The organism is Cellulosimicrobium sp. AB352 (assembly GCF_049538415.1).
GTDB classification, from domain to species: Bacteria; Actinomycetota; Actinomycetes; order Actinomycetales; family Cellulomonadaceae; genus Cellulosimicrobium; species Cellulosimicrobium funkei.
In genome coordinates, this window is the sequence record NZ_JBMVFX010000032.1 from 1 (window position 1) to 42,651 (window position 42,651).

Here is a 42,651-nt window from a genome sequence, read left to right on the forward strand (position 1 = left end):
GCGAAGGAACGGTGCACATGAGCGACCAGCCGTGGCTCGTCGTCGGGCTCGGGAACCCGGGCCCCGGCTACGCCGGCAACCGCCACAACCTGGGCCACATGGTCCTGGACGTCCTGGCGGGCCGGGCGGGCGCCCGGTTCGCGCGGCACCCGCGGGCGCAGGCCGCCGTCGCGGAGGCGCGCCTCGGCACGCTGCCCGGCGGGCGTCCCGGGCCGCGCGTCGTGCTCGCGAAGCCCACGACGTACATGAACGTCTCGGGCGGGCCCGTGGCGGGGCTCGCGAAGTACTACGGCATCGCTCCCGAGCACGTGGTCGTGGTCCACGACGAGGTGGACATCCCCTTCGGCACCGTCAAGCTGAAGGTCGGCGGCGGCGAGGGCGGCCACAACGGGCTGCGCGACATCACCAAGGCGCTCGGCACGAAGGACTACGTCCGGGTCCGGGGCGGCGTCGGGCGTCCGCCCGGCCGCATGGACACCGCCGACTACGTGCTCAAGGACTTCAAGGGCACCGAGGCGAAGGAGCTGCCCTTCCTCCTCGACGACGCGGCCGACGCGGTCGAGATGGTGCTCACCGAGGGGCTGCTCGCGGCGCAGGGCAAGTACCACGCCCGCGCCTGACCAGCCCCGCCCGTCACGGCCCCTCCACCCCGTGCCGCCTGGGAAATCACCCGGGTGAGGCTCCGGGAACCCGGCCCCACGGGCCCCGCGCACCACTAGCCTCGCAGGAAGGCACAGGGCGGCAGGGCGGGAGTGACGGTGGCGGCGACGCTGAGCATCGCGATGGTGGGCACGCGCGGCGTCCCGGCACGGTACGGCGGCTTCGAGACGGCGGTCGAGGAGGTCGGCTCGCGCCTCGCGGCGCGCGGGCACCGCGTCCGCGTCTACACGCGCACGGGGAACACCGAGGACGTCGTCCGCGAGCACCTCGGCATGGAGGTCGTCACCGCGGGCGCGCTCCGCAGCCGCTCGCTCGAGACGCTGAGCCACACGGCCGTGTCGGTCGCCCACCTCGTCGCGCACCGCACGGACGCGGCCTTCGTCTTCAACGCGGCCAACGCCCCGTTCCTGCCGCTGCTGCGCGCAGCGCGCATCCCCGTCGCGACCCACGTCGACGGGCTCGAGTGGCGGCGCGCGAAGTGGGGGCCCACGGGCCGCCGTTACTACCGCGCGGCCGAGACGACGGCCGTCCGGTGCTCCGACGCGATCATCGCCGACGCCCGGGGGATCCAGGACTACTACGCGCGCGAGTACGGCGTCCCGTCGTCGCTCATCGCGTACGGCGCCCCGCTGCTCGACGACGACCGCGGCGCGCGCGTCGCCGAGCTCGGGCTCGAGCCCGAGGGCTACCACCTCGTCGTCGCGCGGTTCGAGCCCGAGAACCACGTGCAGGAGATCGTCGAGGGCTACGTGCGGTCCGCCGCGACGAAGCCCCTCGTGGTCGTCGGCTCGGCGCCGTACTCCGCGGAGTACACCGACCGGATCGACCGGCTCGCGCAGGGGGACGAGCGGGTCCGGCTGCTCGGCGCGGTGTGGGACCAGGAGCTGCTCGACGACCTCTACGCGTCCGCGTTCACCTACGTCCACGGCCACTCCGTCGGGGGGACCAACCCGTCGCTCCTGCGCGCGATCGGCGCCGGCGCGCCCGTCGTCGCGTTCGACGTGGACTTCAACCGCGAGGTCGTGCGCGACCCCGGCCTCTACTTCCGCGGCCCGCGCGACCTCGCCGGGATCCTCGAGGACGCCGAGCGCGACGAGCTCGGGACGATCGAGCGCGGCCGCGCGAACCGCAAGCGCGCCGAGGACTACTCGTGGGACGACGTCGCCGACGGGTACGAGCAGCTCGCGCGCGACCTCGCGGCCCGGCGCACGCCCGGGCCGTGGCGGACCGCGCGCCGTCGCGCCGCTGCCGCGGACCGGCAGGACGCGCCTGGCCCCGCCGCAGCCGCCGGTGACCCGGCCCTCGGTGACCCGGCCCTCGGTGACCCGCCCCGCCGGGTCCTGTTCGACGCCTACTGGTGGGACCGGGGGCCGTTCTCGAACCGGTCGGTCCAGCGCGCGCTCATCCACCACTGGCACGAGCGGTTCCCGCAGGACGAGCTCGTGCTCGCCGTCCGCGGCGGGGAGAGTGCTGCGCCGTCGGACCTGCCGCCCGGCGCGCGGACGATCGGGACGCGTCTGTACCCGCACGCGCTGTCGAACGCGGTCGAGCTCGGCCGGCTCGCGCGGACGGTCCACGCCGACGTCGTCGTCGCCCACAACTACACGCCGGTCGGGCGGGTCCCGACGGTGACGTTCGTCCACGACGTGATGTTCCGCGACCACCCCGAGTGGTTCTCGCGGACGGAGCGCGCGTACTTCGCGCCGATGATCCCGCTCCTGCGTGCGGCGGACGCGGTCGCGACGTCGTCGCGCACGGAGGCGGACCGCATCGAGGGCCGCTCCGGCCGCCCGGTCACGCCCGTGGGGCTGGGCGTGCCGCGCACCCTGACCGACGCCGTCCCGCGCCCGCCCGCGGGGATCGACCCGGGGCTCCCGTTCGCGCTGTGCGTGGGACGCCTCAACGTCCGCAAGAACCTCGAGGCCGTGCTGCGCGCCGTCCCGCTGTCCGCGCGGCTGGGGCCCGAGGCGCCCCTCCTGGTCGTCGGGGGAGCCGAGCACTCCGGCGTCGCCCCGGACCTCCCGCCCGGCACGGACGCGCTCCTCGCGAGCGGTGCGGTGCGGCTGCTCGGCGCGATCGACGACGCCGAGCTCGCCTGGCTCTACTCCCGCGCCGCCGTCACGGCGTTCCTGTCGCGCGACGAGGGCTTCGGGCTGCCCGTGCTGGAGGCGACGCACTTCGGCTCGCCGCTCGTGCTGGCCGACACCCCCGTCTTCCGCGAGCTCGCCGACGGCCTCGCGCGCTTCGTCCCGCTCGACGCGCCGTCGCGCGACGTCGCGGCCGCGCTGGACGCCGCCTGGGGGACGACCCCGGACGCCGCGCTGCGCGAGCGGCTGCTCGCCCGGTACGAGTGGGACCGCGTGGTGGAGCGGCTGCGCAGGCTCGTCCCGTGACGCGGCCGCGCGTCGTCGTGCACCTCGCGCACGAGCAGGACCCGGTGGCGTGGCGGGTGCGGTACGCGGCGGGGGAGACCCTGGACCGCACGCCCTACGGCTACGACCTCGCCGCGGGCACGGTCGACCTCGCGTGGAGCGTGTCCCACCGCGAGCGGCCGTCCGTGGCGCGCGTGCGGCGCGCGCTCGCGGCGCGGCTCGGGACCGACGTCGTGCACGCGTGGCGCAACCGCGCGCTCCTGGGGAGCGCCGACGTCGTGTGGACGCACACCGAGCGCGAGCACCTCGCGGTCGGCCTCGTGCGCGCGACGCTGCCGCGGCGCCGCAGGCCCGCCGTCCTCGCGCAGTCCGTGTGGCTCTGGGACCGGTGGGACGACCTCGGTCGCGCCCGCCGCCGTCTCTTCGCGGCCGTGCTGCGCGCGCACGCGGTCGAGGCGGTGCACAGCGACGTCAACCGTCGCGTGGCGCTGGACCGGGTGCCCGGTCGTCGGGTCGTCCTCGTCCCGTTCGGGACGGCGCCCGCCACGGGGGACGGGCGTGCGGCCGGGGCCGACGGCGCCGCGTCCGCGCCCGAGGTGCTGGCCGTGGGCAACGACCGTGACCGGGACTGGGCCGTGCTGCGCGCCGCGCTCGACCTGCTGCCCGGCGTGACCGCGCGCGTCGCGTCGCGGTCGGCGGCCGCGGCCCGGGTCGCGGTCCCGGGCCGGGTCGACGTCGCGCCCGCGACGGGCCGCGCCGAGCTCGCGCGGCTCTACGGGGGCTGCCGGGTCGTCGTCGTGCCGCTGCGCGAGAACCGGCACGCGTCCGGCGCGACGGCGTGCGTCGAGGCGATGGCGGCGGGCCGCGCGCTCGTCGTGACCGACGCGGGCGGGGTACGCGACTACGTCGCGGGGACGCGGGCCCGGCTCGTCGCCCCGCACGACGCCGCCGCGCTCGCCGAGGCGGTGCGGCACGCGCTCGGCCCGGGGGAGGCGACGAGCGCCGCGGACGTCCGGGCGCGGGGCCTGCGGCAGGAGGACTACGTCGCGCGGTACGTGCTGCTCACGCGGGCGCTCGTCGCTCAGGCGGAGATCCCCGCCGCGGTCTCGTCGTTCGAGCCGGTCGCCGAGGAGGCGGGCGTCGCTCCCTGAGGCGTCGCGTCGTCGCGGGCGTACTGCCGGTGCAGGTGCCCGAACGCACCGGCGACCATGCCCCGGCCCCGGTGGCTCGTGCGCAGGCCGCGCGCGTCGCTCTCCAGGTCTCCCGTCCAGCGGCCCCAGACGTGCCGGGCCGCGCCCGCGACGGTGCGGCCCGTGCCCCCGACGAGCGCGCGAGCCCGCACGAGCGCCCGGCGCGCGGGGCCCCGGGCGAGGCGGAGGTCGACCTGCACGGCGCCGTTGCCGCCGTTGAAAGCGCGCCGCATGGCCCAGGCCCGGGTCATGCGCTCGGCCGGGACGAGGTCCTCCGCCTCGGACTCGTTGCACCACACGATCCGGCCGCCCGCGGCGACGAGCGCGCGCGAGAAGAGCGTGTCCTCGCCCCCGGCGAGGCCCAGCGTGACGTCGAACCGGGTCCCGAGCGACCGCACCTGCCGCAGGTCCAGCAGGAGGTTCCCGCTCGCCGCGACGGGGATCTCGAGCCCGGTCGGGCGCGGTCGACGGCGGAACACGCCCGTCGCGAGCAGCCACGGGTCGGGCTCGTGCGCGAACACGGAGATCACGCGGCCCATGACGGCCGCCGGCCGGCCCGTGTCGCGCCACGTGTCCACGAGGGCCGCGAGCCACCGCTCGCACGGGCGCTCGTCGTCGTCGAGGAACGCGAGCAGGTCGGCGTCGGCCGTCTCGTCGAGCGCGCGGTCGCGCACGGCGGCGATGCCCGGGCGCGGCTCGACGACGTAGCGCACGGGCAGCGGGGCGTCCCGCACGACCTCCCGCGCCGACCCGGCGGGGTCGTTGTCCAGGACGAGCACCTCCACCCGGGCGCCCTCTACCTCGGCCACCCGCTCGGGCAGCCGCGCGAGCAGCCCGGCGAGCGTGGCGGGGCGCCGGAACGTCGGGACCGCGACGACCAGCCGGAGCTCAGGAGGGGGCGTCACTGCGGATGAACCTCATCTTCCCGCCCACCTGCGGGATGTGGTCGACGAGCTCGAGCGTCACCGGCACGAGCCCGCGCGTCGCGCGGCGCAGCGTCGCGAGGGCCCGCTCGATGTCGGCGCGCTCGTCGCTCGCCGGGATGCAGCGCAGCGTCACGGCGTAGTCGTGGGCCTGCACGATCTCGAACTGCCGCACCGAGAGCGGCGCGTGGTCGAAGATGTGGCCGAGCGCCCCGGCGATGGTCGTCCCGTCCGGGAGCCGGACGGCGTCGGAGGCCCGCCCCGAGACCGCGCCGAGCCGGGGCAGGGAGCGCCCGCACGCGCACGTCTCCCGGTGGATGCTGCTCACGTCGCCGAGGCGGTACCGGACCACGGGGAACACGCGGTTCGTCAGGTCGGTGACGACGACGTTGCCCTCCTGCCCGTCGGGGACCGGGCGGTCGTCGTCGTCGAGGATCTCGACGCGGCGCACGTCCCAGAACACGTGCATCCCGGACTGCTCGGCGCACTCGCCGGCGATCCACGGCACCTCGGCGCTGCGGTAGTGGTCGTAGACGGGCGCCCGGAGCGCCGTCGCGATCTCCGCGCGGACGCCCGGGGCGAGCGGCGCGGCCGTGACCGCGACCGCGCGCGGCGGCGCGAGCTCGATGCCCAGCCGCCCGGTGCGCCGGACCAGCTCCAGCACGCCCCCGCCGTAGCCCAGCAGGAAGGGCGGTCGCAGGCGGTTCCAGCGGCGCGCGAACTCGGTGACCGTCTCGTCGGTGATGCGGAACGCGTCGAGCTGCACGCGGCGGCTCGGGAGCCACTGCAGGTCGTGGCGGACGCGCGCGAGGCCCTCCAGCATGTGCCGGGTGATGATCCCGCGGTCCTCCCACGGCTCGACGCCCCACCACCGGAACAGCCGCCACTCGAGCGCGCGCGCCGGGAAGCGCAGGTCGCGCAGCACGTGCAGAGGGAGGCCCGTGCTGCCGCCCGTGCGCGACGTCGCCGACGTGCGGTCCGTCGCCTCGTCGGTGCGGATCGTGTCGAAGTGCTCGCGCAGGGCGGGCTTGTCGACCAGGGGGAGCGCGTCGAGCACCGCGTCGTCGTGGAGGTCGGCCGCGGTGATCCCGGCGTCGCGGTAGAGGTCCCGGTAGAACGGGCTGTGCTCGGACGCGAACCGGGCGTGCCGCAGGGCGCGCTCGCGCGAGAGCTGCTCCAGCGCCGGTGCGGGGAGGGCGTCGTGCCGCACGAACGCGTCGAGCTGGGCCGTGCTGTCCCGGCCCACGACGGCCGCCTTGGCGCGGAACGCCGCCTCGGCGATCACGCGGCTCCCTCCCGCCCGGCGCGGCGGCGCGACCGGCGGCCTGCGAGCGCGGTGCGGTAGGCGCGGGCGTGCGCCGCCCCCGCGTCCGTCCACTCGCGGCGCGACAGGTCCGGACGCGCGCCCTCCGGGATCGCGGCCGCCTCGGCGAGCGCCCCGACGAGGCGCTCGCCCGTGAGCCGGTCGTCGAACATGAGCACCCACTCGTCGCCCACCTCCTTCGCGAGGGCCTCGTTCACCGCGTTGCGCGGCACGAGGACCGGACGGTCGAGCGACAGGGCGGCGAGCACGCTCCCGGAGTTGTGCATGAACCGGTAGGCCAGCACCACGAGCTGGGACCGCGAGGCGAGGGCGACGAGCTCGTCGTCCTGGAGGAAGCGCAGGGTCAGCTCGACGCCGGGCAGGTCCGCGGTCTCCGCGCGCAGCGAGGTCTCGAGCTCGGCCGACGACGGGCGCCCGCCGATCTCCAGGCTCAGGTCGTCGCGCCCGGCGCGCGCCTCGCGGTAGGCGCGCACGAGGTCGCCCACGCTCTTGTAGCGCCGCACGCCGCCGAAGTAGCCCGCACGCCCCGGGACCCGCTCGTCCCGGGCGTACCGGGCGAACCAGTCGCGGTAGTGGCCGTGGAGGATCGTGGTGCGCGGCTGCTCCGGGGGCAGCTCCGTCGTCTCGTTGAGGACGATGCGGTGGTCCGTCGAGCGGTCGACGCGGACCAGGAGCCAGCGCGAGACGCGCGGGACGTCGGGCAGCTCGACGTTGTGGACCGTCCGCACGACGACCACGCGGCTCAGGCGGTGCCGTAGGAGGATCGCGGCGACGAGCACGTGCTTCGCGGCGGCCTTCCACCACGTGGTGCCCTCGAGCTTGCCCTCGGGCCAGTGCCAGTGGAAGACGTCGTAGCGGCCCACGATCGCCGTGCGCCAGTCGAAGCGCAGGTGCTCCACGGACGGCTCCGCCGCGAGGGCCGCGTCGAGCTGGGTGATGTACGGGTTCGTGGTCGGCCGCGGCGCGCGGAACGACTGCATCACCCGCACGGGCCTCACGAGGGGACTCCCGCCGTGGTCGCCGCGCCGCGTTCCAGGGCCTGGAGCGACCGGTACCACCGCACGGCCGCGAGGGGCAGGACGAGCGCGTTCACGACGGCCAGCGCGGTGTACACGACGAGGAACGCGGAGGGGAGCCACAGCAGCGCGAACGAGAGGCACAGGAAGCCGTAGTCGGTCGGGAGCACCGCGAGCGTGTAGAGCGGGTGCTCGCGGAGCCGGCCCCCGGTCCCGTGCGCGGCCCCGCCCGGCGAGCCCTTGGCGCGGCGCACCAGGTCGACCGCGACGATCCCGAAGAAGAACGTGCTGCTCACGACGCAGAACGCGAGGGGCACGACGAGCCAGCCGGCGTCGACGTCGTAGTACCGGAACCAGCAGACGAGCACCGCGAGGTGCAGGGCCACCGTCTTGAGGGCGTCGAAGAAGTGGTCGAGCCACTCGCCCGCCGCGCTCCCCGACCGCGAGAGCCGCGCGAGCTGGCCGTCCGCGGAGTCGAGGGCGTACCCGAGGACGAGGAGCACGACGGCCGCGAGCGACGACCCGAGCGTCGGCTCGGCGAGCGCGATGGTCGCGATCCCGGCGAGCGTGGTGGCCGCGCTGACGAGCGTCACCGCGTCCGGCGTCAGGCCGAGCACGTACGCGCCTGCGGCGAGCGGGCGGCCGAGCGGGCGGTTGACGAAGCGCGAGTACGCGGCCGCGCCGCTCGAGGACTTCTGCGCGTCGTGCAGTCGCGTCATCGCCGCGCCGAACTCGGACATGGGCACCTCGCGAAAGAGACGGGGGGAGCTTCTGGGAAGCGGCGGCGACGGATTGTCTGCCCGCCCCCGACCGTGCCGAGAATCGTATCCAGGCGGGGGCGGGTGAACAGCGGGTGAGGTTGTATCTCGCCCGGGTGAATTCCGGCGTCACGGCCCGACGGCGGGCTTAGGATCGCCGCGACGGCCGACGTGCCAGGACCTGGAGGTGACGACTGTGGACGACGTCTCGGACGCCTCCGGCGACCTCGCGATCGTGGTCGTGAGCTACGGCTCCGCCGCGCTCCTCGAGCGCAACCTCGGCGCGCGCGGCGCGGTCGGGGAGGCGCGCGTGCTCGTCGTCGACAACCGGTCGACGACGGCGGAGCGCGAGCGGGCGTCCCGCCTGGCGGGCGAGCGCGGCTGGGACCTGCTCGCCCCGGCCGAGAACCTGGGCTTCGGCGGCGGCGCCAACCTGGGGATGCGCGCGGCGTTCGACGCCGGCGCCGCCGAGGTGCTCCTGCTCAACCCCGACGCGACGATCGCCGCGGCCGACGTCCGGACCCTGCGAGCGGCCGTCCAGGACGACCGCTTGCTCCTCGTGTCCCCGGTCGTCCTCACGCCCGCCGGGCGCCGCTGGTTCGGGGGTCTCGACGTCTACCTCGACGACGGCACGTTCCGCGCGCCGTCGCGCCGCGACGAGCACCCCGGCGCCGCGCGCGTGGAGTGGCTCAGCGGCGCGTGCCTGCTCGTCACCCGGGAGGTCTGGGAGCGCACGGGCGGGTTCGACGACGCCTACTTCCTCTACTGGGAGGACGTCGACCTGTCCTACCGCCTGCAGCGCGCGGGCGGCCGGGTCGCCGTCGTCGAGGACGCCGTCGCGGTCCACGACGAGGGCGGGACCCACCGCGACGGCCGGCAGCGGCCGGAGGCCAAGTCGGAGACGTACTACTACTACAACATCCGCAACCGGATGCTGTTCGCCGTGCTGCACCTCGACGAGGTGTCCGTGCGGCGCTGGCGGCGCAGCGCGCCGGGCAACGCCCGCGCGGTCCTGCGGCGCGGCGGCCGACGCCAGTTCCTGCGGCCGGTCGTCCCGCTGCGGGCGGCCTGGCGCGGGCTGCGCGACGGCCGGCGGGCGGCCCGGCAGGGCGCCGCGACGGCGGACCGGCGCGAGCCGGCACGGAGCACGACCGGAGGCGGACGATGAACGCGGAGAACGACGGCGCCCCCGAGGGCGCCACCCCGACGCGGCGGCCCTCCCGCCGTGCCGTCGCCGTGATCGGGGCGGCGGTCGCGCTCGCGGTCGCCGTCACCCTCGTCGTGCTGCAGCCGTGGCGGTCCGACGGCGACCAGTCCCCGGGCGGGACGGTCACGCCCGCGCCGGTCGCCTCCCCGGAGGAGAGCGGCGACGCCTCGGCGGACGCGACCGCGGACGACGCGGGCGACGCAGGCGACGGGGACGGCGCCGCCGCGGCGGGCGGCGACGCGACCGCCGGGACGGGCGAGGGCGACGGGGCGGACCCCGCCGTCGTGCCCGTGGCCCCCGAGCTCGAGCCGGCCGAGCCCGACCAGACGGTCCAGGCGCCCGACGGCGTCACCGTCCGGCTCGCGCAGGTCGAGCACGTCGAGGGCGAGGCCGTGGCCGCGGGCGAGACCTCGGGTCCGGCCGTCCGCCTCACCGTCGAGGTCACGAACGGGACCGACGCCCCGCTCGACCTCTCCTACGCCGTGGTCAACGCCTACACGGGCGAGGACCGCGCGCCGGCCGGGCGCCTCGTGCAGCCCGGCGGCCGGCCCTTCGAGGGCGAGCTCGCCCCGGGCGAGAGCGGGACGGGCGTCGTCCTGTTCTCCATCCCCGACGCCGACCGCGACGACGTCACCGTCGCGGTGGAGTACGCGCCGGGCACGTCGACCGTGGTATTTCGCGGCGATCTGTCCTGACCCGCGCGGGAAGGGGCGGTAAATTTCGCCCGCTCGCGCCGTTCTGCGGCCGGTTCTCCGGCGCTACAGTCACAACGTCCGGCTGATGGACCGGCATTTCCGCGGGTCCGCGACGAAGAGAGTGACCCATGAAAAACAATGATGTGAGTCGGACGGTCGTCCAGGGCTCTCTTCGTGGCGCGCCGCCGGGACGGCGACGTGTCGTCGGCCGGGTCGCCGGGCTGACCGTCGCCGCCCTCGTCGCGACGGCGCTCGTCGCCCCGGCGGCCGGCGCGGTCGAGAGCGCGGCGCCTGCCGCGGCCCCCGCCGCCGTCGCGCCCGACGCGCCGGTCGCCGCGGCCGCCACCCCGGCCGACTCGACCGTCCCGGTCACGGCCGACCCCCTGCCCACGACCCAGATCGACGGGATCGTCTGGGCGCAGACCATCGTCGGCGGCCGCGCGTACGCCGGCGGACAGTTCACCTCGGCACGCCCCGCGGGTGCGGCGGCCGGGACGGGGGAGACCCCGCGCGCGAACATCCTGCGGTACGACGTCGAGACCGGCGTGCTCGACGCGTCCTGGAACCCGGGCACGAACGGCCGCGTCCTCGCGATCTCGTCGTCGCCGGACGGCAAGCGGCTCTACGTCGCGGGCGCGTTCACCGAGATCGCCGGCCAGACGCGGTACCGCCTCGCGGCGTTCGACACCGCGACCGGCGCGCTCGTCTCGAGCTGGAACCCGGGCACGAACTCCACGGTCTACGACATCAAGGCGACGAACTCCACGGTCTACATCACCGGCGAGTTCTCCAACGTCAACAACACCGCGCGCGCCCGCATCGCCGCCCTGGACGCGTCCACCGGTGCGCTGCTCGGCTTCGCGCCGGAGCTCGCCGGCGGGTACGGCGGCCGCGCGATCGAGATCTCGCCCGACGGCGCCAAGGTGGTCGTCGCGGGCTCCTTCACGAGCACCAACGGGTCGACCAACCCCGGCCGCGGCATGGCGGCCCTCGACGCGACGACGGGCACCGTGCTCCCGTGGGCCGTCAACTCCGTGATCCGCAACGGCGGCGACAACGCCGCGATCTACTCGCTCGCGTCCGACGGCGACAGCGTCTACGGGTCGGGCTACGACTACGGCGGCAGCAAGACGGAGGACGACTTCGAGGGCTCGTTCCGCGCGAGCTGGTCCGACGGGTCGCTCGTCTGGATGGAGGACTGCCACGGCGACACGTACTCCGTGTACCCGGCCGGCGACTCCGTCTACGTCGCGACGCACGCGCACTACTGCGGCAACATCGGCGAGTTCCCGCAGACGGACCCCTGGACGGTGAACCACTCGCTGGCCTTCGCCAAGGAGCCGTCGGACCGCAAGATCACGCCGGACATCTGGGGCTACCGCAGCTTCACGGGCCAGACGGCGGGCAAGCTGCTGCACTGGTACCCGACGTGGAGCACGGGCAGCGCGTCCGGGATCTCGCAGGCCGGGTGGGACATCACGGCCAACGACAAGTACGTCGTGTACGGCGGCGAGTTCACGCGCGTCGCCGGCGCCCGGCAGCAAGGGCTGGTGCGGTTCGCGCGGCGCGACGTCGCCCCGACGAAGATCGGCCCGACGATCCAGGGTGGGCAGTACGTCATCTCGACGCGGTCCCTCGTCAGCGGGAGCGCCCGCGTCTCCTGGCCGGCGAACATCGACCAGGACAACGCCGAGCTGACCTACGAGCTGTACCGCCGCGGCACGACCGCGCCGATCTCCACGCAGAAAGCGTCGTCCACGTACTGGGTGCGCCCGACCATGGGCTACACCGACTCCGGCCTCGCGCCGGGCAGCACGGTCGAGTACCGCGTCAAGGTGATCGACGGCGACGGCAACTCCACGGTCTCGAACTGGACGCCGGTCACGATCGCGGCGCAGGGGTCGAGCACGGCCTACAACGACTCGGTGCTCGGCGACTCGCCGGTGAGCTACTGGCCGATGAACGAGGCGAGCGGGAGCAGCGCGACCGACTGGGCCTCGCTGTCCGACCTCGCGCTCACGAACGGCACGACCCGCGGCGTCGACGGCAAGGACGTCCCGCCGACGGCGAAGGCGACGCGCTTCTCGGGCGCCAACGGCGTCTCCGGGAGCACCCCGACCGCGACCACCGGTCCGCAGCGGTTCTCCGTCGAGGCCTGGTTCCGCACGACCTCGACGTCGGGCGGCAAGATCGTCGGCTTCGGCAACGCCAAGACCGGCACGTCGTCGAGCTACGACCGGCACATCTACATGAACAACTCGGGGCGCCTGACGTTCGGCGTCCACCCGGGGATGGTCCGCGAGATCACGACCGCCGGCTCGTACAACGACGGCGCGTGGCACCACGTGGTCGGCACGCTCGACGGCTCCGGCATGACCTTCTGGGTCGACGGCGTCAAGGCGGGTCAGCGCAGCGACACGACGTCGGCGCAGTCCTACTCGGGCTACTGGCGCGTCGGTGGGGACAGCCAGTCGGGCTGGCCGAACAGCGGGAGCTCGAACTTCTTCAACGGCACCATCTCCGACGTCGCCGTGTACGACCGTGCGCTCACCCGCGGCGAGGTCGCCGACCACTGGACGGCGAGCGGCCGTCCCGCGGCCGGGGCCACCGCGCCGCAGGACGCGTACGGCCAGGCGGTCTACTCGCTCGAGCCGACGCTGTACTGGCGGCTCGGCGAGTCCTCGGGCTCGGTCGCGAAGGACTCCGGCCCCGACGCGTCCGACGGCTCGTACTCGGGCCCCGTGACGAAGTCGCAGACCGGCGCGCTCACGGGCGTGACGGACACGGCGGTGCGCTTCCAGCCGACGAAGAACATCTTCGGCACCTGGAACGGCGGGCTGGTCGCGAGCCAGCGCAGCTACGCCAACCCGACGGTGTACTCGGTCGAGACCTGGTTCAAGACCGACACCACGACCGGCGGGAAGCTCATCGGGTTCGGCAGCAGCCGGACGGGCACGAGCTCCAACTACGACCGCCACGTGTACATGTCGGCCGACGGCAAGGTGAAGTTCGGCGCGTACGACGGCGCGCAGCAGGTGCTCAGCACCACGGGCTCGTACCGGGACAACGCCTGGCACCACGTCGTGGCGACGCAGTCGAGCGAGGGCATGCGGCTCTACCTCGACGGCGAGCTGGTCGGGTCGAACGACAAGGCGGTGCCGGAGAACACCACCGGCTACTGGCGGCTCGGCGGCGACAACGGCTGGGAGGGCGACACCTACTGGAAGGGCTACCTCGACGAGGCGGCCGTCTACCCGGTGGCGCTCACGCCGGCCCAGGTGAAGCAGCACTTCCAGCTGGGCTCCGGCACCACGCCGAACGTCCCGCCGCAGGCGGTCGTGACGGCGCAGGCCGACGGGCTCACGGTGTCGGTCGACGGCTCGGGGTCGAGCGACCCGGACGGCACCCTGACCGGGTACGCGTGGGACTTCGGTGACGGCGCGACCGGCACCGGGGCGACGGCGACCCACACCTACGACGCGCCGGGGACGTACACGATCACGCTCGACGTGACCGACGACCGTGGCGCCACGGCCACCGCCACGACCTCGGTGAAGGTGCTCGCACCGAACGTGAAGCCGCAGGCGGCGTTCACGGCCTCCACGACGGACCTCACCGTCGCGGTGGACGGCTCGTCGTCGAGCGACCCGGACGGCACGATCGCGTCGTACGCGTGGAGCTTCGGGGACGACGCGACCGCGGAGGGCGCCACGGCCTCGCACACCTACGCGCAGGCCGGGACGTACACGGTCACGCTCACGGTGACGGACGACCGCGGGGGCACGTCCTCCGTGTCGCACGACGTCGTGGCGACCGCGCCGGCGGAGGACGTCGTCGCGCGCGACACGTTCGACCGCGCGGTGACCTCCGGCTGGGGCACGACGACGTCGGGCGCGGCGTGGTCCGCGCTCGGCGGGGCCGCGGCCTTCTCGGTCGCGGACTCGGCCGGCACGTTGACGATGTCGCCCTCCTGGACGCGCGAGGCGCGCCTGGCGGGGGTCTCGGAGTCGCGGGCCCGCACCGAGACGACGTTCTGGTCGGACGTCGCGTCGGTGGGCGGGACGACGTCGGTCACGCTCATCGGCCGGCAGGTCGGGACGAGCACGTACTCCGCGCGTGTCCGCCTCGAGCCCAACGGGCTCATGCGGCTGTACCTGCTCCGGGACGAGACGCTCCTCGGGAACCAGCTGCTCCCCGCGACGTACGCACCCGGCACGCGGTACACCGTGTCGATCTCGGCGGTCGGGACGTCCCCGACGACGCTCTCCGCCAAGGTGTGGCCCACGGCGGCCGGCCCGGCGCAGGCGTGGCACCTCGAGGCGACCGACACGACGGCGGCGCTCCAGTCGCCCGGCACGGTGAGCATCAAGGTGGCCGTGAGCTCGGCGTCCACCAACCCGACGACGCGCGTGTCGTTCGACGACGTCAAGGTGGTGCGCGAGCCGTAGGCCCGCCGCCCCGCACGTCCGCCGGTGCCCCCGGGTCCTCGACCCGGGGGCACCGGCGTGCTCAGGGGGAGCCGACCGGGACGGTGCTGCCGCGGTCGGGCAGCGTGTACGGGGTCGCGATCGCCACGCCGAGCATGAGGACGGTGGCGGACACCGAGTAGAACGGGCTGAAGAGCAGGTCCCACGCGCACGACAGCGCGAGGTAGAGCAGGAGCGCGGACGCCGCGTTGCGGCCGAGGTCGGCCAGCGTGCCGCGCCAGACGACGACGACGCACACGACGGCGAACAGCATGCCGGCGAGCCCGAACCGGATCCACTGGTCGCCGAGCACGGAGTGCACCTCGAAGCCGGACCCGAAGAGGTACTTCTCCACGTAGCCGTTGTTCGGGTCGTAGTTGAGCCGCGCCATCCCGGTCTTGGCGGTGAGCAGGTCCTCGAGGTTGGGCACGGCGCCCGCGCCGTACCCCCAGGGCCTCGCCGCCACGAGCGCGGTCGCGGCGCCCATCTCGGGCCGCCCGCCCGTGAAGACGGAGCCCGACGTCTGGATCTGCATCTCGGTGCGCTGCTGCGCGTCCGCGCCGAGGTAGCCGTCGAGCACGAGGGTCTGCATCCCGAGGAAGACGACGAGCGCGAGCACGCCGAGCTGCGTCGCGACGCGCACCCCGCCGGACCGCACGCGCAGGCCCGTGCGCATCGCCTGCCAGGCGACGAGGAGGGCGACCATGAGCATCGTGGTCGCGGCCGACCGCGAGTCGTTGACGGCGGAGACCCCGGCGAGCGCGAGGGCCGCGACGGCCTGGAGCCCGCGCGACCGCGTGCTGAGGCACAGCGCGAGCACGAGCACGGTCACGGGCATGCCGAACGTGTACTTCCAGGGGTTGTCGGCGCCCCCCGTCCGGAGCACGGCCGCGGCGAGCGCACCGACCCCGAAGAGGACGGCGACGGTCGACGTCTCGAGGACGGCGCGGCACCACAGGAGCACGCCGGCGCCGAGGACGAGCGCGGAGAGGGTGATGAGGCCGTCGCGCAGGGCCAGCGACGACAGCACGCGGTCCGGGGCGGAGAGCTCGGTGAGCAGGACACCGCTCAGCAGGGCGAGGACGCCGAGCCCCACGAACCACCGGCCGGGCCGGGACCGGCGCACGACGGGGAGCCACACGGGGAGCAGCACGAGCCCGACGACGATCGCCGGGGTGATCCCCGCGACGATCGGGATCCAGGCGCCGCACGCGAGGGCGGCCGCGCCGGCCGCGATGCGCGTCGCGACGTCGGACACCCCGGGGAGCGGCTCGGCCGCCGGGACTGTCGTCCGGGGCCCGGTCCCGGGCTCGGCCCCGGCGCGCGCCGTCATCGCGTCGTCACCCGGTCGTCACGGCGTCGTGCGGCGGTCCGCGTCCTCGACGGCGCGCGGCGCCGCGGCGTCGTCGGCCGTCGCGGCGGGGCGGACGTCCGGGGAGCCGGGCTCGCGCGAGAACGCGCCGGGGACGCCGACCCGGGAGTCGTTGACGTAGTAGGCGCTGCGCCCGCGCGGCTTGACGTCGTTGAGCACGATGCCGATGACGTCCGCCTCGCCCCGCTCGAACTTGTCGACCGTCTGGCGCAGCCGCGAGATGCGGGTCTTGCGGGCCCGCGCGACGACGAGCACGCCGTCCACGGCGCGCGAGAGCCAGAGCGGGTCGCTCAGCGGGAGGATCGGCGCGGTGTCGATGACGACGTAGTCGTAGTGCTTCCGCAGGTCGCCGATCACGGCGACGAGCCGCTCGGAGGACAGCAGCACGCCGGGGTTCGCGGGCAGGACGCCGCTCGGCAGCACGAAGAGGTTGGGGCGCGTCCAGGGGAGCACGATGTCCTCCTGGGCCACGTCGCCGACGAGCAGGTTCGTCAGGCCGACCGACCCCTCCAGCCCGGTGACGCGCGCGATCGAGGGCCGGCGCAGGTCGGCGTCGACGAGGAGCACGCTGCTCCCGTCCTCGGCGAGCGAGAGCGCGAGGCTGATCGCGATCGAGCTCTTCCCCTCGCCCGCGTCGCCGGAGGAGACCATGAGCACGCGGCGGCCGTGGTCGACGTCCGCGAAGCGCACGTTGGCGACGAGCGTGCGCACGCTCTCGGACGGGCGGCTCCCCGGACCGGCGGCGACGACGGCGGGCAGCGACGTGCGCGACGGCACCTTGACCACCTCGCCGAGGAACGGCACCCCGAGCATCGACTGGATCGACGACGAGCTGACGACGCGGCGCGCGAGCAGCTCGCGCAGGACGGCGTACGTCACGCCGACGGCGAGCCCCGCGGCGAGGCCGACCATCATGAGCATGCGCGTGTTGGGCGCGATGGGGTTCACGGGCTGGCGCGCGGGGGCGATCGTCGTGATCCGCACGGCCGACGAGCGGTCGGCCAGCTGCGGCGACAGCTCGGGGACGGCCAGCGCGAGCTGGTCGCTGATCCCGTCGGCGATCTCCCGCGCGCGGTCCGGCGAGGTGTCGCTCACCGCGATCTCGATGACGACCGTGTTGAGCGGCGTGTTCACGCTGACGCTGCGGGCCAGGCGGGCGGGCGTGGTGTCGAGGCCCAGGTCCTCGATCACGGGCTCGAGCACGTACGGCGACTGCGCGAGCACCGCGTACGACGCCACGAGGTTCTGCACGTAGTTCGAGCCCTGCACGAGCTCGGCGGCGTTCTCGCCCTGCTCGGGGACGACCATCACGGACGCCGACGACTGGTACACCTTCGGTTCCGAGCGCGCGTAGCCGAACCCGGCGACCGCCCCCAGGACGGCGCACACGGCGACCACGACCCAGTGGCGCAGCACCGCGGTCACGTACTCGCGCAGCGTCATCTCTCGCCCTCCGCGGCCGGTCGGCACCGTCGGCGACGGGCCCTGCGTCCACCGTAGTCGGGCGCACCGGACGGTCGCCGCAGGTCGGGCGGGATTCACCCTCCCGCGACGGTCGGATCTCGTGGAGAAGGTCCTAAGATCGTGAATTCCGGGCAGCGGTCCGGCGCTCGGGCCTGCGGGCGACGCACCGGGAGCACGAGGAGGACGAGTGGGCCTCTGGCGTTCGGTGACCGGGACGGCCGGCGCCAAGGTCGCCGTGATGGGCCTGGCGGGGCTCCTCGGGATCGTCACCAGCCGCCTGATCATCGAGCACTTCGGCGTCGCGTCCTACGCCCAGTACGGGCTGCTCAACGGGCTGCGCAACCTCCTGCCGTTCGCCGACCTGGGCATCGGCGCGGTCGTCATCAACGCCATCGCGGAGGCGTCGTCCCCGCGCGAGTCGGAGCGGGTCCACCGGACGCTGACGACGGCGCTGCGCGTCCTCACCGTCTCGGGCCTGACCATCGCCGCCGTGTGCGTGGCGATCCAGCTCCTCGGGTGGTGGCCCCTCCTGCTGGGCGACGGCCTCGTCGCGGGCGGGGACGTCGTCGCGACCCTGTGCCTCGTCGTGTTCGGGCTGTCGCTCCCGCTGGGGATCGGCATCCGGGTCCTCATCGGGCTCAAGCAGAACGTGCTCCAGACGTTCCTCCAGGGCATCGTGTCGCCGCTCTTCTTCGTCGGCGTCGTCGTGCTCGTCCTCGTCGGCAAGGGGCAGGGCGGCGACTACGTCGCGCTCGTCTCCTACGTCGCGGCCGGGCTCGCGTCGGCGATCACGGTGAGCGTCGCGGCGCGCCTGCTCGCGCCCCAGGTCGGCCGGGCGTTCCGCGACGTCCCGCGGCGCCGGGCGGTGCCCGGGGTGCCGGTGGCCGCGGTCGCGGTGCCGATGCTCGTGCAGTCCGTCGCGATGCCGGTCGCGATGCAGAGCGACCGGCTGCTCCTGTCCCACCTGTCCACGACGCAGGCGCTCGCGCAGTACACGTTCGCGACCCAGCTCTTCGGGCTCGTCATGCAGGCGATCATCGCGGCGGGCGTCAGCATGTGGCCCTACTTCGCGCAGGCGCGGGCGCGCGACGAGGTGATGAGCCCGTTCCAAATCTCGCTCGCGTTCCTCGCCGGGGGCGTGCTGCTGTCGACGGTGCTCGCGCTGTGCCTGCCGTTCCTCCAGGACGTGGTCGCCGACGGCAAGATCACCGTGCCGCTCGCGCTGGTCCTGGGCTACTGCGCGCTCGTCGCGGTCCAGGCGCTCAACTACCCGCCGGGCATGTACATGACCGACGAGCGCGGCCTGCGGTTCCAGGTCGTCCCCGTCCTGCTCATGACCGTGAGCAACGTGGCGCTCTCCTGGGTGCTCATCGAGCCGCTGGGCGCGGCCGGGCCGGTCGTCGGGTCGGCGGTCGCGATCCTCGTCTTCCAGGTGGTGCCGAACTCGATCTGGGTCGCCCGGGACCTGCGCGCCCGACGGCGGGCCGCGGCGGCGGGGCGCTCGGAGGAGGCCCCGGTGGCGGGGGCCTGACGCGCGCCCGCGCGCGGAACGATGTGGGTCCACGCGCGTAGTGTGGACGCCGGACCCGATCGCCCGCCCCGGTCGGGACCGTCGTCGTGCCCTCTCCTCGAAGGACCCCCATGAACCTCACCGGCATCCTGCCCGCGCTGCTCGCCGACCAGGCCGCGGCGGCCGCGGTCGAGCACGTGCGCGCCCGCGGCGAGGCCGACGTCGTCGGCCCGGCCGGCGTCCGCCCGCCGCTCCTCGCGGCGATGGCGGGGGCGCGCGCGACGGGGCCGGTGCCGGACGGCGAGGCCCCGGCGTCGGGCGGCGGGGGCGGCCCGGCGTGGGCCGCGGGCTCGCGCCCGCTCGTCGTGGTGACCGCGACGGGGCGCGACGCGGACGAGCTGGCCGCGAGCGTGCGCGCCTACCTGCCGGACGAGCTGGGCGACGTCGTCGCGGTGCTGCCGAGCTGGGAGACGCTGCCGCACGAGCGCCTGAGCCCGCGCGCGGACACGGTCGCCAAGCGCATCGCGGTGTTCCGCCGCCTCGCGCACCCGGACCCGGAGGTCGGCCCGTCCGGTCCCGTCCGGGTGCTCGTCATGCCGGTCCGGGCGCTCCTGCAGCCCGTCGTGGACGGGCTGGGGGACCTCGAGCCGGTCGAGCTGCACGCGGGCACGACGGCGGACCTCACCGACGTCGCGGAGCGGCTCGTCGCGGCGGCGTACACGCGCGTGGACATGGTCGAGCGGCGCGGCGAGTTCGCGGTCCGCGGCGGCATCCTCGACATCTTCCCGCCCACGGAGGACCACCCGCTGCGCGTGGAGTTCTGGGGCGACGAGGTGTCGGAGATCCGCTGGTTCGCGGTCGCCGACCAGCGCAGCCTGGAGATCGCCGAGCACGGGCTGTGGGCGCCGCCGTGCCGCGAGATCCTGCTCACGGACTCGGTGCGGGCGCGCGCCGCCGCGCTGGTGGAGGACCTGCCGGGCGCGACGGAGATGCTCGACCGGCTCGTGGCGGGCGTCGCGGTCGAGGGCATGGAGTCCCTCGCGCCGGTGCTCGTGGACCGCATGGTCCCGGTGCTCGAGCTCGTGCCCGACGACGCGCTCCTCGTCGTCGACGACGCCGAGCGCGTGCGCCGTCGCGCGCACGACCTGGTGGCGACCACCGAGGAGTTCCTCGCCGCGGCCTGGACGGGCGCGGTGGCGGGCGGCAAGGCGCCGGTCGACCTGTCCGCGGCGTCGTTCGAGACGTTCTCCGAGGTGCGCGCGGTCGCGCAGCGCCGCGGCCTCGGCTGGTGGACGCTGTCGTCGTTCGCGCTCGACAACCCCGACCTCGACGTCCCGCCGGACGCCGACGGGAGCGCCGCTGCGGACGCCGCCACGTCGAGCGGCGGCGCGGGCACGACGGCGGCCCACGTCGGCGAGAGCGCCGACGGCGTGCCGACCTTCACGCTCGGCGCGCGCGACGTCGAGTCCTACCGCGGCGACGTGGCGCGCGCGCTCGACGACGTGCGCGGGCTGCAGCACGCGGGCTGGCGGCTCGTGCTCACGACGGAGGGCCACGGGCCGGCCAAGCGCATGGTCGAGCAGCTCGGCGCGGCGGACACGCCCGCGCGGCTCGTGCCGCGGCTCGACGACGAGCCCGAGGGCGGCATCGTCCTCGTCACGCCGGCGATGGTCGGCAAGGGCTTCGTCGCGCCGGGGCTGCGGCTCGCCGTCTTCTCCGAGGCCGACCTCACGGGCCGCGTCGGCACGAGCACGCGCGACATGCGCAAGATGCCCAGCCGGCGTCGCAACGTCGTCGACCCGCTCCAGCTCAAGGCGGGCGACTTCGTGGTGCACGAGCAGCACGGCGTGGGCCGCTTCGTCGAGCTCGTGCAGCGCACGCTCGGCACGGGCGGCAACGCCGCGACGCGCGAGTACCTCGTGATCGAGTACGCGTCGAGCAAGCGCGGCCAGCCGGGCGACCGCCTCTTCGTGCCCATGGACCAGCTCGACCAGGTCACGAAGTACACGGGCGGCGAGGCGCCGAGCCTCAACAAGATGGGCGGGTCGGACTGGGCCAAGACGAAGTCCCGCGCGCGCAAGCACGTCAAGGAGATCGCGGGCGAGCTCATCCGCCTGTACTCGGCGCGCATGGCCACGCAGGGTCACGCGTTCGGCCCGGACACCCCGTGGCAGCGCGAGCTGGAGGACGCGTTCGCGTACGTCGAGACGCCCGACCAGCTCGCGACGATCGACGAGGTCAAGGCCGACATGGAGAAGACGGTCCCCATGGACCGGCTCGTGTGCGGCGACGTCGGCTACGGCAAGACGGAGATCGCGATCCGCGCGGCGTTCAAGGCGGTCCAGGACGGCAAGCAGGTCGCGGTGCTCGTGCCCACGACGCTGCTCGTGCAGCAGCACCTCGAGACGTTCTCCGAGCGGTACGCGGGCTTCCCCGTGACGGTCAAGGCGCTGTCGCGCTTCCAGACCCCCAAGGAGTCCGAGGAGGTCGTGGACGGGCTGGCCCAGGGGACGGTGGACGTCGTCATCGGCACCCACCGCCTCATCACGGGGAGCGTGCGGTTCAAGGACCTGGGCCTCGTCATCATCGACGAGGAGCAGCGGTTCGGCGTCGAGCACAAGGAGACGCTCAAGCAGCTGCGGACCAACGTGGACGTGCTCGCCATGTCCGCGACCCCGATCCCGCGCACGCTCGAGATGGCCGTCACGGGCATCCGCGAGATGTCGACGCTCGCGACCCCGCCGGAGGAGCGCCACCCCGTCCTCACGTACGTCGGGGCGTACGAGGAGAAGCAGATCGCCGCGGCGCTGCGCCGCGAGCTGCTGCGCGAGGGCCAGGTGTTCTACGTGCACAACAAGGTCGAGACGATCGAGCGCACCGCGTCGCGGCTGCGCGAGCTCGTCCCCGAGGCCCGCGTGGGCGTCGCGCACGGCAAGATGAACGAGCACCAGCTCGACCAGGTGATCCGGGCGTTCTGGGAGAAGGAGCTCGACGTCCTCGTCTGCACGACGATCATCGAGACGGGCCTCGACATCTCCAACGCCAACACGCTCATCCTCGAGCGCGCGGACATGCTCGGCCTGTCCCAGCTCCACCAGCTCCGCGGCCGCGTGGGCCGCGGGCGCGAGCGCGCGTACGCGTACTTCCTGTACCCGCCCGAGCGACCCCTCACCGAGACCGCGCACGACCGCCTGGCCACGATCGCGGCCCACACCGACCTCGGCGCGGGCATGCAGGTCGCGATGAAGGACCTCGAGATCCGCGGCGCGGGCAACCTGCTCGGCGGGGAGCAGTCCGGCCACATCGCGGGCGTCGGGTTCGACCTGTACGTGCGCATGGTGGGGGAGGCCGTCGCCAACTACCGCGGCGACGGGCCCGAGGAGCAGCCGGAGGTCTCGATCGAGCTCCCGGTCGACGCGCACCTGCCGGAGTCCTACATCGCGACCGAGCGCCTGCGGCTCGAGGCGTACAAGAAGATCGCCGCCGCGGCCGACGCGCCGGAGCTCGCCGAGGTGCGGGCCGAGCTCGTCGACCGCTACGGGGCGCTCCCGGACGTCGCGTCCGCGCTGTTCGACGTCGCGGACTTCCGCAACCACGCCCGCCGGGCGGGGCTCACGGACGTCACCGCGCAGGGCAAGTTCATCCGGTTCGCGCCGGTCGACCTCCCCGAGTCGGCGCAGCTGCGGCTCAAGCGCCTCTACCCGGGCACGCTGCTCAAGCCCGCGATCCGCGCGATCCTCGTGCCGTACCCGACGACGGCGCGCATCGGCGGCCGCCCGCTGCGCGGTGCGGAGGTCCTCGGGTGGGCGCGCCAGCTCATCGACGCCGTGGTGCTCGGCGAGGTGAGCGCGGCCGCGACGGTGGGGACGTCGTCGGCCCGCTGACGCGCGGTCAGCGCAGGCGCCAGCTCCGCCGGCCGCCGTGCCGGGGGGAGCTGCTGCCGCCGCGCCCGGTGGGGTCGGCGCCGTCCCCGCCGCCGGGGAACGGCGGCGTGCGCGCGCCCCGCTCGGTGAGGGTGGGGGACCACTCGAGGCGCCGGGCGGCGGGCGGGTGCACGACGCGGGCGACCGCCGCGACCGCGGTGTCGATCGTCGTGAACGCCTGCCGGTAGGCCCGCTCGGAGCGGCCGTGCGGGTCCGGGATGTCGAGGGGCGTGCGCGGGGTGATCGTCCGGACGCGCTGGGCGCTCGCGATCTCCGGGAGGCGGGCGATGCGGTCGGCGTCGCTCTCGTCCGGGTCGACGGGCAGGTCGATCGCCGAGAGCAGCGCGGCGAGCTCCAGGAGCGTGTAGGTGCGTCGTACGGCCTGGGGGACGAGGGTGACGACGGCGGCCCGCTGGGCCCGGGACATCGTGAGGACGAGGTCCGCCTGCTCGATCATCGCCGCCGTGAGCTGCCGCCCGGTGTGCGTCGACGCCTCCAGGCCGCGTACCGTCAGCAGCCGCGCCATCGGCTCGTCGAGCGGTGCTCCCTCGAGCGCGTGCGTCCCGGCGCTCGACACCGTGACGCTCGTGTCGCTGCGGATGCTCAGCAGCCTCTCGGCGGTGGGGGAGCGGCAGACGTTCCCGGTGCACACGGTGAGGACCTGGGACGGCATGACTGAGGTCGGCACTCCCTCCGGTGCGCGGGGACGTCGTCCGGAAAGGCGACCGACCGAAGGTAGCACGCAGCGATCCGGCCCCTGCCGGGCGGGCGGGCGGGTGCGCTCCCACGCGCTCGTCGGGCCCACAATTCACCCGGTGGGCCGCCTTCTTCACCCTCGGAGGGCGTGGTTCCGGCCCTCCTCCCGGTCCTAGCCTGGACGCGGCCCCCTCGCCGTGCGGGGCGCGCGGCCGAGGACGGGAGGACGGGCATGAAGGTCGGGTACGCCCCCGGTGCGTGGGACCTGTTCCACGTCGGGCACCTCAACGTCCTCCGGCACGCCCGCAGCGAGTGCGACTACCTCGTCGCGGGCGTCGTGGACGACGACATGCTCGAGCTCGCCAAGGGCCGACGCCCGGTCGTCCCCGTCACGGAGCGCGCGGAGATCGTCCGCCACGTCCGGTTCGTCGACGAGGTGTTCGTCGAGACCCAGCCCGACAAGCTCGAGACCTGGCGGCAGCGCCCGTTCGACGTGTTCTTCAAGGGCGACGACTGGCGCGGCACCCCGAAGGGCGCGGAGCTGGAGCGTCGCTTCGCCGAGGTGGGCGTCGAGGTCGTCTACTTCCCCTACACGGTGCACACGTCGAGCACGGCGCTGCGGCGCGCGCTGACGCTGCTGGAGCCGACGGCCGGGCTCACGGTCGAGGGCTGAGCCCTCCCGCGGTCAGCTCTTGCGGCCGTCGAGGAAGTAGGCGATGGGCCCGACCCAGTTGACGAGGAGCGCGAGGCCCCACGCGAGCTTGGTCCCGTTCACCTGCTCGGCCGGCCGACGCACGAGGTCCCGGTACGCCGCGGCGGTGAGCGTGACCTGGGCGGCTCCCACGACCCCGACGGCGATCCGCTGACCCTTCGTCAGGTCCTTCCACCGGCGCTTGGTTCCCATGGCGTCTCCTCTCGGTTCGTCCTCCGACGCTATGCCGTCCGGGCCGCCGCCGCACCGGCACGACCCGTCCGCACGACCCGCCGACACAGGTCGTGACAGCCTGCGCCTGTCTCTGTAAGGTTGCAGCAACATCCGGAAACATCCTGCAACGCCGCAGGTGCCGGTCGCGCCCGCCACCCCGGGGCGCTCGTCATCACCGCGTGGCCCGTCCGTGCTCGACGCCGAGCGAGGGGCGGCCGCATCCTCGAAGGAGCTGCAATGACGCGCACCACCGACCTCGCCGGACCCCCGGCGCCCATCCCCGTCCCCGCAGGACGCCCCGCCCGCCCGCGCGGCGGCCGCCTGCGCCGCGTCCTCGCGGCGGGCGCCTCGGCGGCCCTCGCGCTGACCGCCGCGCTGGCCGCGGTCCCGGTCGCCGCACCCGCCGCGGCCGCGCCGCCCGTGCCGACGCCCGTCGTCGACTCCCCGAACGGCCGGGGCGACGTGATCCTCAACCTCTTCCAGTGGACGTGGGACTCCGTGGCCGCCGAGTGCACGAGCACCATCGGCCCGGCCGGGTTCGGCTACGTCCAGGTCTCGCCGCCGCAGGAGCACATCCAGGGCACGGCCTGGTGGACCTCCTACCAGCCCGTCAGCTACAAGCTCGAGTCCAAGCTCGGCACCCGCGCCGAGTTCCAGCGCATGGTGAGCACGTGCAAGGCGGCGGGCGTGGGCGTGATCGTCGACGCGGTCGTCAACCACACGGCGGGCGCCGACACCGGGTCCGGCACCGGGACCGGCGGGACGAGCTACTCCGTGGACAGCTTCCCCGGCGTCCCGTACGGGCCGAACGACTTCAACGACTGCCGGTCGAACATCAGCAACTACGGCGACCGGTACAACGTCCAGAACTGCCGCCTCGTCTCGCTCCAGGACCTGCGGACGGGCTCCGACTACGTGCGCGGCAAGATCGCGGGCTACCTCAACGACCTCCTGTCGCTCGGCGTCTCGGGCTTCCGCATCGACGCCGCGAAGCACATCCCGGCCGCTGACCTCGCGGCGATCAAGGCGCGGCTCACGAACCCGAACGTCTTCTGGGTGCACGAGGTCATCGGCGCGAGCGGCGAGCCGATCCAGCCCTCGGAGTACCTCGGTTCCGGCGACTCGCACGAGTTCTTCTACGCGCGCGAGCTCAAGTCCCGGTTCGACGGCCAGATCAAGGACCTGCGCACCATCGGCGACAACAAGCTCCCCTCCGACCGCGCGGGCGTCTTCGTCGACAACCACGACACCGAGCGCAACGGCGAGACGATGAACTACAAGTGGGGCGCCAAGTACCGGCTCGCCAACGCGTTCATGCTCTCGTGGCCCTACGGCGCACCGAGCGTCTACTCGGGCTACACGTGGAGCGACAAGGACGCGGGTGCGCCCGGCGCCTCGGCCGCCTCCGTGCCCGACGCGAGCTGTGCCGACAGCGCCTGGGTCTGCACGCAGCGCTGGACCGAGATCGCGGGCATGGTCGGCTTCCACAACGCGGTCGCCGGGACCCCGGTGACGGGCTGGTGGGACGACGGGAACAACCACATCGCCTACGGGCGGGGCGCCAAGGGCTACGTGACGATCAACAACTCCGCGAACGCCGTGACGCGCACCTACCAGACCTCGCTCCCCGCCGGGACGTACTGCGACGTCGTGGCGTCGAAGGACTGCTCGAAGACCGTCTCCGTCTCCGGCTCGGGCACCTTCACGGCGACGGTGCCCGCGTACGGGGCGCTCGCGCTCCACGTCGGGGCGCGCGGCGACGGCGGCACCGGTGGCCCCGGGCCCGTCGACCCGGCCGGCACGACGACCGTCTACTACGCGACCGACAAGGGCTGGAACGCGTACAACGTCCACTACAAGGTCGGCACCGGCGCCTGGACCGCCGTCCCCGGGGTCCCGATGACGGCGGCCTGCACGGGCTGGGTCTCGCGGCAGATCAGCCTTCCCAGCGGGGCGACGGGCGCGGCCGCGACCGTCACCGCCGCCTTCACGAACGGCTCGGGCGCCTGGGACAGCAACGGCGGCAAGGACTACTCCCTGTCCGGCGCTGCGGTCGCCGTCTCCGGCGGGACGGTCACGGCGGGCAACCCGTGCGACGGCGGCGGGTCGCCGGGCGGGCCGGTCGAAGGGCAGGGCGACGCGTCGTTCTCCGTCACCGCGACCACCACGTGGGGCCAGACGGTCCACGTCGTGGGCAGCATCGCGGCGCTCGGCTCCTGGGCGCCCGCGAACGGCGTCCCGCTGTCGTCGTCGGCCTACCCGGTGTGGACCGCGCGCGTCGACCTCCCGGCCGGCACGACCTTCCAGTACAAGTACGTCAAGCGCGACGGCGGCGGGAACGTCGTCTGGGAGAGCGGCGGCAACCGCACGGCGACGGTCGGCGCCGACGGCTCCGTGACGCTGTCGGACACCTGGCGGTCGTAGCGCTTCCGCCATCCCCACCACGCGGTCGTGGCCCGGCCCGGGTCACGGCCGCGTGCTCGACCGGCAGCGACGGCACGCTCGACCGGCGTCGACCGCGCGCCGCCCGGCGAACCTACGATGAGGCGGTGACCGCCCCCGAGCCCTCGGCCGCCCCGGACCCGCACGAGCCCACGCACGACCGCGCGCCCGGCACCGCGACCGACCCGCTGCGCGACGTCGTCGCCGTCATGGACCGCCTCTACTCCCCGGGCGGGTGCCCGTGGGACCGCGAGCAGACGCACGTCTCGCTCGTGCGGTACCTCCTCGAGGAGGCGCACGAGCTCGCGGACGCCATTGAGACCGGCGACCGCGCCGGGATGCGCGAGGAGCTCGGCGACCTGCTCCTGCAGGTGCTGTTCCACGCGCGCATCGCGAGCGAGGAGCCGGACCCGTTCACCGTCGACGACGTCGCCGCCGACCTCGCGGCGAAGCTCGTGCGGCGCCACCCGCACGTGTTCGCGGACGCCGACGCGACCGACCTGCACGGGCAGTGGGACGCGATCAAGAAGGCCGAGAAGCAGCGCTCGTCGGTGCTCGAGGGCATCTCGCACACGCAGGGGGCGCTCGCCCGCGCGCAGAAGGTCCTGTCCCGGGCCGGGCGCGGCGGCCTCGGCGACGTCGTCGGCGCGGCGCTCGCGGCGCCGTCGGGCACCGGGCCGGGTGCGGTCGGCGAGGACGGCGCCGGCCCGACGCCGGACGAGCGGCTCGGGCACGAGCTGCTCGCGCTCGTGGCCCGCGCGGAGGCCGACGGGCTCGACGCGGAGGCCGCGCTGCGGGGCGAGCTGCGGCGCGTCGAGGCGCGGATCGTCGCGGCCGAGACGTCGGCAGGGACGCCTGCGGAGCCCGGCCCGGCGGCGCAGGGCTGAGGCGGGACGTTCGTCCCGATCGTCGACGCGCAGGTCCCCGACCCGAGGCCCACGGACCGGACGCAGCGGCGCAGGTCACAACCGGGCACTAGGCTGTGGTCGTAAACCCACCATCGTCGCGGGCGCGCACGCGGCGTCCCGGGTTTCCCTGCCCGGGTCCGCCACCACCGTTCGAAGCGCCCGCAGCCCTGCCCCGAAGGAGCACCTGTGGCCAGCATCGAAGCCGTTGGAGCGCGCGAGATCCTCGACTCCCGCGGAAACCCGACCGTCGAGGTCGAGGTCGTCCTGGACGACGGGACGTTCGCCCGCGCCGGAGTGCCCTCGGGCGCGTCGACCGGTGCGTTCGAGGCCGTCGAGCGTCGTGACGGCGACAAGTCCCGCTACCTGGGCAAGGGTGTCGAGGGCGCGGTGAACTCCGTGATCGACGACATCGCCCCGGAGCTCATCGGCTTCGAGGCCGAGGACCAGCGCCTCATCGACGCCGCCCTCATCGACCTCGACGGCACCCCGAACAAGGGCAAGCTCGGCGCGAACGCCATCCTCGGCGTCTCGCTCGCCGTCGCGAAGGCCGCCGCGAAGAGCGCGGGCCTCGACCTGTACCGCTACGTCGGCGGCCCGAACGCGCACGTCCTGCCCGTGCCGATGATGAACATCCTCAACGGCGGGTCGCACGCGGACTCGAACGTGGACATCCAGGAGTTCATGGTCGCCCCGATCGGCGCGTCCTCGTTCCGCGAGGCGCTGCGCACCGGCGCCGAGGTCTACCACGCGCTGAAGTCCGTGCTCAAGGAGAAGGGCCTGGCCACCGGCCTGGGCGACGAGGGCGGCTTCGCGCCGAACCTCGCGAGCAACCGCGAGGCGCTCGACCTCATCCTCGTCGCGATCGAGAAGGCCGGCTTCGCGCCGGGCACCGACGTGACGCTCGCGCTCGACGTCGCGTCGACCGAGTTCTTCAAGGACGGCGCGTACCAGTTCGAGGGCGGCGCGAAGACGCCGGCCGAGATGATCGCCTACTACGAGCAGCTCGTGCGCGACTACCCGCTGGTCTCCATCGAGGACCCGCTGTCCGAGGACGAGTGGGACAGCTGGTCGCAGCTCGTCGCCGAGGTCGGCGACAAGGTGCAGATCGTCGGCGACGACCTGTTCGTCACCAACCCGGAGCGTCTCGCGAAGGGCATCGAGCTCAAGGCGGCGAACTCGCTCCTCGTGAAGCTCAACCAGATCGGCACGCTCACCGAGACGCTCGACGCCGTCGAGCTCGCGCAGCGCAACGGCTTCACCGCGATGGTGTCGCACCGCTCGGGCGAGACCGAGGACACGACGATCGCGGACCTGTCCGTCGCGACGAACGCCGGCCAGATCAAGACGGGCGCCCCCGCCCGCGGGGAGCGCATCAACAAGTACAACCAGCTCCTGCGCATCGAGGAGGCGCTGGACGACGCCGCCCGCTACGCCGGCCGTGGCGCGTTCCCGCGCTGGACGGTGCAGGGCTGACCTGCGGCTGACCGTCGGTCGCGCACGACCCCGCCGGGGCGACCCGGCACCCGGAGCCCGGAGGGCCGCTCGTCGGCCCGCCGGGCTCCGGCGCGTCCGGGCGGGTGAAGAAGTCGTGTCGATCGCCTCACGTTCGCGGGCGCACCGCGCGTGCTCCCCGCGCGCCGCGTCTCGCGGCAGCACAATCGGGGCATGCCGTCCTCGCGTCGTCCCCCGCGCCCCGGTGCCCCCGCGCGGCCGGGCTCCGGGCCCGCGCGCGGCACGTCCGGGACGAAGCCCACGAAGCGCTCCGCGTCCTCGGGGACCGCGAGCCCGCGCCCGGCGTCCACGGGCGCCCCGCGGACGGGCTCCTCGGCGAAGTCCCCGGGCGGCGGCTCGACCGCCCGGACCCCGTCGTCGTCCGGCGCGCGCCGCCCCGCCGCCCGACCGAGCAGCGCGACGTCGACACGACGTGCGGCCGGCCCGGCGCCCGAGGACCGGCGTCGGAGCCGCTACGGCTTCCTCCTGCCCGAGGTGGTGACCGTCCGGACCCTGGTCCTGTCCGTCGTCGTGCTCCTCGCCGCGGTGCTCCTGCTGCCGACGCTGCGCGCGTACGTCAACCAGACGGGGGAGCTGCGCGAGCTGCGCGCCGGCCTCGAGCAGGCGCAGGCGGAGCACACCGAGCTCGAGGCCGAGCTCGCCCGCTGGGACGACCAGGCGTACGTCGAGCGCGAGGCGCGGGACCGGCTCAACTTCGTCATGCCGGGGGAGCGGCCGTGGCGCGTGCTCGACCCGGAGACGGTGGTCGACGACACCGACCCGCAGACCGGGCGGACGATCACGGACGGACCCGTCCGGGGGTACGAGGAGGGCACGCCCTGGTACGAGGCCATCTGGGAGTCGGTGCAGGTCGCGGGCGGTCCGCGCGCGTCCGCGGGCGACGACGCGGGAACGCCCGACGGGACCGCGCCCGCGGGCGAGGAACCGGCCGGCGACGAGGACGCTCCGCCGAGCGGGGAGAATGGGTGAGGCGTCGTCCCGACGCCGCCGACCGACCCGAAGGAAGTCCCGTGCCCGACGCCCGCCTGGCCATCCCTGCCGACGACCCGGACGCCGTCGTCTCCGAGCGCGACCTCGAGACGCTCGCGGAACAGCTCGGGCGCACGCCGCGCGGTGTCGTCGGCATCGCCGCGCGGTGCGTGTGCGGGCGTCCGCTCGTCGTCCGCACGGCGCCGCGGCTCGAGAACGGCACGCCGTTCCCCACGACCTTCTACCTCACGAGCCCGGGCGCGGTCGCGGCCGCGTCGACGCTCGAGGCGAACGGCGTCATGAAGGAGATGTCGGAGCGGCTCACCGAGGACGAGGAGCTCGCCGCCGCCTACCGGCGCGCGCACGAGCACTACCTCGCGCAGCGCGAGGCGCTCGGCCACGTCGAGGAGATCGACGGCATCTCGGCGGGCGGGATGCCCACGCGCGTGAAGTGCCTGCACGTCCTCGTGGGCCACGCGCTCGCGGCCGGCCCGGGCGTCAACCCGCTGGGCGACGAGGCGCTCGAGCGCGTGCGCGACGTGTGGCGCCCCGACCGCTGCACCTGCTGACCGCGTGGCACGCTTGGACGCATGACCTCTGGCTCCACCTCTCCGCTCACCCGGGACCCGGGCGCGACCACCGCGCCGGCCACCTCGCCCGCCCCCGTCCCGCCCGGCGCCTCGCGCGTGGCGGCGATCGACTGCGGCACCAACTCGATCCGCCTCCTCGTCGCCGACGTCGACCCGCAGGCCGGGACGCTCGTCGACCTGGACCGCCGCATGGAGGTCGTCCGGCTCGGCCAGGGCGTCGACCGCACGGGCCGCCTCGCCCCCGAGGCGCTCGCGCGCACGCTCGACGCCGCGCGTCGCTACGCGCAGGTGATCGCCGACCTGGGCGCGACGCGGACGCGCTTCGTCGCGACGTCGGCCACGCGGGACGCCGAGAACCGCGACGAGTTCGTCGCGGGCGTCCTCGACGCGCTCGGCGTCGAGCCCGAGGTCGTCTCGGGCGAGGAGGAGGCGGCGCTGTCGTTCCGCGGGGCGACGTCGACCGTCGCGGCCGTGCGCCCCGGCCCCTACGTCGTGGTGGACCTCGGCGGCGGCTCGACGGAGCTCGTGCTCGGCACGACGACGCCCGACGCCGCGTACTCGATGGACGTGGGGTGCGTGCGCATGACGGAGCGGCACCTGCGCTCCGACCCGCCGACCCCTGCGGAGGAGGAGGCGGCCCGTGCGGACGTGCGGGCCGCGCTCGACGACGCGGCCCGCGTGGTGCCGCTCGGGCAGGCGGCGACGCTCGTCGGGCTCGCCGGGTCCGTCACGACGGTCACGGCCCACGCGCTCGGCCTCGCCCGGTACGACCGCGACCGGATCAACGGGTCCGTGCTGCCGGTCGACACCGTGCTCGCGGCCTGCGACGACCTGCTGCACCGCACGCGCGCCGAGCGCACCGCCCTGGGGTTCATGCACCCCGGGCGGGTCGACGTCATCGGCGCGGGCGCGCTCGTGTGGTCGGAGGTCGTGCGCCGCGTGCGCGACGACGTCGCCGCCGCGGGCGGGTCGCTCACCGAGGTCGTGACGAGTGAGCACGACATCCTCGACGGCATCGCCTGGTCGCTCGCCTGACCCGGGGCCGCCCCGACGGCCCTTCCTGCCCGACCGCCGAGCCCGGCGTCGCGGCACCGGACACGCCGGTGCCCGCGGCCCGGGCTCCGGCGTGTCCGCGCGAGGGGCGTGTCGTGTGCACGGTACTGCGCATCGCGCGGTAGTGTGCATCCCGTGATCCCGGTGGCCGAGCACCGGGACGGACCGGGGCCACGCCCGACGGAGGGACGGATGGACACCACGCAGCTGCTCAAGGGGGTGCTCGACGCGGCGGTGCTCGCCGCGGTCGAGGCCGAGGACGGGTACGGGTACGACGTCGTGCGGCGCCTGCGCGCGGCGGGGCTCGAGGACGTGGGGGACGCGTCCGTGTACGGGACGCTGCGGCGCCTGTACGCGGGCGGGGCGCTGACCACCTACGTCGTGCCGTCCGACGCCGGGCCGCACCGCAAGTACTACGGGATCAACCCGCAGGGCCGGGCCATGCTCGACCTGCACCGCAAGGAGTGGCAGACGTTCGCGGGCACCGTGTCCGCGCTGCTGCGGACCGGAGAGGTGGCCGCCTGATGAGCACGACGACCCCCGCGCAGCCGCCCGCCGGCGCGCCCGTCGGACGGGCCTTCTACGGGCACGTCCACGCCTACGCCCAGCAGGTGCGCGCGCACCTCGCCGACCTGCGCCCCGACCAGGTCGAGGAGCTCGCCGACGGGCTCGAGGCCGACCTCGCCGAGGCGGTCGTCGACGCGCCCGGCGCGCTCCCGCGCCGAGCCCCCGCTTCGGCGTCGTCCGACGGCGCTCCGGCCGGCACGGACGGCACGGATGGCGCGGGGGCGCTCGACGACACCGGCCTCGACCTCGTCGCGTTCTTCGGTCCGCCCGCCGAGTACGCCGCCGAGCTGCGCACCGCGGCCGGCCTGCCTCCCGTCGCCCCGGGCGCCGCGCGGGGCCCGCGCCCCGGGCTGCGCCGTCGGCTGGCCGGGCTCGGCGAGATGCTCGCGGCGGACTGGCGCGCGGGGTGGCAGCCCGTCACCTCGTCGCCGCAGTGGGCCTCGACGGCCGAGTTCCTGCGCGCCCTCACGCCCGCGTGGTGGGTCCTGCGCGGCTGGGTCGTGGCGACGCTCCTGCTCGCCCTGGTCGCGGGATACCAGGTGGCCGTGCTCCCGCCGGACCTGTCCGCGCGCGTCGTCGTGCTGATCGCGGTCGTCGTGAGCGTGCAGTGGGGCCGGGGCCGGTGGCTGCCCACCCGCGGGCTGCGGAAGGTCGGCCGTCCGCTGTCGGTCGCCGCGGCCGTCGCGGCCGTGCCCGCCGTCCTCGTCGCCGCCTCGGCGAGCGCGTCGAGCCCGTACGCGTGGGACCGCGGCTACGAGCAGGGCCGCAGCGACGCGAGCAGCGGCCTCGTGAGCAGCGTGTCGTTCGGGAGCGGGGACTCCCCGGGCACGGCGGGCGTGTGGGTCGACGGCGCGCAGGTGTCCAACCTCTTCGTCTACGACGCGGCGGGCGAGCCGCTCCGCGACGTCCAGGTCTTCGACGACCGCGGCCGCCAGGTCCGCACGATCACCGAGGAGGGTGCCTCCGGGGCGTGGGCGGTGCCCGACGTCGAGGGCACGTGGTACTTCCAGCCCGCCCTGGCGACGGACGGGCGCGAGCGATGGAACGTCTACCCGCTGCGCGCGGTCGCCGAGGAGGACGTCGAGTACCCCGAGGGCGACGGCCGCCCCGTCCCGGCGACGGGGACGCGCACGCGCGACATGCCGTGGCCGTTCCTCCAGGCACCGACCGCGGTGCCGTCGAGCGTGGGGACGGGGGAGACGTCGTCGGGCACGGGCGGGGCCAGCGACGCGCCGGCCGACGAGCCGGCCGAGGGTGACCCGGCGCCGTCGCAGGAGGCCCCCGCGACCCCGCCCGCGGGCGGGGTGCCGCCCGCACCGACCGGCCCGACGCCCGTCGTCGGCGCGATCGGCTGACCGGCAGGCGCGGGGTGGTGCGCCGACGGCGGACGTCGGCGCACCACCCCGGTCCCGGGCCCTGCGGAATGTCGCCTCTGCCCGCGTGTGCCCGCCTCTGCCCCCGTCCGGCCGCGCGGCGTGGGGCGCGTCACGCCCGTCAGGCGGACGCTCCGGCTCGCCTGTGCCGCAACCGGTAATACTCTGGAACCATGCCTCAGAATGACCTGACCTCGGTCAGCCGTGCCCAGACCGCTTCGCCGCGGCCCCGCAAGGTGCCCCGCGTCGTCGTCCTCGGCGGCGGCTCCGTGGGTCTGTACGCCGCCCGCCGGCTGCGCAAGAAGCTCGGTCGCCGCGAGGCGGCGATCGTCGTCGTCGACCCGCGCCCGTACATGACGTACGCGCCGTTCCTCCCCGAGGCGGCCGCGGGCTCGATCGACGGCCGCGACGTCGTCGCGCCGCACCGCCGTGCGCTCAAGGGCGTCGACGTGCTCCAGGGCAAGGTCGTCGCGATCGACCACACCGACCGCCGTGTGACGATCCACCCGGAGGAGGGCGACGACTACTCGGTCACGTACGACCACCTGATCGTCGGCCTCGGCTCGGTGTCGCGCACGCTGCCCATCCCGGGCCTGGCGGAGAACGCGATCGGCTTCAAGAACGTGGAGGAGGCCATCGCGGTCCGCAACCACGTGCTCAACCGCATGGACGTCGCGTCGTCCACGTGGGACGAGAAGCTGCGTCGCCGCATGCTCACGTTCACGTTCGTCGGCGGCGGGTTCGCGGGCATCGAGGCGCTCGCCGAGATCGAGGACATGGCCCGCTACGCGACGCGCAACTACGCGACGATCGAGGAGAAGGACCTCCGCTTCGTCATGATCGAGGGCGCGGGCCGCATCCTGCCCGAGCTCAGCGAGCCCATGGCGCAGTACGCGCTCGACGAGCTGAAGAAGCGGGGCATCGAGTTCCACCTCAGCACGTTCCTGTCGTCGTGCGTGGACGGCCACGTCGTCACGTCGACCGGGGTCGAGTTCGACTCCGACACGATCGTCTGGACCGCGGGCGTCAAGGCGAACCCGGTCCTCAAGGAGTCGTCCGACCTCCCGGTCGACAAGCTGGGCCGCATCACCGTGCTGCCGACGCTCCAGGTCGCGGACGCCGACGGCAACGTCGTGCCGAACGCGTGGGCCGCGGGCGACTGCGCCGCCGTCCCGGACGTGCTGAACCCGGGCAAGTTCTGCCCGCCGAACGCGCAGCACGCCATCCGCGAGGCCACGCGCCTCGCCGACAACCTCGCGCTCGAGCTGCACGGCGAGCCGCCGGTCGAGTACCGCCACAAGAGCGTCGGTACGGTCGCGTCGCTGGGCCTGTACAAGGGCGTCGCGGAGCTGTTCGGCGTGTTCAAGCTCCGCGGGACGCTCGCGTGGCTCATGCACCGCAGCTACCACGTCATGGCGATGCCGACGGGGAACCGCAAGATCCGCATCTTCATCGGCTGGATCGGCCAGTTCCTCATGGGCCGCGAGCTCGTGTCGCTCGGCTCGCTGCACGACCCGCGCGCGGAGTTCCGCGCCGCGTCCGTCCCGCCCAAGAAGGACGGCGACCCGGTCAAGCAGACCGCGCAGGGCTCGGCGGCCGCGGCGGAGTCCGGTGCGGGCACCGTCGACGCCGACGACCGGACGCCGGCGGCGAAGGCCTCCTGAGGTCGCGGCCGGGCCCCGGCCCGGCCGTCGTGCCCGACGCCGAGGGGCGAGCCGCGCGTGCGGCTCGCCCCTCGTCGCGTCCGGGTCCCGAGCGGGCGCCCGTCGTGCCGACGGGCCCGGGGAGCCCCGCGCGCGCGGTAGATTCGGCCCGCGCCCCCATGGCCCAACTGGCAGAGGCGGCCGGCTTAAACCCGGCGTGTTCCGGGTTCGAGTCCCGGTGGGGGCACCATGCCGACGGGCGGTCGGCTCCGAGGCGCCAGGGCTCCCCGGGCTAGGACAGCCCCGTCGGGCCCTCCGGCTCGGCCGGGGGAGCGGCCTCCTGGCCGAGGATCACGACGGTGCCGTCCGGGTCCTGCACGCGCGCGACGCGCTCGCCCCACGGCTGGTCCGCGGGCGGCTCCAGGACGGGCACGCCCGCGGCCGCGAGGTGCTCGACGGCGCGGTCGCAGTCGTCGACGTACACCCACAGCACGACGCGGGTGTCCGCCGGAGGCGGGTCGCCCTGCCCGAGCCCGAGCGGTGACCCGCCCACGCGCAGGCTCACGTAGACGGGCGGGCCGTCGTCGGGGAACGCGTACTCGACCGTCCCGCGCAGCAGGTCGCGGTAGAAGCCGAGGGACCGGTCGAGGTCGGCCACGGTGAGGACGGGGAAGAGGCTGCGGAACACGGTCGCTCCTCGGTGCGCTCGGCGGGTCCTCCCATCGTGCGCCTCGTGCTCCGGGCGCGCGCTCCGTGCCCGGGCCGCCGTGCCTCAGCGCGCGAGCAGCTCCTCGGTCGTGGTGCCCGGGACGGACAGCGTCACGCGCGTGCCCCACGGGTCGTGCACGACGACGGAGCGGCCGTCGTCCGCGTGCTCCAGCCCGCGGGCGCGGAGGCGCGCGACGAGCGCGTCGAGGTCCTCGCGGCCCGGCACCGTGACGGCGACGTCGCCGAGACCGAGGCTCGCGGCGCGGGGCCCGGCGCCCGCGCTGTTCCACACGTTCATCGCGACGTGGTGGTGGTACCCGCCCGCGGACGCGAAGAGCGCCCCGCTGTACCCGGTGAGCGTCGCCTCGAAGCCGACGGCGTCGACGTAGAAGGCGTGGGCGGTCGCGACGTCGCCCACCTGCAGGTGCACGTGACCGACGCGGCCCGCGAGCGAGGGGCCGGCGTCGAACGTCTCCTGGTCGAGGTGCGTGCGCAGGTAGGCGTTCGGGTCGAGGAACGTCGTCGTCATGAGGATCTGACCGTGCTCGCGCACCCACGTCTCGCGGGGGCGGTCGGTGTAGAGCTCGACGCCGTTGCCCTCGGGGTCGGTGAAGTAGAACGCCTCGCTGACGAGGTGGTCGCTCGACCCGACGAAGGTGCCGCGGCGGTCCTGCGCGGCGCGGTAGACGGTCGCGGCGAGGCTCGGGCCGTCGTCGAACAGGAAGGCCGTGTGGAACAGGCCGGCCTGGCGCGGGTCGACGGGCGGCAGCCCGGGCGTGTGCACGAGGCGCAGCATGGGTGTGCGGCCGCGGCCCAGCACACGATGCACCTCCGCGCCGCGCGACCGCTCCTCGAGCGGGGCGAGGGCGAACGCGCCCGTGTAGTACGAGGTCATGAGCTCGAGGTCGCCCACGCGCAGCGTGACGGCGTCCATGCTCGTGGACGGGGACAGGAGGCGGTCGGTCGGCGTGCCCGGCGTGCTCGTGGTCATGTCTGCTCCAACTTGTTGTCGCTACAACTATATTCCCACACCGTGGCGAGGGCTCCCGCACCGGCGCCGTCCTTGCTAGGGTCGGCGCGAACCACGCGGGGCGTCCTGCCCGGGCCACGGCCCGGGCCGAGGGACTGAGACGAGCGGTACGGCCGCCCGGACCCGTCGAACCTGATCTCGCTAGCACGAGCGGAGGAACGTGGGCATGACGACGCCTGCTGCCATCACCCTGAACCCTGTCCTCGCGGACGACCCGACCGCGCTCGTCCGGCAGGAGGAGACCGGCTTCACCGCCGACCTCGCCCGCCGGTACGCGGACCTCTTCGAGACGTTCTACGACCACCCCTTCCTGGCCGGGCTGCGCGACGGCTCCGTCGAGCCCGCCGCGGTCCGCCACTACGTGGGCCAGGACCACCAGTACCTCACGGCCTACCTGCGCTGTTACGGCCTCGGCATGGCCCTCGCGCCCGACCGGTCCTGGGCGGCCTACTTCCACGACAAGGCCGGCTTCCTCCTCGACGACGAGTCGCACGCGCACCACGCGATGTGCGACTTCCTCGGCGTGACGTACGAGGAGGCGCAGACGCACCGCCTCGCGCCGAGCGCGCAGGCCTACGTCGACCACATGACGGCGGCCGGCCGCGACTCGCTCGGCGTGCTGCTCGCCGCGCTGCTGCCGTGCCCGTGGACCTACATCTGGTCCGCGCGGCGCTTCTGGCTCGGCGAGCGCGAGACGACGCCCGGCGCCCTCGGCGACGACCACCCGCTCGCGGGCTGGTGGCAGTTCTACGCGGCCGAGCGCACCGAGGACGTCCTCACGGACCTGCGCGCACGCCTCGACGCGCTCGCTGCGGACGCGGGCGAGGCGGAGCGCGCGCGCATGGAGCGCGCGTTCGAGCTGAGCTGCCGCCACGAGATCCGCTTCTGGCAGATGGCCTGGTCGCTCGAGCGCTGGTGACCCGTCCGGCCGGGCGCGCGGCCGGCGTCGCGTCGTGCGCCCGGCCTTACGCCAGCAGCAGATACCCACCCGGGCGCCTCGGCACCCGGGTGGGCCGCGGGTAGCGTGAACGCATGGACGCGACGAGCGCGGTGCCGGGCACGCTGCCGGACGTGGTGCCGGACGGGGTGACGCCGAGCCCCCGCTCCCGGGCGGGCGGACGGGCGGAGCCCCTCCTGCGCCACGTCATCGGGGGGATCCTGCGGCGGGCGCGGCTCGCTCAAGGGCGCACGCTCGTCGACGTCGCGGCCGCCGCGCGCGTCTCCACCGCCTACCTGTCCGAGGTGGAGCGCGGGCGCAAGGAGGCGTCGTCCGAGGTCCTCGCCGCCGTGTGCGGCGCCCTCGGCCTGCGGCTCGTCGACCTCGTCGCCCGCACGGGCGAGGAGCTCCGGCCGCTCGCGCCCGTCCGCGTGCTGTCCTCCGCGCGAGAGCGCGGTGCCCTCTCCGCGCCACGGCAGGTCGCCCCGGTGGGCGAGCCCGTGCGGGACCTCCCCGTCGCCGAGACGCTCCGACGTCCGACGGCGCGCGCCGGCGACGTCCTGCTCCTCGCGGCCTGAGCGGCGGTCCCGTCGCACCGCGTGTCGTGCGGGGGCCGGGCGCCGTGCGCGCCGCTACCGTCGGTCCATGACGGAGCCGCAGACCGCGCACGGCACGGCAGCCCAGGACGTCCCGGCCCTCCAGGACCTCGTCGACGACGCCGCGTTCCTCTCCCACGAGCACCAGCTCCACCTGACGGACCTCCACGGCGACGACGCCTGGGCCGCCGACCTGACCACCGGGGTCTTCACCTTCACCGCGCCCGACGGCGGGACCGCGACGTGCCACCTCCAGTTCCTCGGCACGGCCGCGCCCGGGCCGGGCACGTGGATGTGGGCGTGGCAGAACGTCAACGGCTTCCCCGATGCCGTGCTCACCGCCGCCGAGAGCACGCGCGGGACCGGGCTGCGCGAGGCCGCCGAGCCGGAGCTCCCGCTCGCCGACGACCTCGCCCACCGGCTCGCGCTCGCGGCCAAGGCCGTGACGGGCTCGTTCCCCCACTACAGCGCCCCCGTCGGCGGCGGCACGCGGGCGTGGTTCCTCCTGGACGACGCCGACCTCGCCCTGCCCGCCCCGAGCGTGCCGCGCGTCGTGCGCACGCTGAGCGAAGGGCTGCTGTCCGTCACGGTCGTCGACCACCGGCGCGCCGTCGCGTCCTACGCGAGCGCACGTGGCCTGCCGGCCGTCGAGGACGGGACCGGCGCCGTCGTGCTGGACGTGCCCGACGGCACCGTGACCGTGCGGTTCGACGAGCGCGGACGGATCGCGGGCATCTCCGCGTCGTCCCGACGGATCGCCGCGCCCGAGGCCGCCGCGCCCCTGGGCGCCGAGCCCCTGGCCACCGAGCCGGAGGCCGCAGCGGCGGAGCCCGAGGCCGCGGCGGCGGAGCCCGCGGCGGCGGAGCCCGCGGTGCCGGAGCCCGCCGCGGCAGACCCTGCGGCCTCCACGCCGACGGCGCCCGCGCTCACCGTCCCGGAGCCGCCGGCGGGCGAGCCGGCCGTGCCGGAGCCTGCGCCCGCGGAGCACGAGCCCGCCGCGCCCGAGCCGACGCCCGCCGAGGCGGCACCCGAGCCGCGCCGCCGGTCGTGGTTCCGACGACGCGGCTGACGACGCCCGGGTCACCCCCGCGGTCGGGCGTCACGCCGCCGCGGCGAGCTTGCGCGAGGTGACGACGGCGTCCGCGACGCCGTACTCCACGGCCCGGCGCGCGGTGAGCACCAGGTCGCGGTCGGTGTCGGCGCGCAGGCGCTCGACGGTCTGGCCCGTGTGCCGCGCCAGCACCTCCTCCGTCTCGGACCGGATCCGGAGGATCTCCTCTGCCTGGATCGACAGGTCCGAGATCGTGCCCTCCCCGCCGCCCGACGGCTGGTGCAGCAGGACGCGCGAGTGCTCCAGCACGAACCGCTTGCCCGGCGTCCCCGCCGCGAGCAGGACCGCCGCGGCCGAGGCCGCCTGGCCCATGCAGATGGTCGAGACGTCGCAGCGGACGAACTGCATCGTGTCGTAGATCGCCATGAGCGCCGTCGCGGAACCGCCCGGGGAGTTGATGTACAGCCCGATCTCCTGGTCCGGGGCGTCCGACTCCAGGTGCAGGAGCTGCGCCATGACGACGTTCGCGACGCCGTCGTCGATCTCGGTGCCCAGGAACACGATGCGCTCGGACAGCAGGCGGGAGAAGACGTCGAACGCGCGCTCGCCCAGCGGCGTGCGCTCGACCACGGTCGGGATCGTGTAGCTCGCCATCACAGACCCACCTTCCGGGCCGCGCGGGCGGGGCGGACGTCGTCGACGCTCTCGACGATCCGGTCGACCATCCCGTACTCGAGCGCCTGCTGCGCCGTGAACCAACGGTCGCGGTCGGAGTCGTCGGCGATGGTCTCGACGGACTGCCCGGTGCTCTCCGCGAGCAGCCGGTGCATGAGCCCCTTGGTGTACACGAGGTTCTCCGCCTGGATCGCGATGTCGACGGCGGTGCCCCCGATCCCGGCCGACGGCTGGTGCATCATGATCCGCGCGTGCGGCAGCGCGAACCGCTTGCCCGGCGTCCCCGCGCACAGGAGGAACTGGCCCATGCTCGCGGCGAAGCCCATCGCGACGGTCGACACGTCGTTGGGGATGAGCCGCATCGTGTCGTAGATCGCGAGGCCGGCGCTCACCGAGCCGCCGGGGGAGTTGACGTAGAGCGCGACGTCCGCGCGCGGGTCCTCCGCCGAGAGCAGGAGGAGCTGGGCGCACAGGCGGTTCGCGACGGCGTCGTCCACGGCCGTGCCGAGGACGACGATGCGCTGGTGGAGCAGGCGCGTCGTGAGCTGGTCGTCGAACGACGAGGCCGCCGGGGCGGCGGCCTCCGCGCGCGGGGTCCGGTGGTGGTCGCCGACGGCGGGTCGGCCGGTCAGGTGCGTGGTCATGCGACCACCCTGCGCCCGGCCGGGCCCCGTGAGGAGGCCGATCTGCCGTCGGCACATTCGCCGACGGCAGATCGGCCGTCGCCGGGCTATCTGATGGGCCAGTCCCGGTGCTCGACCACGATGCCGCTCGGTGCAGGGCTGATCGTCACGTAGACCTTGGCCGTGGCCCGCGTGCCGTACGGGTTGCCCAGGATGCACCCGAGGTCGACGTAGCCGCCCGCGCTGAGGTGCTCGGTCCACGTGAAGCTGCCGATGCGGTTCCCGTCGTAGTAGCACGCGAAGGTGTAGGTGCCGGAGGGGAACGTCGCGTTCGCGTTGACGCGGAAGACCGTGCAGACGCTGGTGTTCTGGCAGTCGCCCCACGAGCCGGTGGCCTTCCCTGGCCCACGCGTCACCCAGATGGTCGGCGGGACCGGGCGAGGGTCGGTGCGGTGCGTCGCCCAGCCGCTCCACGGCCCGCACCCGGCGGCGTTGCACGCCTGCGCCCGGAGGCGGAACGTCTGGTCGTAGTCGTTCCCGACGTCGACCGTCTGCCCCGAGCCGCTGGACCCGCCCTCGATCTGCCAGTTGTAGCGCGAGACGCCGTTGCCGCCGTTCGACGAGGGCGCGGAGATCGAGAAGCGGCCCGAGGTCGCGCTCAGTCGGGACACGGACACGCCCGGTTCGCTGGGCTTGCCGTACGCGCTGATCTGCCCCGACGCCGGGCTCGACGTGGACGTGCCGCCCTTGTTCGTCGCGGTGACGGTGAACGTGTAGTTCCCGGCGGGGAGGCCCGTGAAGTCGACGGACGTACCGTCGACGTCCCTCTTCGCGCCCCCGGGCGACGCCGTGACGGTGTACTTCGTGATCGGGCTGCCGTTCGCGTCGGCGGCGCCCCACGACACGCGCGGGATGCCGCTGTCCTGCCCGCCGCCGCCCACGTTCTGCACGCTCGGCCGGGGCGGAGCCTCGGGGCGCCCGTAGGGGACCACGGCTGCGGACGCCGCGCTCTCCGCCGTCCGGCCCGCCTTGTTCTCGGCCGTCACCGTGAACGTGTACGACGACTCGTTGTCGAGGCCCGTCGCCTGGTGGCTCGTCGCGGTGAGGGAGAGCGCGGCGCCGTCGCGGGAGCCGTTCTTGTACCGCTGCAGGGTGTAGCCCTTGATCGCGTCGCCGTTCTCGAACGGCGCCTTCCACGACACGTCGATCGAGCCGCCGTTGAGCGGCGAGTCCGCGGCGCGGACCGCGCTCGGCGTCTCCGGGACGTCCGGCAGGCCCGCCGGGATCTCCTCGGCCGAGTACTCGCCCCAGTCCGAGGGGTCGGGGGCGAGGTTGTTCGCCCGGACCCGGACGCTGTACGCGGTGCCGTTCTCGAGCCCGTTCCACACGTACTGGGTGCCCGAGAGCGCCGTGACCTGGACGGCGCCGCCCTTCGGCGCCGGGGAGATCTCGAGGTCGACCGTCTCGATCGGC

General features: G+C 74.8%; 33 protein-coding genes, 1 tRNA gene, 2 pseudogenes and 1 riboswitch. Of the genes and pseudogenes, 23 read left to right on the forward strand and 13 right to left on the reverse strand.

Annotated features, from left to right (window positions below; genetic code table 11):
* Nucleotides 1-17: 17 nt before the first annotated feature.
* The 4 genes and pseudogenes from pth to ACPCUX_RS17720 all read left to right on the forward strand — a co-directional run bounded on the left by pth (nucleotide 18) and on the right by ACPCUX_RS17720 (nucleotide 4,183).
* On the forward strand, nucleotides 18-620 hold the full coding sequence (gene pth / locus ACPCUX_RS17705; protein ID WP_423389294.1) for an aminoacyl-tRNA hydrolase: 603 nt from the start codon (nucleotides 18-20) through the stop codon (nucleotides 618-620).
* A 162-nt stretch (nucleotides 621-782) separates the two neighbouring features.
* Nucleotides 783-1,901: pseudogene (locus ACPCUX_RS17710) on the forward strand (DUF1972 domain-containing protein); the annotation flags it as partial.
* A gap of 252 nt (nucleotides 1,902-2,153) precedes the next feature.
* Nucleotides 2,154-3,053 (forward strand): annotated as a pseudogene (locus ACPCUX_RS17715) (glycosyltransferase); the annotation flags it as partial.
* Nucleotides 3,050-4,183 (forward strand): glycosyltransferase, encoded by a 1,134-nt coding sequence (locus ACPCUX_RS17720; RefSeq protein ID WP_423389295.1) that lies wholly within the window; start codon nucleotides 3,050-3,052, stop codon nucleotides 4,181-4,183. The pseudogene ACPCUX_RS17715 and the gene ACPCUX_RS17720, both read left to right, overlap by 4 nt.
* Here ACPCUX_RS17720 and ACPCUX_RS17725 read toward each other — a convergent pair.
* The 4 genes from ACPCUX_RS17725 to ACPCUX_RS17740 are packed head-to-tail and all read right to left on the reverse strand — an operon-like array spanning nucleotide 4,114 to nucleotide 8,225.
* Complete coding sequence (locus ACPCUX_RS17725) at nucleotides 4,114-5,127, reverse strand: glycosyltransferase family 2 protein (protein ID WP_423389296.1); 1,014 nt, start codon at nucleotides 5,125-5,127, stop codon at nucleotides 4,114-4,116. The two genes, ACPCUX_RS17720 and ACPCUX_RS17725, sit on opposite strands and share 70 nt — an antisense overlap.
* Nucleotides 5,111-6,430: a phenylacetate--CoA ligase family protein gene (locus tag ACPCUX_RS17730; RefSeq protein ID WP_114554180.1), complete on the reverse strand. Its 1,320-nt coding sequence runs from the start codon at nucleotides 6,428-6,430 to the stop codon at nucleotides 5,111-5,113. The genes ACPCUX_RS17725 and ACPCUX_RS17730 overlap by 17 nt, the downstream gene beginning before the upstream one ends.
* A complete protein-coding gene (locus ACPCUX_RS17735) occupies nucleotides 6,427-7,467 on the reverse strand; it encodes a glycosyl transferase (protein WP_423389297.1) in 1,041 nt (346 codons plus the stop codon). The genes ACPCUX_RS17730 and ACPCUX_RS17735 overlap by 4 nt, the downstream gene beginning before the upstream one ends.
* Nucleotides 7,464-8,225 carry a CDP-alcohol phosphatidyltransferase family protein gene (locus ACPCUX_RS17740; RefSeq protein ID WP_085387457.1) on the reverse strand — a complete coding sequence of 254 codons (762 nt, stop codon included), beginning with the start codon at nucleotides 8,223-8,225 and terminating at the stop codon, nucleotides 7,464-7,466. The genes ACPCUX_RS17735 and ACPCUX_RS17740 overlap by 4 nt, the downstream gene beginning before the upstream one ends.
* Nucleotides 8,226-8,439: 214 nt before the next feature.
* On the opposite strand from ACPCUX_RS17740, the gene ACPCUX_RS17745 reads away from it, so the two are divergent.
* From ACPCUX_RS17745 to ACPCUX_RS17755, 3 genes are all read left to right on the forward strand, one after another.
* The gene (locus ACPCUX_RS17745) at nucleotides 8,440-9,411 is read left to right on the forward strand and encodes a glycosyltransferase (RefSeq protein ID WP_423389298.1); all 972 of its coding nucleotides are present in this window, start codon (nucleotides 8,440-8,442) and stop codon (nucleotides 9,409-9,411) included.
* Nucleotides 9,408-10,145 (forward strand): hypothetical protein, encoded by a 738-nt coding sequence (locus ACPCUX_RS17750; RefSeq protein WP_423389299.1) that lies wholly within the window; start codon nucleotides 9,408-9,410, stop codon nucleotides 10,143-10,145. The genes ACPCUX_RS17745 and ACPCUX_RS17750 overlap by 4 nt, the downstream gene beginning before the upstream one ends.
* Before the next feature lie 128 nt (nucleotides 10,146-10,273).
* The gene (locus ACPCUX_RS17755) at nucleotides 10,274-14,593 is read left to right on the forward strand and encodes a LamG-like jellyroll fold domain-containing protein (RefSeq protein WP_423389300.1); all 4,320 of its coding nucleotides are present in this window, start codon (nucleotides 10,274-10,276) and stop codon (nucleotides 14,591-14,593) included.
* A gap of 61 nt (nucleotides 14,594-14,654) precedes the next feature.
* On the opposite strand, the gene ACPCUX_RS17760 is transcribed toward ACPCUX_RS17755, so the two are convergent.
* Both ACPCUX_RS17760 and ACPCUX_RS17765 read right to left on the reverse strand, forming a co-directional pair.
* Nucleotides 14,655-15,944 carry a hypothetical protein gene (locus tag ACPCUX_RS17760; protein ID WP_423389301.1) on the reverse strand — a complete coding sequence of 430 codons (1,290 nt, stop codon included), beginning with the start codon at nucleotides 15,942-15,944 and terminating at the stop codon, nucleotides 14,655-14,657.
* Between the two features lie 18 nt (nucleotides 15,945-15,962).
* Nucleotides 15,963-17,426 carry a polysaccharide biosynthesis tyrosine autokinase gene (locus ACPCUX_RS17765; protein WP_255179465.1) on the reverse strand — a complete coding sequence of 488 codons (1,464 nt, stop codon included), beginning with the start codon at nucleotides 17,424-17,426 and terminating at the stop codon, nucleotides 15,963-15,965.
* 208 nt (nucleotides 17,427-17,634) lie between these two features.
* Here ACPCUX_RS17765 and ACPCUX_RS17770 point away from each other — a divergent pair, with 208 nt between their 5' ends.
* Both ACPCUX_RS17770 and mfd read left to right on the forward strand, forming a co-directional pair.
* Nucleotides 17,635-18,978 carry an oligosaccharide flippase family protein gene (locus tag ACPCUX_RS17770; protein ID WP_423389302.1) on the forward strand — a complete coding sequence of 448 codons (1,344 nt, stop codon included), beginning with the start codon at nucleotides 17,635-17,637 and terminating at the stop codon, nucleotides 18,976-18,978.
* A 110-nt stretch (nucleotides 18,979-19,088) separates the two neighbouring features.
* On the forward strand, nucleotides 19,089-22,841 hold the full coding sequence (mfd, locus tag ACPCUX_RS17775; RefSeq protein ID WP_423389303.1) for a transcription-repair coupling factor: 3,753 nt from the start codon (nucleotides 19,089-19,091) through the stop codon (nucleotides 22,839-22,841).
* Between the two features lie 7 nt (nucleotides 22,842-22,848).
* On the opposite strand, the gene ACPCUX_RS17780 is transcribed toward mfd, so the two are convergent.
* Complete coding sequence (locus tag ACPCUX_RS17780; protein WP_137281429.1) at nucleotides 22,849-23,553, reverse strand: low molecular weight phosphatase family protein; 705 nt, start codon at nucleotides 23,551-23,553, stop codon at nucleotides 22,849-22,851.
* A gap of 255 nt (nucleotides 23,554-23,808) precedes the next feature.
* On the opposite strand from ACPCUX_RS17780, the gene ACPCUX_RS17785 reads away from it, so the two are divergent.
* Complete coding sequence (locus ACPCUX_RS17785; protein WP_021483197.1) at nucleotides 23,809-24,249, forward strand: adenylyltransferase/cytidyltransferase family protein; 441 nt, start codon at nucleotides 23,809-23,811, stop codon at nucleotides 24,247-24,249.
* A 12-nt stretch (nucleotides 24,250-24,261) separates the two neighbouring features.
* On the opposite strand, the gene ACPCUX_RS17790 is transcribed toward ACPCUX_RS17785, so the two are convergent.
* A complete protein-coding gene (locus tag ACPCUX_RS17790) occupies nucleotides 24,262-24,480 on the reverse strand; it encodes a PLD nuclease N-terminal domain-containing protein (RefSeq protein WP_021483198.1) in 219 nt (72 codons plus the stop codon).
* A 258-nt stretch (nucleotides 24,481-24,738) separates the two neighbouring features.
* Between ACPCUX_RS17790 and ACPCUX_RS17795 the strand changes: the two genes are divergently transcribed.
* The 10 genes from ACPCUX_RS17795 to ACPCUX_RS17840 all read left to right on the forward strand — a co-directional run bounded on the left by ACPCUX_RS17795 (nucleotide 24,739) and on the right by ACPCUX_RS17840 (nucleotide 35,808).
* Nucleotides 24,739-26,925, forward strand: a complete 2,187-nt coding sequence (locus ACPCUX_RS17795) for a carbohydrate-binding module family 20 domain-containing protein (protein ID WP_423389304.1) — start codon at nucleotides 24,739-24,741, stop codon at nucleotides 26,923-26,925.
* 125 nt (nucleotides 26,926-27,050) lie between these two features.
* A complete protein-coding gene (locus ACPCUX_RS17800) occupies nucleotides 27,051-27,830 on the forward strand; it encodes a MazG family protein (RefSeq protein WP_232322729.1) in 780 nt (259 codons plus the stop codon).
* A 207-nt stretch (nucleotides 27,831-28,037) separates the two neighbouring features.
* Nucleotides 28,038-29,324: a phosphopyruvate hydratase gene (gene eno, locus ACPCUX_RS17805; protein ID WP_061268679.1), complete on the forward strand. Its 1,287-nt coding sequence runs from the start codon at nucleotides 28,038-28,040 to the stop codon at nucleotides 29,322-29,324.
* Between the two features lie 192 nt (nucleotides 29,325-29,516).
* Nucleotides 29,517-30,332 (forward strand): FtsB family cell division protein, encoded by an 816-nt coding sequence (locus ACPCUX_RS17810; protein WP_423389305.1) that lies wholly within the window; start codon nucleotides 29,517-29,519, stop codon nucleotides 30,330-30,332.
* A gap of 41 nt (nucleotides 30,333-30,373) precedes the next feature.
* Nucleotides 30,374-30,901 carry a DUF501 domain-containing protein gene (locus ACPCUX_RS17815; protein WP_232322731.1) on the forward strand — a complete coding sequence of 176 codons (528 nt, stop codon included), beginning with the start codon at nucleotides 30,374-30,376 and terminating at the stop codon, nucleotides 30,899-30,901.
* Between the two features lie 21 nt (nucleotides 30,902-30,922).
* Nucleotides 30,923-31,957, forward strand: coding sequence for a Ppx/GppA phosphatase family protein (locus ACPCUX_RS17820; RefSeq protein ID WP_081600108.1), 1,035 nt, complete (start codon nucleotides 30,923-30,925; stop codon nucleotides 31,955-31,957).
* A 210-nt stretch (nucleotides 31,958-32,167) separates the two neighbouring features.
* On the forward strand, nucleotides 32,168-32,500 hold the full coding sequence (locus tag ACPCUX_RS17825; RefSeq protein ID WP_034651541.1) for a PadR family transcriptional regulator: 333 nt from the start codon (nucleotides 32,168-32,170) through the stop codon (nucleotides 32,498-32,500).
* Nucleotides 32,500-33,897, forward strand: coding sequence for a hypothetical protein (locus tag ACPCUX_RS17830; RefSeq protein ID WP_423389306.1), 1,398 nt, complete (start codon nucleotides 32,500-32,502; stop codon nucleotides 33,895-33,897). The genes ACPCUX_RS17825 and ACPCUX_RS17830 overlap by 1 nt, the downstream gene beginning before the upstream one ends.
* Before the next feature lie 191 nt (nucleotides 33,898-34,088).
* Nucleotides 34,089-35,579: an NAD(P)/FAD-dependent oxidoreductase gene (locus ACPCUX_RS17835; protein ID WP_423389307.1), complete on the forward strand. Its 1,491-nt coding sequence runs from the start codon at nucleotides 34,089-34,091 to the stop codon at nucleotides 35,577-35,579.
* 152 nt (nucleotides 35,580-35,731) lie between these two features.
* A tRNA-Leu gene (locus tag ACPCUX_RS17840) sits at nucleotides 35,732-35,808 on the forward strand.
* A 42-nt stretch (nucleotides 35,809-35,850) separates the two neighbouring features.
* On the opposite strand, the gene ACPCUX_RS17845 is transcribed toward ACPCUX_RS17840, so the two are convergent.
* Both ACPCUX_RS17845 and ACPCUX_RS17850 read right to left on the reverse strand, forming a co-directional pair.
* Nucleotides 35,851-36,246: a VOC family protein gene (locus ACPCUX_RS17845; protein WP_391516120.1), complete on the reverse strand. Its 396-nt coding sequence runs from the start codon at nucleotides 36,244-36,246 to the stop codon at nucleotides 35,851-35,853.
* 84 nt (nucleotides 36,247-36,330) lie between these two features.
* Nucleotides 36,331-37,257 carry a VOC family protein gene (locus ACPCUX_RS17850; RefSeq protein ID WP_423389308.1) on the reverse strand — a complete coding sequence of 309 codons (927 nt, stop codon included), beginning with the start codon at nucleotides 37,255-37,257 and terminating at the stop codon, nucleotides 36,331-36,333.
* Nucleotides 37,258-37,343: 86 nt separating this feature from the next.
* Nucleotides 37,344-37,472, forward strand: a riboswitch (TPP riboswitch).
* Here ACPCUX_RS17850 and ACPCUX_RS17855 point away from each other — a divergent pair.
* The 3 genes from ACPCUX_RS17855 to ACPCUX_RS17865 all read left to right on the forward strand — a co-directional run bounded on the left by ACPCUX_RS17855 (nucleotide 37,463) and on the right by ACPCUX_RS17865 (nucleotide 39,898).
* Nucleotides 37,463-38,215: a TenA family protein gene (locus ACPCUX_RS17855; RefSeq protein ID WP_021483086.1), complete on the forward strand. Its 753-nt coding sequence runs from the start codon at nucleotides 37,463-37,465 to the stop codon at nucleotides 38,213-38,215. It overlaps the preceding riboswitch by 10 nt.
* 113 nt (nucleotides 38,216-38,328) lie before the next feature.
* The gene (locus ACPCUX_RS17860) at nucleotides 38,329-38,811 is read left to right on the forward strand and encodes a helix-turn-helix domain-containing protein (protein ID WP_415296762.1); all 483 of its coding nucleotides are present in this window, start codon (nucleotides 38,329-38,331) and stop codon (nucleotides 38,809-38,811) included.
* A gap of 67 nt (nucleotides 38,812-38,878) precedes the next feature.
* On the forward strand, nucleotides 38,879-39,898 hold the full coding sequence (locus tag ACPCUX_RS17865; RefSeq protein ID WP_423389309.1) for a DUF6882 domain-containing protein: 1,020 nt from the start codon (nucleotides 38,879-38,881) through the stop codon (nucleotides 39,896-39,898).
* Nucleotides 39,899-39,928: 30 nt separating this feature from the next.
* Here ACPCUX_RS17865 and ACPCUX_RS17870 read toward each other — a convergent pair whose 3' ends face one another.
* The 3 genes from ACPCUX_RS17870 to ACPCUX_RS17880 form a co-directional block, all read right to left on the reverse strand.
* A complete protein-coding gene (locus tag ACPCUX_RS17870) occupies nucleotides 39,929-40,534 on the reverse strand; it encodes an ATP-dependent Clp protease proteolytic subunit (protein ID WP_074807909.1) in 606 nt (201 codons plus the stop codon).
* The gene (locus ACPCUX_RS17875; protein WP_043659111.1) at nucleotides 40,534-41,199 is read right to left on the reverse strand and encodes a ClpP family protease; all 666 of its coding nucleotides are present in this window, start codon (nucleotides 41,197-41,199) and stop codon (nucleotides 40,534-40,536) included. The genes ACPCUX_RS17870 and ACPCUX_RS17875 overlap by 1 nt, the downstream gene beginning before the upstream one ends.
* 86 nt (nucleotides 41,200-41,285) lie before the next feature.
* Nucleotides 41,286-42,651: fibronectin type III domain-containing protein (locus tag ACPCUX_RS17880; protein ID WP_423389310.1), on the reverse strand; the 1,366-nt coding region annotated here is incomplete at its 5' end.

Coding starts and splice junctions, on each gene's coding strand:
- ACPCUX_RS17740 (WP_085387457.1), bottom strand. CDS start 8,225: ATGTCCGAGTTCGGCGCGGCGATGACGCGACTGCACGACGCGCAGAAG.
- ACPCUX_RS17795 (WP_423389304.1), top strand. CDS start 24,739: ATGACGCGCACCACCGACCTCGCCGGACCCCCGGCGCCCATCCCCGTC.
- ACPCUX_RS17820 (WP_081600108.1), top strand. CDS start 30,923: ATGACCTCTGGCTCCACCTCTCCGCTCACCCGGGACCCGGGCGCGACC.
- ACPCUX_RS17750 (WP_423389299.1), top strand. CDS start 9,408: ATGAACGCGGAGAACGACGGCGCCCCCGAGGGCGCCACCCCGACGCGG.
- ACPCUX_RS17865 (WP_423389309.1), top strand. CDS start 38,879: ATGACGGAGCCGCAGACCGCGCACGGCACGGCAGCCCAGGACGTCCCG.
- ACPCUX_RS17755 (WP_423389300.1), top strand. CDS start 10,274: ATGAAAAACAATGATGTGAGTCGGACGGTCGTCCAGGGCTCTCTTCGT.
- ACPCUX_RS17835 (WP_423389307.1), top strand. CDS start 34,089: ATGCCTCAGAATGACCTGACCTCGGTCAGCCGTGCCCAGACCGCTTCG.
- ACPCUX_RS17860 (WP_415296762.1), top strand. CDS start 38,329: ATGGACGCGACGAGCGCGGTGCCGGGCACGCTGCCGGACGTGGTGCCG.
- ACPCUX_RS17760 (WP_423389301.1), bottom strand. CDS start 15,944: ATGACGGCGCGCGCCGGGGCCGAGCCCGGGACCGGGCCCCGGACGACA.
- ACPCUX_RS17875 (WP_043659111.1), bottom strand. CDS start 41,199: ATGACCACGCACCTGACCGGCCGACCCGCCGTCGGCGACCACCACCGG.
- mfd (WP_423389303.1), top strand. CDS start 19,089: ATGAACCTCACCGGCATCCTGCCCGCGCTGCTCGCCGACCAGGCCGCG.
- ACPCUX_RS17780 (WP_137281429.1), bottom strand. CDS start 23,553: ATGCCGTCCCAGGTCCTCACCGTGTGCACCGGGAACGTCTGCCGCTCC.
- ACPCUX_RS17765 (WP_255179465.1), bottom strand. CDS start 17,426: ATGACGCTGCGCGAGTACGTGACCGCGGTGCTGCGCCACTGGGTCGTG.
- ACPCUX_RS17810 (WP_423389305.1), top strand. CDS start 29,517: ATGCCGTCCTCGCGTCGTCCCCCGCGCCCCGGTGCCCCCGCGCGGCCG.
- ACPCUX_RS17790 (WP_021483198.1), bottom strand. CDS start 24,480: ATGGGAACCAAGCGCCGGTGGAAGGACCTGACGAAGGGTCAGCGGATC.
- ACPCUX_RS17870 (WP_074807909.1), bottom strand. CDS start 40,534: ATGGCGAGCTACACGATCCCGACCGTGGTCGAGCGCACGCCGCTGGGC.
- ACPCUX_RS17785 (WP_021483197.1), top strand. CDS start 23,809: ATGAAGGTCGGGTACGCCCCCGGTGCGTGGGACCTGTTCCACGTCGGG.
- pth (WP_423389294.1), top strand. CDS start 18: ATGAGCGACCAGCCGTGGCTCGTCGTCGGGCTCGGGAACCCGGGCCCC.
- ACPCUX_RS17830 (WP_423389306.1), top strand. CDS start 32,500: ATGAGCACGACGACCCCCGCGCAGCCGCCCGCCGGCGCGCCCGTCGGA.
- ACPCUX_RS17855 (WP_021483086.1), top strand. CDS start 37,463: ATGACGACGCCTGCTGCCATCACCCTGAACCCTGTCCTCGCGGACGAC.
- ACPCUX_RS17825 (WP_034651541.1), top strand. CDS start 32,168: ATGGACACCACGCAGCTGCTCAAGGGGGTGCTCGACGCGGCGGTGCTC.
- ACPCUX_RS17850 (WP_423389308.1), bottom strand. CDS start 37,257: ATGACCACGAGCACGCCGGGCACGCCGACCGACCGCCTCCTGTCCCCG.